Origin of the sequence: Streptococcus sp. HMSC072D03 (assembly GCF_001812855.1) — a bacterium.
In the GTDB taxonomy this organism is placed as follows: domain Bacteria; phylum Bacillota; class Bacilli; order Lactobacillales; family Streptococcaceae; genus Streptococcus; species Streptococcus salivarius_D.
Map to the genome: position 1 here is coordinate 2,515 of NZ_KV810624.1, position 41,866 is coordinate 44,380.

At 39.8% G+C, this 41,866-nt stretch carries 24 protein-coding genes and 1 pseudogene; all 25 read left to right on the forward strand.

Annotated elements, in window-relative coordinates:
- On the forward strand, positions 1-2,728 hold a 2,728-nt coding region (locus HMPREF2877_RS11145), incomplete at its 5' end, for an SspB-related isopeptide-forming adhesin (protein WP_256262915.1).
- A 468-nt stretch (positions 2,729-3,196) separates the two neighbouring features.
- A complete protein-coding gene (locus HMPREF2877_RS02030) occupies positions 3,197-8,881 on the forward strand; it encodes a ZmpA/ZmpB/ZmpC family metallo-endopeptidase (RefSeq protein ID WP_070578440.1) in 5,685 nt (1,894 codons plus the stop codon).
- A gap of 454 nt (positions 8,882-9,335) precedes the next feature.
- Positions 9,336-12,509, forward strand: a complete 3,174-nt coding sequence (locus HMPREF2877_RS02035; protein ID WP_070578443.1) for a mucin-binding protein — start codon at positions 9,336-9,338, stop codon at positions 12,507-12,509.
- A gap of 187 nt (positions 12,510-12,696) precedes the next feature.
- Positions 12,697-13,905 carry an exonuclease SbcCD subunit D gene (locus HMPREF2877_RS02040; protein ID WP_049529315.1) on the forward strand — a complete coding sequence of 403 codons (1,209 nt, stop codon included), beginning with the start codon at positions 12,697-12,699 and terminating at the stop codon, positions 13,903-13,905.
- On the forward strand, positions 13,902-17,081 hold the full coding sequence (locus tag HMPREF2877_RS02045) for an AAA family ATPase (protein ID WP_049529316.1): 3,180 nt from the start codon (positions 13,902-13,904) through the stop codon (positions 17,079-17,081). Before HMPREF2877_RS02040 ends, HMPREF2877_RS02045 begins: the two co-directional genes overlap by 4 nt.
- A 373-nt stretch (positions 17,082-17,454) precedes the next feature.
- A pseudogene (locus tag HMPREF2877_RS10520) lies at positions 17,455-17,706 on the forward strand (FAD-binding protein); the annotation flags it as partial.
- A 388-nt stretch (positions 17,707-18,094) separates the two neighbouring features.
- Entirely contained in the window at positions 18,095-18,961 is an 867-nt protein-coding gene (locus HMPREF2877_RS02050; RefSeq protein WP_053092688.1) for a CatB-related O-acetyltransferase, read from the forward strand.
- Between the two features lie 124 nt (positions 18,962-19,085).
- Positions 19,086-21,179, forward strand: coding sequence for a glycosyltransferase (locus HMPREF2877_RS02055; RefSeq protein ID WP_070578446.1), 2,094 nt, complete (start codon positions 19,086-19,088; stop codon positions 21,177-21,179).
- Position 21,180: 1 nt separating this feature from the next.
- A complete protein-coding gene (locus tag HMPREF2877_RS02060; RefSeq protein WP_070578448.1) occupies positions 21,181-22,056 on the forward strand; it encodes an acyltransferase in 876 nt (291 codons plus the stop codon).
- Positions 22,057-22,195: 139 nt separating this feature from the next.
- Complete coding sequence (locus HMPREF2877_RS02065) at positions 22,196-23,404, forward strand: glycosyltransferase family 8 protein (protein ID WP_045768816.1); 1,209 nt, start codon at positions 22,196-22,198, stop codon at positions 23,402-23,404.
- A gap of 60 nt (positions 23,405-23,464) precedes the next feature.
- Complete coding sequence (locus HMPREF2877_RS02070) at positions 23,465-24,967, forward strand: glycosyltransferase (RefSeq protein ID WP_045772248.1); 1,503 nt, start codon at positions 23,465-23,467, stop codon at positions 24,965-24,967.
- Positions 24,948-26,171: a glycosyltransferase family protein gene (locus HMPREF2877_RS02075; protein ID WP_070578451.1), complete on the forward strand. Its 1,224-nt coding sequence runs from the start codon at positions 24,948-24,950 to the stop codon at positions 26,169-26,171. Before HMPREF2877_RS02070 ends, HMPREF2877_RS02075 begins: the two co-directional genes overlap by 20 nt.
- Before the next feature lie 12 nt (positions 26,172-26,183).
- Positions 26,184-27,194 (forward strand): sugar transferase, encoded by a 1,011-nt coding sequence (locus HMPREF2877_RS02080; protein WP_013990270.1) that lies wholly within the window; start codon positions 26,184-26,186, stop codon positions 27,192-27,194.
- Positions 27,195-27,229: 35 nt separating this feature from the next.
- Positions 27,230-28,438, forward strand: coding sequence for a glycosyltransferase (locus HMPREF2877_RS02085; protein WP_070578454.1), 1,209 nt, complete (start codon positions 27,230-27,232; stop codon positions 28,436-28,438).
- 38 nt (positions 28,439-28,476) lie between these two features.
- Positions 28,477-29,361, forward strand: a complete 885-nt coding sequence (locus HMPREF2877_RS02090) for a glycosyltransferase family 2 protein (protein WP_070578458.1) — start codon at positions 28,477-28,479, stop codon at positions 29,359-29,361.
- Positions 29,354-31,813, forward strand: a complete 2,460-nt coding sequence (locus HMPREF2877_RS02095; RefSeq protein WP_070578462.1) for an SP_1767 family glycosyltransferase — start codon at positions 29,354-29,356, stop codon at positions 31,811-31,813. The genes HMPREF2877_RS02090 and HMPREF2877_RS02095 overlap by 8 nt, the downstream gene beginning before the upstream one ends.
- 9 nt (positions 31,814-31,822) lie before the next feature.
- Positions 31,823-33,064, forward strand: coding sequence for a glycosyltransferase family 8 protein (locus HMPREF2877_RS02100; RefSeq protein ID WP_049529320.1), 1,242 nt, complete (start codon positions 31,823-31,825; stop codon positions 33,062-33,064).
- Positions 33,064-34,284 carry an accessory Sec system protein translocase subunit SecY2 gene (gene secY2 / locus HMPREF2877_RS02105; protein ID WP_049529321.1) on the forward strand — a complete coding sequence of 407 codons (1,221 nt, stop codon included), beginning with the start codon at positions 33,064-33,066 and terminating at the stop codon, positions 34,282-34,284. Before HMPREF2877_RS02100 ends, secY2 begins: the two co-directional genes overlap by 1 nt.
- Positions 34,285-34,423: 139 nt before the next feature.
- Positions 34,424-35,989, forward strand: coding sequence for an accessory Sec system protein Asp1 (asp1, locus tag HMPREF2877_RS02110; protein WP_049529322.1), 1,566 nt, complete (start codon positions 34,424-34,426; stop codon positions 35,987-35,989).
- The gene (gene asp2, locus HMPREF2877_RS02115) at positions 35,982-37,511 is read left to right on the forward strand and encodes an accessory Sec system protein Asp2 (RefSeq protein WP_070578465.1); all 1,530 of its coding nucleotides are present in this window, start codon (positions 35,982-35,984) and stop codon (positions 37,509-37,511) included. Before asp1 ends, asp2 begins: the two co-directional genes overlap by 8 nt.
- A gap of 2 nt (positions 37,512-37,513) precedes the next feature.
- Positions 37,514-37,960 carry an accessory Sec system protein Asp3 gene (gene asp3 / locus HMPREF2877_RS02120; protein ID WP_013990277.1) on the forward strand — a complete coding sequence of 149 codons (447 nt, stop codon included), beginning with the start codon at positions 37,514-37,516 and terminating at the stop codon, positions 37,958-37,960.
- Entirely contained in the window at positions 37,953-40,328 is a 2,376-nt protein-coding gene (secA2, locus tag HMPREF2877_RS02125; protein ID WP_004182208.1) for an accessory Sec system translocase SecA2, read from the forward strand. The genes asp3 and secA2 overlap by 8 nt, the downstream gene beginning before the upstream one ends.
- A 13-nt stretch (positions 40,329-40,341) precedes the next feature.
- Positions 40,342-40,521 (forward strand): accessory Sec system protein Asp4, encoded by a 180-nt coding sequence (gene asp4 / locus HMPREF2877_RS02130; protein ID WP_004182209.1) that lies wholly within the window; start codon positions 40,342-40,344, stop codon positions 40,519-40,521.
- Positions 40,522-40,539: 18 nt separating this feature from the next.
- On the forward strand, positions 40,540-40,749 hold the full coding sequence (locus HMPREF2877_RS10525; protein ID WP_373419246.1) for an accessory Sec system protein Asp5: 210 nt from the start codon (positions 40,540-40,542) through the stop codon (positions 40,747-40,749).
- Positions 40,750-40,989: 240 nt separating this feature from the next.
- Positions 40,990-41,866, forward strand: an 877-nt coding sequence (locus HMPREF2877_RS02135; protein WP_141751033.1) for an accessory Sec-dependent serine-rich glycoprotein adhesin, incomplete at its 3' end; no start/stop codon positions are given.

The following is a 41,866-nucleotide window of genomic DNA, read 5'->3' on the forward strand; positions in this document are numbered from 1 at the left end:
AGTTATCGACACAACTAAATTTGCCTTTGGACGTTACTACAAGTTTGATATTGTTGGTAAAGTCAAAGACGACGTTAAGGGTGGTGTAGACATTGAAAACACAGCTTCTCAAATCGTTCATTACTACAACCCAACAACTAAGTCTGTTGAAAAACCAAATAAACCAACAGAAAAACGTGTTGTTAACGTTCCAGTTAAAGTAGAATTCAACTTCACTAAACGTTTGGAAGGTCGTGAGCTTAAAGCTAACGAATTCAGTTTCCAATTGAAGGATGAAGCAGGAAATGTCATCGAAACTGTTAAGAACGATGCCAAAGGTAACGTTAAGTTCAAAGCTATTGAGTACAAGAAAGGCCAAGAAGGCGTTCACAAGTTTACAGTAGAAGAAGTTAAAGGAACAGACGCAACTGTTACATACGATACAATGAAAGCGAATGTAACAATCACTGTTTCTCATGATGGTACTGCTAAAGCTCTTGTAGCAACTGTCGGTCAAATTGCGGATAAAGAATTCAACAATGCGGTTCGTCCACCAGAAAAACCTAAGTTCCAACCAGAAAAATATGTTGTTTCTGAAGCGAAATTCGATGTAACAGGTACTAAACTCGTTGATGATGATAAAGAATTGGCTAACAAGGTTTCAGACACCAATGCAAACCCTTATGCTGATGACGCATCAAACAACGAATTGGAAAACTTGAATACGAAGTCAGTTAAACCTGGTCAAACACTTTACTACCAAGTATGGCTTGATACAACTCAATTTGACGCTAACAACAAGGATCATATCCAAACTGTTGGTATCACAGATGACTTTGATGAAACTAAGTTGGATGTAGATGCATCAGCAATCAAGGTTTACGATTCAGTAACTGGTAAAGATGTTACAGATAAATTCGACATCTCACTTGCTAACGGTGTGATTACAGCTAACCTTAAAGATGGCTTCACTAAGTCACTTGGCGATGCAGAAAACACTCAAGTCATTGACACTACTAAGTTCGAGTTTGGTCGTTACTATAAATTTGATATTCCTGCAACAGTTAAGAAGGATATTAAAGCTGGTGTAGATATCGAAAATACAGCTACTCAAGTTGTTAACTACTACAACCCAACAACTAAGAAAGTTGAAAAACCAAACGTACCAACTGAAAAACGTGTTAACAGTGTTCCAGTTTCAGTAGAGTTTAACTTCACTAAGCGTTTGGAAGGCCGTGAACTTAAAGCGAACGAATTCACATTCGTACTTAAGGATTCTACAGGGAAAGAAATCGAAACTGTTAAGAACGATGCCAAAGGTAACGTTAAGTTCAAAGCTATTGAGTACAAGAAAGGCCAAGAAGGTACTTACAAGTACACAGTAGAAGAAGTTAAAGGTACTGACAGCACAGTTCAATACGACGGTATGAAAGCTCTTGTCACTGTTGAAGTATCACACGATGGTAAAGCGAAAGCTCTTATCACTAAGGTTACTGACCCAGCTGATAAAGAATTCAACAATACTGTTCGTCCACCAGAAAAACCTAAGTTCCAACCAGAGAAATACGTTGTTTCTAAAGAGAAATTCGATATCACTGGTATGAAACTTGTTGACGATGATGCTGAGTTGAAAGATAAAGTAGGCGATACTAACAAGGATCCTTACGCTGACAGCACAGCTAACAACGAAGCTGAAAATATCAATACTAAGACACTCAAGAAAGGTGATAAGTTTGTCTACCAAGTATGGCTTGACACAAACAACTTCACTGACGCTCACAATATCCAATCTGTTGGTGTTACAGATAAATATGACAGCGAAAACTTGAACATCAATGTTGCAGATATTAAAGCATACGACTCTGTAACAGGGGAAGATGTGACAGCTAAGTTTGATATCAAGGTTGAAAACGGTGTAATCACTGCAACGTCTAAGTCTGACCTTACTAAGTCACTTGGTGATGCAGAAAATACACAAGTGATTGATACTGCCAAATTGGCATTCGGACGCTACTACAAGTTCGATATTCCTGCAACTATCAAAGGCACTGCCAAAGATGGTGTAGATATCGAAAATACTGCGTCACAAATCGTTCACCAATACGACCCAACTAAGAAATCTGTTGAAAAACCAGAAAAACCAACAGAAAAACGTGTAGTCAATATCCCAACTAAGGTTGAGTTTGAATTCACTAAGAAACTTGAAGGTCGTCAACTTAAAGCTGGTGAGTTTAGCTTTGTACTTAAAGATAGCAAGGGTAATGTTATCGAAACTGTAAGCAATGATGCTAATGGTAAGATCAAGTTCTCTGCCCTTGAGTACAAACGTGGTGAAGAAGGTAATCACGTCTATACAGTAGAAGAAGTAAAAGGTAACGATGCAACTGTTACTTATGATAAGATGGTAGCCACAGTTGTTGTTTCTGTAACTAAAGATGGTAAAGTCTTGACAGCGATTTCTCAATTGCCAGAAGATACTGAGTTCAACAACACTGTTATCCCACCAAATACACCACCAACAACTCCACCAAACACACCACCTACTACACCACCAACTACGCCTCCAACACCACCGACTCCTCCAACTCCAGTGGTTCCACCAGTGACACCACCAACTACACCAGAAGCTCCTAAAGGACCAGCACTTCCTGAAACAGGTGATGATGCGTCTATGGCAACTATGGCTCTCGGAGGAATCCTTGCGGCAGCTGGACTAGGTTTGGCAGGAAAACGCAAAAAAGAAGACTAAGATAGTTCATAGGTTAAATCCCTCAATATAGTTAGTTAGACTATTTCAGTTTTCGAAAAAGAGACTCATCCCGATAGGGGTGGGTCTCTTTTGTATCTATCTTAAAGATGATTTGGTGTTTTATTAAAATATTAGATATAAGGTTAAGTAATAGAGATTTTAGGATTTATTTTATGCAAAACAGATCAGTGGTTTAAATTTCAGGAAAAGATTATTATAAATATTGATATGTACTAAAATACTTATGTGAAAAGGTTTATTGGTTGTCATGAAGTCCTAGCTGCAAATCACAACTCGTTTTTTATATTGATTAAAAATTAGAGAAAATACTTGCTTAATGATTAAAAAAAAGATACGATAGACTTTGGAAGAAGGTTAATAAATGTATAGAGTGCGTATTTTTTCAATAATGTCTTTGTTTTTGACGCCCATTTGGGGTACAAGGATTAACTTATAGGAAGATTTTGAATGAAACAAGCAAATCATGTTTTTGAAAAAGTGACAAAATACGGCATTCGTAAGTTGTCGGTAGGTGTAGGACCAGTTGCTATCGGGACATTCTTGTTAGCAGGTGGTTTTTTCGTGTCTAAACCAGTCTCTGCAGATCAGGTTACTAAGGATGCAACGGTACACATGGCCTATGTCGCTGAAAATGAATTAACAGCTGAAGAGCAACAGCAAGTGGTCCATGCTATTCCTGAGGACTACCAGAATGAAGATACTTTTTATTTGGTCTACAAACGTAAGGGTGCTACGCAAACTAGTCTTCCTCAGACAGGAAGTTCTGACTGGGTAGCGTCAGGTTTAGGACTAGCAACGGCGACCATGGCTGTGTTGCTCTTTTCAAAAAAACATCGTAAAAAGATTATTGGCTTGGTCTTGATTGGGGCCGCTGGGCAAAGTCTCCTTGTGCCAATAGAGGTTCTTGCCTTGCAAAACAAGGAGTTGCAGGCCTATAATCAGACCCTTGCTGTTGCAGACGAGGCGGACCTAGCTAAAGGTGTTATTGCAATTGATGGTTATGAGTATGTCGGTTATCTGCGTTACTCAGCTAAGCCAGAGCTTGAACAACCTTTGGAGAATACTTTGCAGGGGCTTGAGTCTTCAATAAAAGAAGAGACTACAGTAAATCAGGGTACAGCTGATAAGGATAGTGAGGGAATCAGTTGGAAAAAGGGAACTCAGGAGTCAGGTCACGAAGGCGAAGCTGTGGTTCAACCTGCTAATCCAGAGTATACCGGACCAATTAGTGCCAATGGTACGCAAGAATCAGGTCACGAAGGTGAAGCTCTTGTTCAACCCGTAGCCCCAGAGTATACCGGACCAATCAGTGCCAATGGCACCCAGGAAGTTGGTCACGAGGGTGAAGCTGTAGTTCAACCCGCCACTCCAGAGTACACCGGTTCAATCAGTAGCGATACTACAAGTGCCAATGGTACGCAAGAAGTTGGTCACGAAGGTGAAGCTGTGGTTCAGCCTGTCAATCCAGCGTACACCGGTTCAATCAATAGCGACACTACCAGTGCCAAAGGAACACAAGAATCAGGCCACGAAGGTGAGGCCCTTGTTCAACCTGAGAATCCTGTTCATACCCCAGTTGTCGGCAGTATCACAGAGACTGAAACGCAAGCCATCGATTATCCTATCGAAGTGATTACGGATGATAACAAGTATGTGGATGAAGAAGTGGTCGAGCAAGAGGGTAAAAAAGGTAGCCAAGAAATCCAGAAAATTTACCAAACCATTGATGGTGTTAAGGTTGGTGAGCCGACTATTGTGTCAGGTAAGGTTATTGAGGTGCCACAACCTAGAAAAATCCGTCGTGGCAGTAAGCCTCTAGATGGCACAACGACCGAAGAATCTATTGTAGAGCTTCCGTTTAAAGAAATTGTCCAAGAAGATGACACACTTGAGAAAGGCACTTTACAGGTTGTCCAAGAAGGTCAAAAAGGCCAAAATAAAATCACCAAGGTTTATAAGACCTATAAGGGAAACAAGACTGCTGAAGAACCAACTGTTACTGAAACAGTGCTAGTGCCTGTCCAAGATCGTATCGTTCGCAAAGGAACTAAGGTATCTGAAAAACCAGTGCTTACGCTGACACAGATTGACAAGGATGACTTGGGTCGAAGTGCTAAACTTAGCTACAACTTGACTAATCCAGGTTCAGCAACTATCACGACTATTAAAGCGGTCCTTAAGCAAGATGGACAGGTTGTTCAAACGCTTGATATTCCTAGCACGACCTTGACTGCTGACCTAACCAACTTAGACTATTACAAGCCTTATACTCTTACAACAACCATGACCTTTGATCGTGGCAATGGTGAGGAGAGTCAGGTTTTGGCAGACCAAACTCTCCAACTGGATCTCAAGAAGGTTGAGCTTAAAGATTTTGCACGTACAGATTTGATCAAGTATGACAATCAAACAGAAGTGGATGAGACTCGTCTGACAGCTGTGCCTCAAGATCTCACGAATTACTACTTGAAACTGACTTCTGCGGATCAAAAGACGACTTACTTGGCAGTGAAAGCCATCGAAGAAACAACAGTTGATGGCAAGGCGGTTTATAAGGTAACTGCAGAAGCGGACAATTTGGTACAACGTGATGCCCAAAACCATTTTGCACAAACCTATAGCTATTACATTGAGAAACCTAAGGCTAGCCAAGCCAATGTCTACTATGATTTTGCTGAGTTGGTCAATGCCATTCAAGCAAATCCATCAGGTGAATTTAGACTTGGTCAAAGCATGAGTGCTCGTCACGTCGTTCCAAACGGCAAATCATACATCACGACAGAATTTACTGGTAAGTTGCTCAGTGATGGTGACAAACGCTTTGCCATCTATGATTTAGAGCATCCATTGTTTAATGTTATCAATGGCGGAACTATCAAGAATATCAACTTTGAAAATGTAGACATCAATCGCCCTGATCAAAATCAAATCGCGACACTTGGATTTAACCTTAAAAACAAAGGTCTGATTGAAGATGTTAAGGTGACTGGTTCAGTTACTGGTAACAATGACGTGGCTGGTATCGTCAATAAGATTGATGAAGATGGCAAGATTGAGAATGTCGCCTTTGTCGGTAAGATTGACTCTGTCGGTAATAACTCGACAGTTGGTGGAATTGCTGGTTCAAACTACATGGGATTCGTTAACAGGGCCTATGTCGATGCGACTATTACAGCTCAAAATGCCAATGCAAGTATGCTGGTGCCATTTGTCACTTACATGCTTAACAGTTGGAAGTCAGGAACTAAGGCTAGGGTGACCAATTCAGTAGCCAAGGGTGTTCTTGATGTTAAAAACACACGAAATGTCGGTGGTATTGTCGCTAAGACTTGGCCATACGGTGCTGTTCAAGACAACGTGACCTACGCCAAGGTTATTAAAGGTCAAGAAATTTTTGCTTCTAATGATGTCAATGATGAAGATGGTGGTCCTCATATCAAAGATCTCTTTGGCGTTGTTGGTTATAGCTCGGCCGAAGATGGTACTGGTAAAGATACCAAGAGTCCTAAAAAACTCAAACATTTGACTAAGGAAGAAGCTGACAAGCGTGTTGAAGGTTACAAGATTACAGCTGATACCTTTGTCAGCGAGCCTTACGCGTTGAATACCCTTAATAACGCTTCTAGTCAAGCACATTTTGTCAATATTCAAGACTATAATCCAGCATACAAGCAGGCTTACAAGAATATTGAGAAATTCCAGCCATTCTACAACAAGGATTATATTGTCTACCAAGCAAACAAACTAGCTAAAGACCACAACTTGAATACCAAAGAAGTGCTCTCAGTAACTCCAATGAATGACAGTAATTTTGTTACAGACTTAAGCGATGCTAATAAGATTATTGTTCATTATGCTGATGGAAGCAAAGACTACTTCAAGCTTTCAGAGAGTTCAGAAGGGTTGAGCAATGTTAAGGAGTACACTGTCACTGATTTGGGTATCAAGTACACTCCAAATATCGTTCAGAAAGACCACTCAAGCCTTATCAATGGCATCGTTGATATCCTAAAACCGATTGAGTTGCAGTCTGATCCAATTTACCAAAAACTTGGTCGTACAGGTCCAAATAAGGTCAATGCTATCAAGAACCTCTTCTTGGAAGAAAGCTTTGAGGCTGTTAAGGCTAATTTGACGAACCTTGTGACTAAGCTGGTTCAAAATGAAGATCACCAGCTTAACCAATCACCAGCTGCTCAACAAATGATTCTTGACAAGGTTGAGAAGAATAAAGCAGCCCTCTTGCTAGGCTTGACCTACTTGAATCGTTATTACGGTGTGAAGTTTGATGATCTTAACATCAAAGAAATCATGCTCTTCAAACCAGATTTCTATGGTAAAAATGTGGATGTCCTTGACCGTTTGATTGAGATTGGCTCTAAGGAAAATAATATCAGTGGTTCAAGAACCTACGATGCTTTCGGTGAAGTTCTCGCTAAGAGTACCCTTTCTAGTGATCTTACCGACTTCCTCAACTACAACCGAAAACTCTTTACCACTATCGACAATATGAATGATTGGTTCATTGATGCCGCTAAGGATAAGGTCTACGTTGTAGAGAAAGCGTCTCAAAATGAAGGTGTTGGTGAGCACAAGTATCGTGTTTATGACAACCTCAGTCGTGGTCTCCACCGCAAGATGATTTTGCCATTGTTGAACCTTGATAAGACAGAAATGTTCCTGATTTCTACTTATGACACCATGTCTTATGGTACAGCTAACAAGTACAACACAACCCTAGAAAAGTTGAAACCTGAGATTGATCTAGCGGCTCAACGTCAAATCAACTACCTTGATTTCTGGCAAAGATTGGCCGCAGATAATGTCAAAAACAAATTGTTCAAAGACATTGTCAATCCAATCTGGGAAGGTTTCTATGTCTGGGGTCATGGTTGGCCAGGTTGGCCAGAGCGCTACGGCCAATTTAAGAACAGTACGGAAGTCTATGCGCCAATCCGTGAAATCTATGGACCAGTCGGTGAGTACTACGGTGATAACGGAGCTATGGCTGGTGCCTATGCTGCCATCTACGACAATCCATATGATAATCGTGCCAAGGTTACCTTCGTCATGTCTAACATGATTAGTGAGTACGGTGCATCAGCCTTCACTCATGAAACAACCCATATCAATGACCGTATTGCCTACTTTGGAGGTTTTGGTCGTCGTGAAGGAACAAATGTTGAAGCCTATGCCCAAGGAATGTTGCAATCACCAGCTACTCAAGGTCACCAAGGTGAATACGGTGCCTTAGGCCTTAACATGACCTTTGAAAGAGCCAACGATGGTAACCAGTGGTACAACACCAATCCAAACAAGTTGAACTCTCGTGAGGCCATCGACCGTTACATGAAGGGCTACAACGATACCCTTATGCTTCTAGATTCACTTGAAGGAGAAGCAGTCCTCAGTCAAGGCAAGCAAGAGCTCAATAACGCATGGTTCAAGAAGGTAGATAAACAGCTACGAGGCAATAGTAAAAACCAATACGACAAGGTGCGTGCTCTAAGTGATAGCGAAAAGGCTATTAGTTTGACCACTATTGATGACCTTGTGGATAATAACCTCATGACCAATCGTGGACCTGGAAATGGTGTTTATAAACCGGAGGACTTTTCTTCTGCCTATGTCAATGTGCCTATGATGTCTGCTATTTATGGTGGTAATACCAGTGAGGGCTCTCCAGGTGCTATGTCCTTCAAGCACAATACCTTCAGACTCTGGGGTTACTACGGCTATGAAAAAGGCTTCCTAGGTTATGCGACCAACAAGTATAAACAAGAAGCAAAAGCGGCTGGTAAGAGCACCCTAGGTGATGACTTTATCATTAACAAGATTTCTGAGGGTCAGTTCAACTCCCTAGAAGACTTCAAGAAGGCCTACTTTAAAGAAGTGAAAGAAAAAGCGTCACATGGTTTGACGACCGTTACGATTGATGGTACATCAGTAAGCTCTTACGATGATTTGTTAGCCTTGTTTAAAGCGGCAGTCGCCAAAGACGCTGCAAGTCTTAAAACAGATAATAATGGCAATAAATCTGTGTCAACAAGCCATACGACAAAACTCAAAGAAGCTGTCTATAAGAGACTCCTACAAGAGACAGATAGTTTCACAAGTTCTATTTTCAAATAATAGATGAAAGAAACCCTTTTGGTAAATGCCAAAGGGGTTTTTGATACTGTTGGGAATGCGGTGGTAGGAGCCTTTAGGTCAGTGTTGGCAAGGGATTGAGAGAGATATGAGTTAAGCCATAAAAAAATTCCTTTTGAAGGGAGAGAATTTTGAATTTTAATAAATATCACTATAACTAAAAAATAAGGTTAGAGTGACGAACGTTTTTAATAAAAGATGGTTTGATATAAAAGTATTTTGAAAATTATAGAACTGACAAAATAGGGGATTGTGCTAAACAAAAGTACGAACGATTTGATGTTTCAAAGGATTTAGATAAAAGTTTTAAATTAATGTTTTTTAATAAAAGTTAAACTTTTACACGATTATTAGTATATATTTGACAATTTAATAATTATAGTATAAAATGGAAATCGTATATAAAGTAATTTGGATATTGAGGAAATTTATTATTATGAGAGATATGTTTAATAAACGCCAACGTTTTTCATTAAGAAAATATAGCTTTGGTGTGGCCTCTGTCCTTTTGGGAGTTTCAATCTTCTCAAATGCACAGGGTGCCCAAGCTGACGAAACGGTAGCACCAACTACCGCAGGTATGGAAACAACTGCTGAGCCAGATGTCGTCGTGGAGCAATCAACACCAACAACAGCATCAGTAGCTCCAGCAACAACAGAAAACACACCAAGTTCAGTCTCTACTGTGGCCTTGGCTAGTGAACAACCCCAATCAGTAGCTCAAAACAGCCAAGCAACTTCAACAACTAGTCAAACAGCAGCTAGTTCAGAAGTAGCTTCTCAGGCTGCATCGCAAGCGAGCTCTGAATCTGCAGTAGCAAATGTTTCATCTGTAGCTACTAGTGCACAAGCTCTTAGCTCAACAGCTGTAGCAGAAACTCCAGCTGCTGGTCAAGTATCAGCACAAACAAGTGCGGCTGCTTCAGTTGCGACTGCAGCAGAAACTGCCAGTGAAGAGTCTACAACTAACGCTGTAAATAGCGTCCTTAAAGTAGCGACTAGCGAGTTGGCTGTAACAAGTAGTGAATTGAATGCTGCTGAAGCAAGCCTTAACTCTGAAAATCTCATCAACGCTATGGGTCTTGCAGTATCAAACCGTAGCCTTCGTACAGCTGATGCGGTTGCTGTTTTGACAAATGCTGGAGCAGGCTCAACAAACCCTGACTTGACAAACCTCGGCTACAAACTTGACTATTTACCAGGGCGTCAACAATACTTTGTTAACATTGACTACATCAACCACCTCAAAGTCGGTCGTGATAACCGTGGGGGGGTGAGACCTTATGACTTTATTGAAAACGGTAATTTCTTTGTTACACCAAACTATGCTAACCTTGGTATTATTGACTATGTTGATGAAGCAGGAAACAAGATCCCTGGATCTTCAACCTACCGTATCAATAACTCAACTGAAACAATTACAGCAAACGGTAAGACTTACAATAAAATCTACGATGCTGGTGTAACAGAACTTCCACCAGTACCAGCAGGATACCGCATCAAGTATGCAACTGCTGACAAATCAAAAGCTAATGCTTACGTAGATGTCTTGAAGTCAGAACGTCAATACGACTATAACAACGGTGTTGCAACTATCCGTTCTGAACGTTCTTGGGACCGTAACCAAAGTCGTGTCGTTGACCTTGTTCAATTTGCTAACGGTTCACAAGGTTTGGATGCTTCAATTGATGCCAATGGTGGTGGTCAATACCTAGCTCCAGGATACCGTTACCACATTATCGTTGAAAAAGACACTAGAGATGTCACTAAAGCAACAAGTCAAACAGTGACTTACACTGGTGCTGATACGAAGACACCAGCTGCTAACACTCAAAATGACTTTAGCTTCAACGGTAAAGAAGACCCAACAACTAATACAACAACTTGGACTGAAACGACTCATACTTATGGAACAGTTAAGACTCCGGTTGTTACTGGTTACTATGCTGATAAAGCTGTAGCAGGTGGTAAGACAGTTACTCCAGATGCACCAAATGCAACAGACACAGTGACATACAAAGCCTTTGGTAAATTTATCGCTGTGGATGAAAATGGAAATCCAATTCCAGGTGTATCAACAACTGCCTACACAAACGATCCAAATGATGCGACTAAGATGATTGCTATTGACAAGACGCTTCCAAGCATTCCTGGCTACACTGTTAAGGTTGTACCTGCCACACCAGGTGACTTGTCTAGCGATACTAAGGTTGTTTACGTTAAGAACGATCAAAAAGCAAGCGTTACCTACCGTGATGAAACAAGTGGTTCAACCCTTGAAATTGTTGCCTTGGCTGGTAAGTCTGGTGAAGCGATTAACTACTCAACAGCTGAACGTATCAAACACTATCAAGACCTTGGCTATGCCCTTGTGAGAGATGGTTACCCAGCTGGTGCAAGCTTTGACTTGGATAGCACAGTTGACCAAGCTTGGACAGTAAGCTTCAAACGTGTAGCACTTGACTTTAATCCAGACAATGCACACGAACCAGGAACTCCAATCTATCCTAACCAACCAAACGGTCCAAAATGGCCAGCTAAGGATGCTTACCTTAAAGATGTTACTTACACTGTTCACTATGCAAGCAAGAACAGCAATGCTAAATTGCCAGCAGACAGTGTTCAAAAGGCACAATGGAAACGTTCATTGACCCTTGATTCTGTAACAGGTGACATTCTTACTGCAGGTGAATGGAAGGCTGATAAGACTAAGTTCGACCTCGTCATCACACCATTGGTTAACGGTTATTTCGCCGATAAAGGCCGTGTGGCTTCTCAAGATGTCACTATGGACAACAGGGTTGAAACTGTTACTTACACTAAATTTGGTAAGATTATTGCTGTTGACGAAAAAGGTAATCCAATCCCAGGTGTTGAAGCAGTTACTTACACAAATGATCCTAACGATCCAACTAAGGCTGCCATGACACTTGTTCCTGAAGTGAAAGGTTACAAGGCCGAGAAGACTGCTGTGACACCAAGCAACCCTGGTGATGATACAAAGGTTATTTATAAGTTAACTAACGCAGAACCTGCTAAACCAACAACTAACAAAGACCTTGGTACTATCGTTGTCATCTACCGTGATGAATATGGCAACCAAATCAAGATGCCACTCGTTATCACTAACTCTGTTGGTTCTGAAGTTAACGTTCACGGTGACCGTTATATCTACCGTAATGGTGTGAAATACGAATTGATTCGTCAAGAAGGTAAATCTACAGACAAGATGACAAAAGGTCAAACAGTCGTGACCTATATCTATCGTAAGGTCGAAGATGGCTCAACACCTTCAAATGGTAATAATGGTCAATCTGGAAATGGTGGAAATTCAACTTCTAAAGCTGTAAAAGCGGCCTCAAACGGATCTAAAGGATCTAAAGGATCTGGATCAGCAGCCGATGGCGCTTCAGATGGTAAAGGTTCAGATAAGAAGAAATCTGGAAACAAAGATGGTAAGAAGGCAGATGGTTCTGATAAAGCTAAAGAAGGCGACGAACAATTGCCAGTAACAGGTGAGTCAGATAACAACCTCGCAGCAATGGGTGTTGTTGTTATGGGACTTATGTCAGGACTTGCGGCTATGAATCGTCGTAAAAACCAAGACTAAGATTTCCACACCTTATCTCTCATAAATTCCAAAAATAAAATCTCTCTCGAGTGAATTGCTCGGGAGAGATTTTTTTGGGTCTTTGTAGACAAAACTCAGGAAAGCTCCAAATGTTTGTGAATCTTTTAAGCAGTATTTAGCGTGATAAGGTACAATAGAGTAAGACAAAACGAATGAGGAGACTGTCATGAAGTTTTTACATACGTCAGATTGGCATGTGGGGCGAACCCTCAATGGCTGGTCTTTGCTGGAGGAGCAGGAGTGGGCTTTTCAACAGATTGTGGATTTGGCAATTCGTGAACAGGTGGATGGGGTCATTATTGCTGGTGACCTCTATGACCGTGCGGTGCCGCCTGTGGATGCCATTAAACTTTTTAATAAGACCTTGGCACGTTTGGTCTTGGAGGAGCAGATTCCCGTCTATGCCATTAGTGGTAATCACGATGGGGCTGAACGCTTGCATTTTGGGCGAGACTTTTTTCAACCTCAGGGTCTTCATTTAAGCACACGTTTGGAGGAGGCTTTTGAGCCCATTGAGTTGGAGGGTTGCCAGATTTTCCTCCTTCCCTTTATCGATCCTATTGATGCTCGTATTTACTATAAGGATGATGAGGATAAGGAAATTCAGGGGATTGGTGATGCCTTGACCTACATTCTTGAAGATATGGAAAAGGCCTTTGATCCCGACAAGTCACATATCTTGGTGACGCATTTTGCGGTTTCTAAGAAGGATGATAGCGATGGTCAAGGTCTTCGAGAATTGATGTTGTCTGAAACCAGTAATACGGTGGGTGGGCTTACCAATGTGACCAGTGACCTTTTCAAGGCTTTCGATTATGTGGCCTTGGGGCATATCCATACGCGCTTTGCCAGTCCGACCCAGCGCGTGCAATATTCGGGCAGTCCGGTCGCCTTTAATGTCAAAGAAGCCAAACGTAAGGAAGAGAAGGGTGTCTATATTCTTGAATTGGATGCGACTGGTAACTTGTCTCAGACCTTCCATCCTCTAGAGGTCAGACGGCCAATCGTGACCCTTCAGGAACCTTTTGAAACCTTGGTATCACCTGAATTTTATAAGGAACAGCCTTGTCAAAAGGCTTGGTTTGCCTTTGATATTCAACTGTCCAGCCGTAAGGAATTAGAAGGTATCAATGTGCGTGCCCGTCTGGAAGAAATTTATGGGGCAGACATTGTGGAAATCACCTTCAGTCGTTTGGGTGATGTCAAGGAAGAAAACGTGACTGTTGATCAGCACTTAAAAGATTTGGAAATGCAATCGCCGCAGGAAATTGTTTCTGATTTTTACCAGACAGTGACTGGGGGCGATGTCTTGTCTGAGAGACAAACAGCCCTTGTGGAAAGTATTTTTGAGGAGATTGGAAGGAGCCGACAATGAGACCAGTCCAGTTAGAATTGACCAATTTTGGACCTTATCGTAAGGAAGTCATCAATTTCACCCAGTTTGACCATGCTCCCCTTTTTTTGATTGGTGGGGACACAGGGGCTGGTAAGAGTACTCTCTTTGATGCCATGACGGTGGCCTTGTTTGCGACGACCAGTGGTGATCGTAATGTTGAGGAGATGCGGTCGACCTTTGCTGGTCCAGAGGATGATTTGACCAAGGTGACTTTTTACTTCCAACAGGGCCAGCACCTTTATCGCATTGAGCGAGTTCTCCAGCAGGAGAGGGCCAAGCGTGGTGGTGGTACGACCATTCAAAAAGCGACGGCTTCCTTAGTCATTGTGGATAAGATTGGTGGTCAGGAAATTGAAAAGCTTGGGGATAAAATCAAGGAAGTTAGTGACCAGATTGAGCAGATTTTGGGCCTCAATGCCGAACAATTCAAACAGATTATCCTCCTTCCGCAAAATGATTTCAGCCGTTTCTTGAAAGAAGATTCCAAGACCAAGACTCAAATTTTAAAGAAAATCTTTGGAACAGGTATTTTTGACCGTTTTCAAAAGAGTTTGGAAGAGCGTCTTCGTCAGAGCAACAAGGATATGGAGAAACGCCAGGCTCAGCTAGATGGCCATTTTGCCAGTCAGGTTTGGTCTGAGGAAGAATTAACTGTCTTAGCCCAAACCCCAGCTTCTGAAAAATTGGCACGTCTTGAAGAACTTTTGGCGCAACGTCAAGAAAATCTTGAAGAGCAAAAAAGCATCTTGAAGGATGCTCATGAAGATTTGACTAAACTGCAAAAGAGCTTACAAACTGCCCAAGATTTGGCTAAGATTTTCCAAGAATTGGAGCAAGCCAAGGAGCGTTACCGTCTGGAAATTGAGGAGGGTGCTCAAGAACAGGCAGAGGCTAAAGTGCATCTGGAGGAATTGCAGTTTGCCCAAGGGATGCAGGAAACCATTAGTAGCTTGAAGCAGTATCAGAAGCAGTTGTTGCAATTAGTACAGGACCTTGAGATTGCTCAGGAAGCGCTAAGTGCTAAGGAGCAGGCTTTTGAGGAAGTCAAGACTCAAAAAGAGGCACTTGCAGCCCAATCTGAGGATTTTCTTCAAAAAGAAGAGGAACTGGAAGTATGGAAAGAGGCTATTATCTATGCCCAGAGTCTCGCCCAAGAGCAGGAGAAAATCAAACAGTCAAGTGCTAACTACAAGCAGTTGGAAGAAAGCTATCAACAGGCTTCGAAAGAGATTGAACTCCTTTCCCAGTCCTTGTCAGATTTGGAGGCCAATCGTCTTAGTTTAGAGAGTTTACATGAGGCTGAAAAACTCCTCCAGTCTGTGGGCTACAGTGTGGATAAGCAACTGGCTCAGGACCTGAAAGACATAGAGGACTTGAATCAGGAGTTGGCAAAGACGGAAAAACGTCATCAAACCTTATCTTTGGATAGTGACCAAGCTCAAGAAATCTTAAATGAATTGGAAGAGAAGTTAAGAACGACTTTGGCTTCACGTCGTCAACTCATGATTGCTCAGTTGCAGGCAGAGTTAGAAGATGGACAGCCCTGTATGGTCTGTGGTTCCTTGGATCATCCTAAGGTCGATGGGACACAGGTTGATGAAGCGGCCTTGAAGGATCTCATGGACCAGGTGGAGGAACTTCAAGCTCAAAAAGAAAAGCAAGTCGCTACCTTGTCAAACCGTCAGGCTACTTTGAGCGAAGTTGAGTCTAAACGTCAAGATTTGCTTGACCAAGTGGCTAAAGTTAAGTTAACTCTTCAAAAACACTATCAAGAACTGGAAGAACAAGTTAAGGGACAGTTTGAATTTGACTTTTCAGAGGATTATGAAGCTGTCCGTGGGCAAACCTTGTTGAGTGCTGTTGAGAAGCATTATCAAGAACTCCAAAAACGCTATGATAAGGAAGAAGCAGACCTTGTCCATTGTCAAGAGGAGTTAGCTAAGGCCCAAGAAAAAGCGCCAGATTTGGCTAAGAGCTATCAAGAGGCCAAGGCAACTCTTTATCAAGCTAAGGAGCGCCTAAAAGACTTGAAGGAAGCTCATCCAGAACTGGAGTCTGTAGAGGTCTATCAAGAACGAATTTCCCTTGCGAAGCAGGAGTTGGACCTCTACAATAGGCAAGTCAAGGAAAATGGTGAAGCCTACAACCAACTTCATGCCGACATTCAAGGCATCAAGGGGCAGCTTGAGAGCTTGACCAAGTCTAAAGAAAAGACCAGCCAAGAAATGAAACGTTTATCAGCTGAGTTGGACCAAAGTCTTAAGGTCGAAGGTGCCCTCACCAATGACCTAGAGCAAATCCAGCTTTGGCTGCTTGAGGTGAACAAGCAAGCTATTCCTAAGCTTCAGGCCCAATTGACAAGTTACCAAACCCTTAAACAAGAATTGCAGACCCAGATTAGTAAGAGCCAAGAGCTTCTCCAAAATCAAGAAAAACCAGATTTGGTCGCTTTAACACAAGAGGTCCAAACCGGTCAGGAAAGTTACGATACGCAATTGGCTCAGGTCTCTGTCATGGAGAAGGGGCTTAAGGATGCGAATGCTACCTACCAGGCAGCCAAAACCCTTCAAGACAGCAATCAAGAGGCCTTTAAGGCCCACCAAGAACTCAGTGATTTGGTGAAGGTGGTTAAGGGAGAAAATACTGCTCTGACTGGTCGTCTCAATCTTGAGGTCTACGTTATCCGTCAGTATTTCCAACAAATCTTGGACTATGCCAATGCTAACTACATCGGTCTCTTAACGGATAACCGCTATTCCTTTGTCTTGAGTGAGGAAGGTCGTAGGGCGCGTGATCACTTCGGTTTGGATATCAACGTCTATGACCAACTGACAGGTAGTGAACGCTCCGTTAAATCCTTGTCTGGTGGTGAAACCTTTATCGCTGCACTAGCTATTGCCCTATCCCTCTCAGAAGTTGTCCAAAATACCAGCAAGGGTGCTGTCGTTGAAGCTCTCTTCATCGACGAAGGTTTCGGGTCACTAGACAAAGAAGCCCTCACCAAGGCTATCTCGGTCCTAGAACAAATTGGCGAAAACCGTATGGTCGGTGTCATCAGTCACGTGGACGACATGAAAGAAGGTATTGCTCAGCAACTAGCCATCATCAAGTCGCACGATGGTAGCAGCCGCATTAAGATTGTGGATAAGGGGTGAAATATAAAAACTAAATTACTGTCAATTAACGAGAACCAAAAGACATATCCTATAATAGGAGTCAATTTGACTTACTAACTTTTATCCAATTGTACTATTAGGATGAGGATAAGAGTAGGATGAGGATAAGAGGAAAGTTAATAACCTTATTAGATTGTACTTGGATGTAGGTTTTATGTGATATTGTGTTAAGCTTATCAATATAAAATCAGAAAGATTAATCGTAGGTAACGAAAATCAATAGCTAAAGACCGCTTTCGCTGGGAGTTATGGCTGAACTTGAAATGTGATAATATTATAGAAAAGTACTGAGATGTTAAGAAGTGTACTGACCGCCAAAGTTAGACAGGAAAAATCTAACTCTTTGGGTGCAGTTCAAATTGAAGTAGCAACATTTTATGTGACGCTTCATAAACCAGCACCCCATCACACCATGGGAAGTCTTAAGATTGATACTTAAACACATGTTATTAATGAAGATGGGGATATTATAAAGGGATTTTATGCAGCAGGAGAAGTAGCTGGAGGTCTTCACGCTGGGAACCGCCTTGGTGGAAATTCTTTGCCGGATATCTTTACTTTTGGACGTATTGCTGGGAAAATATCTATAAACAAGAATTGTTAGTACAATAGGTATGTCGTAAATAGAAAGAAGAATTTTACAGTTTTTTAGCTAATAAATATTTTTAGACTGGAGACAATTTGTTCCAGTCTTTTTAATTTCTCAAAAAGATGAAATAAAAGGTTTTAAAAATTAAAATGAGATAATGGCTCTTTGACTAAAAATAAGTTATAATTAGAATAAGTGTAATATGTAATTTTTATGGTATTTTTTCTAAAAAGAGATAGTGTCTTTACAAGGTTTTTTTAATAAAGAAAGTAAGACTAAGGATAATTTTTGGAAAAAGACAAAAATATCATAATAATATCCGATAATGAATAGTGTTGACTAGTGAATGGTTGGGTGTACTTAGGTTATCATCACCTAGGTCATGGAGGAGAAGATAGAAGTGATGAATGTTTCAGGCCGATTTTGTGTTTTTTCGCATAAGGATAGACAGCATCAACGTTTTTTTCAATTATTACCTGATGGTAGCATTAGAGATATTGACAGTCCTGGTCATGATAATGAACGCTTTTGGGATTTTCGAAATAATCAGATCTGCTTATATTCTAATCAAAGGCAGTTAACTGCTACTTTTGATTGTTGCTATGAGGAAGAGGGACATTCATACTGGGAAGGTTGGCATCAACACTCTATTCCTTTGGAACTTCGTCTCTATGATATGAAATCTGATCTTTTTGATTTTAAGACGAAGTTTACCAGTAGGTTTTTGATTGATTATGGAGCATTGTCAGTTGGTCCACATACCTATGGTATCCCCTTTTTAGTTGACTATGATCATGGTGGAAAGGTAATTATAGGGGATTACTGTTCTATTGGTCAGAATGTTTATTTTGTGACGGCAAATCACAATTTGGAATTGGTGACTACCTATCCATTTAAAAGTTTAGAGCGGTTTTATTCAGATAAGACCTTAGATATAGAAGACGATCACACCCTTCAATCTCCTACTAGGGTTGGTAATGATGTCTGGATTGGGAATAATGTCCAGATTATGGCTGGTGTAACTATAGGTGACGGTGCGGTTATAGCTGCAGGATCTGTGGTTACTAAGGATGTATCCCCCTATGCTATTGTTGGAGGGAACCCAGCCAAGTTGATTCGCTATCGTATTGCAGATGCTAATGACCGATTCAACATGCAAAAGATTTCTTGGTGGGATTGGCCAGAGCATGTAATTTCAGAACGACTTGATAAAATTATGAGTAAGGATATTTCTGCCTTTATTGCAGAATATTTACCCGAAGATGACTAGGCTCAATATTGTATCCATTTATTTGGTTGATGATTCACTCACAGAAGTTCTTGTTAGAGTTCTTCGTATGTGTAAAAGCTTGGACAACTATAATGTGCTATAAATAATAAAAGAAGAAATAAATATGACAGAAAAAGTTAGTGTAATTGTACCCGTATTTAATGTTGAAAAATACCTTAGACAGTGTCTAGATAGTATCCTTCAACAAACCTATCAGAATCTCGAAATTATTATTATAAATGATGGCTCAACAGATGGAAGTGACGCCATATGCCGTGAGTATGCTGGTAAGGATTCACGAATATCTTACTTTGCAAAAGAAAATACTGGGATTTCTGATACAAGAAATGTCGGTATTCGTCAAGCAACGGGTGAGTATGTGACCTTTGTAGATTCGGATGATTGGGTAGAACATACTTATGTTGAAGAGCTTCATGATAAGCTTAAGGCTTATGATGCTGACATTGCTATTACCAATTATTATCTCTTTAATGAGGCCGATAGTCTTTTTTATTTTTATATTACTGATGAGGATTATTATGAACAAGTGTATTCTCCTGCTCAGTTGATTGAGGGTCTATATGAAACCAAGTTCAATAAAAGCTTTGCTCTGATTTCAGCTTGGGGGAAACTTTATAAACGCACTCTTTTTGAAGATCTACTTTTTCCAAAAGGACAGATTGGAGAGGATGGCTTTTTTAATCTTAAGGCCTATTTAATGAGCGAGCGCGTAATCTACCTCAACAAGGGGTTGTATGCTTACCGAGAAAGACCAGGAAGTTTATCTAGAACTTGGACTGAAGATTGGATGTCAGCATTGGTATATGCTATGGAAGAGCGTCTTGCCTTGTTAGCTAGCAGGGGTTATCCACTCGAGAAGCATATGACTGTTTATCGTATGATGTTAGAGTCTTGCTTGACAAATGGAGCATCTCAGGGCTTAGAAGGAACAGAAGCTTATCGTCGAATCAAGGAAAAATATCAGGTATTAAGTTTAGCACCACAGCACTATAATGGGAAAAAACGATCAATTGTACTTGCTGCAAACTATCCTTATGTTGAGCAGGTGGTAACTACAATCAAATCTATTCTCTATCACCATCGCAATATTCGTTTTTATATAATTAACAGTGATTTTCCACAAGAATGGTTTAAGGGGCTAAACCGTCACCTTGCACGATTTGGTAGTGAGATTGTTAATTGTCGAGTAAGTAGTGCACAGATTTCCCAATATCGCACGGATATTTCCTACACTGTTTTTTTACGCTATTTTATTTCTGATTTTGTCAAAGAGGACCGTGTAATTTATATGGATTGTGATATGGTAGTGACGGGGTCACTTGATGATCTATTTACAATGGATCTAAAGGGATATCCTGTTGCGGCAGTCCGAGATTATGGGGGACGTGTCTTTTACCACCGAGAAATCTTCAATGCAGGCTTTTTAGTTATTGATAATGCATACTGGAGACAGGAACAGATGAGTAGGCACCTTATCGAAATGACTAATGAGTGGCATGATAAGGTTGATCAAGCCGATCAGTCTATCTTGAATATGGTCTTTGAAAATAATTGGTATGAACTTCCATTTGACTTTAACCATGTTGTTTTGCATAGCCATTTTACAGATTATCAATTACCAGAAGGACAAGAATATCCCAAAGTTATTCATTATCTGTCCCATAGAAAACCATGGTTTCCTCTGGCAGCGCAAACTTATCGCGATGTGTGGTGGTTCTATGCACAGTTGGATTGGTCTGATGTAGCTGAGAATGTTAGCTTGGCTCCATTGCAGAGTAGGGCGCTTTATCCTAAAGGTAGACCATTTACCTGTCTAGTTTATACTAGCATTGCTGAAATTCCTCACTTGGAGGATTTGATTCAAGCTCTTCCTCAAGTTCACTTTAATATTGCTGCCCGTGTCATTGTATCAGATAGCTTAGCGAGATTGATTACATATCCTAATGTAACAGTCTATTCTGGTATTAATAATATGCGTAGCCTAGATTTGGAATTGGTATCAACAAGTGATTTGTTACTTGATATCAATCCAGGAGAGAAGACTTTAGAAATACTTGATGGTTTCAGATTTGAGGATAAACCTATTTTTGCTTTTGATGATTTAAAATCTCGGAAACACCACCAACGTACATTTCCAAGAGAGCATTGGCAAGAAATGGCGGAAGCAATCAGGAAAATGAGAAAGGCGCAAGATTAAGATGGCAGACTTTCATTTGAACGGTAATTTTCAACAGATTACCATTGACCCTACGGCTCACGTTGAATTGGGGCAGGATATCACCTTGCGTTCCTTTGTTTGTCTAGAGGTGGGAAATGGTGCAACCCTAAAGCTCGGGAATCGTGTTTTCTTCAATAATCACTGTTCTATTCGTTGTGAACATCATATTGAAATTGGTAAGGATACCATGTTCGGAGATGGGGTTCGTATTTTTGATCATAATCATCAATATTCTAACTATCACGTAGAAAAAATCGCCTTTAATTATGGAAAGATATCGATCGGAAAAAATTGTTGGATTGGTGCCAATGTTGTGATTCTTAAGGGAGTCACGATCGGTGACAACGTCATTATTGGTGCAGGAGCAGTCATTCATAAGGATATTCCAAGTAACTCCATTGTTGTAAGTAAAGAGGAACTCATCATAAAAGAGCGGCCACAATTACAGCACCATGTGTTTACACTGACAGCCTCGGACACTCTGGAAAACCTCACTTATTTGGTAGAAAATCTTCCAGAAGTTTCGTTTCATATTGCAGCCAAGACCAATGTTTCAGATTGCTTAGAATCCTTTAAAAAGTATGACAATGTAACGTTATACACAAACGTCCATCATGACGATATTATAGAGGATTTATTGGATCAATCAGAAATCTATCTGGATATTAATCATTGGGATCAGGTGGATTCTATTGTAGATCGGGCATTTGAAAAGGGAAAACCGGTCTTCGCTTTTGATAATGTCGTTCACAGAGCAGAGTTGGGTGCTAGTGTATTTTCTCATCAGGACCCTGAAATGATGGTGAAAGCAATTCAAAGACAATTGTTTGGAATTGCTGTGGATACAGTAAACTGAAAAAGAAAATCTGGTTTATGTTTTTGATATTACAAATCATGATAATTGTGGACGAAGTAGGGGGGGTTCCACGTTTGAGGCAGATTTGAAGATAAATGAGATTAAGTTGGAGTTAGATTGAAAAAGAAAGGTAAGCTAGATGAATAAAGTTATAGCGTTAGGTGCCGACAATGGCTACATGGACAAGGTAGAAACAACGATTAAGTCAGTTTGTGTGCATAATGATAACATTAAATTTTACGTTTTTAATGATGACCTTCCTTCGGAATGGTTTCGTGTGATGAACAAACGTTTGGAGAAAATCAACTCACAAATTGTCAATGCGAAGATTTCAGATAACCACTTACGAAAGTATCATCTTCCAAGGCCTCATTTATCTTATGCAGCTTATTTCCGTTTTTTTATTCCTGAGGTAGTAGAGGAGGAAAGGGTTTTATACCTTGATTCAGATATTGTTGTAGATGGAAACTTGACGGATTTGTTTGAGACGGACCTTGGAGATTGTCCTTTAGCTGCTGTTCGAGACGATTTACAACAGACAAATTTTAATTCAGGAGTCATGTTGATTAATAATAAGTATTGGAGAGAACATGACATTTCCACTCAACTGTTTGAAGTAGCAGATCAATACCATGAATATGAATATGGTGATCAAGGTCTTTTAAACCGTTATTTTATTGGCCAGTGGAAAGAATTAGATATGAACTATAATTTCATGGTTGGTATGGATAGTGTGGCTACTTCTTCTCCTCAAAGTGATGAATGGTATATCAAAGCAAAACAGCATAAAAAGGTTTCTATTATCCATTATACGGCTGGTAAGCCCTGGCAGGCGGTGTTTAATAACCGTTTAGGTGATCGTTGGTGGTTCTATTATGCTCTGGATTGGTCAGATGTATTATTGCGTACAGAAATCATAAATCGTGATTTAGGAGCTTTAACTGTACAGGAACCCTACCATACAGCTATTTTCACAAATGCGTGTGAAATGGAACATTTGGAATACCTGATTCAAGCCCTGCCCAATGTGCATTTCCATATTCTAGCTCATACGGTCTTTGCGTCACAGGTGGTTGATTTGCAACGTTATCTAAATGTGACAATCTATCCTTGTTTTAATCAGTATAATTTTGAAACCGTTTTGGAGAAAATAGATTTTTATCTTGATATCAATCATTTTAATGAAATTATGTCGATTACACAGGAAGTTCATAAACTTGGAAAACCAATCTACGCCTTTGACAATACCAGCAAGGACCAGTCTGGAGAAAGTCATGTTTATCCGGCTCAGAACCCTGAAATGATGGTGGAAGAAATTAAATCTTATCTGGCCACATTGGCTGATTAGACTTGTGGAGAGAGACAAAAATCGTTATCAGAGTACAACTGGAACTTGCTGGGAGGAGAGATGATTTACACTTTTAATCTGATGGTGGAATTAGAGCCTAATGGTGTCGATGTTGCCCAGGCTTACCGGGGACAAATCTTTAGGAAACTGGGGTGTCCAGCACGTTTTGTCTTTACGCAAGTTCCTCCTAGATATAAATGGGATTACTATTTATCTTTGGGATATGCGGAAGATGAAATTGTTATAGCACATATGTTATTAACAGATCAGCGTGATATGACCTTGACAATGAGTGTGGAGAAAATGAAGCGAGGTTTGAATCTCCATTCCACTCCAATTGAACGAGATCAAGAGTTAATATTTCCGGAAGAGAATGGGATTTCTCTTGTCTTTCATCGAAATACTCTTAAGTCAAATTATGTTGATTATGTCGATTATTATGTAGCTGGTCATCTTCTTCGTAGGGAACATTACGGGAGTGTAAAGCTTTACACTGAATATTTTACAGCTGTTCCCACTGATGCGGGCTTAGAAGCAAGAGTCTTTCAGCGTCTTTTTTATAATTTGGATGGTTCCATAGCTTTGGAGGAAATCAAAAAGACACCAGGTGATTTGACGAAATCGGTCTATCGGCAGGGGACTCATTGGTTTTACAGTGAGTCGGAGCTTTTGAGCCAAGCGATCGGCACCTTACAATTTTCTGCAAAAGACCATATCATTGTTGATCGTTTAGAGCGTCTTCCCTTTACGCAGACTCTTTTAAAAATGAAGGGTGAAGCAACCTTATCGTGTGTCCTTCATTCGATACACCATTGGGGCGACTGTATCAATTCAGAATATTTCCTTCTTTTTCAGTATGCTAACTATTTTGACCACATCATTGTATCTACGGAAGCTCAAAAGGAAGAATTAGAACGGGATCTGTCGTCGGATAAGCCTGTATCTGTCTTGCCAGTCGGAGGGCTTGAAAGGTTGCAATATTCTGATAATCGCAAGCCTTATAGCCTGATGATTGCAGCACGGTTTGAACGGAGAAAGAGATTGGACCTAGCGATTGATGCGGTAGTGGCCTTGCATGAAAAAATCCCAGAGGTTACATTGGACATTTATGGTCAAGGTATGCTTTGGCAAGAAATAGAAGAAAAAATTAAGCAGTTAAATGCTCAAAGTTATATTCATCTCAAGGGGCACCAAGACCTTCAAACTCGTTTTAAGGCATATGAACTTTATTTGGCCACTTCCGAGTGGGAAACGTTTGGGTTAACTTTACTAGAGGCGATAGGGTCTGGCCTTGTTATGGTGGGAACAGACGTTCCCTATGGGAATCCCACTTTTATTAAAAATGATCGAAATGGTTTTCTCGTTCCCTTTGTAAATCAATCACATGAAGAAGTGGTTGCTGACTTGAAGAGAAGTATGCAGAAGGCTTTTGGAAACTTAAATTTTCTACGAGAAGGTTCTTATAAATTGGCTGAACGATATATGACAGATCAAATTATTGGACAATGGAGAGAGTTTTTGACGAATAGGGGAAAAAATAACGATGTATTATCTGGTAAATGAATGGACTTCAGATGATGAGAGGTTGAGAGATGACCTAGAACAAATTGGAATACCCATCCAGCCTCTACAGATAGAAAATATTCTGGATTTTATTTTTTCTAATCAAAAAGTAAATTCACCTCTGCATATGACTGGTCTTTCGTTACCCCCGTTTTGGGAAGTGTATGCGAATGGGGATATTGTTTCTGATGGAGTGAGGAGGGGGAGAATAGACTGTTATCAGGATTACCCTCAAAGGGTCAAAAAAGTAGAGTGGTATAATCCAGATGACAATTGTTCTACTTGTGATTACTATGATCTTTCTGGAAGACTTTTTCTGGAAGAAGTTTGGAGTGCAAATGAATGTCATCTATCTGTTTATATGAATGATAAAATGGGAAAACTACATTTATTCCATCAGCATGATCGTGCGCTCTATCAAACGACCGATGGTTTAGAACAGGGATTTCCCTCGATAGAAGAAGCGAAAAAAGCCCTTCTTCAAGAAGTTCTTTTGCAGGTTGAAACAGTATTTTTGTCTGATCCAGAATTGTTGAAGGCTTTACCCAAACTTGCGAAGGAGCAGATTATCTTCTATGATCGGTCAACTCTTCCTGAAGCAGAACTTGCTCCTCTATTGGACGAGGGTGTAAAAGTGTTAGTTCGTGATGCTAACGACAGAGCATCGCATGATCGTCTATTATTTTTCCCTACCTATTTGGGAGATTTGAGGGAATTTCAGCCACAGGTTCTCATTTTGACAAACACTCAAGAAATCGAACAGATTGAAGTTCTTGTGACTGCTCTTCCTCATTTTCAGTTTCATATTGCAGCCTTGACAGAGATGGGGGAACGATTAGTACGTCTCAATGATTATCCGAATGTTCACCTTTATCCAGGAATTTCAGGTGAGAATTATGAGCGGTTATTAAATAAATGCCGTATTTACCTAGATATCGCATATGCGGATGAAATTTTAGACGGAAATCGAATGGCTCTTGAAAGAGGAATGATTTTATATGCTTTTGAGGAAACCTGTCACCGACCAGACCTCTATATAAAAGATCACCTGTTTCAAAAAGATGCAATTACAGACTTGCTCGATGAACTATCTCAGCTGGAAGATCCTAAAAGATATCAATCAGTCTATGATAAGCAAAAGATGCATCCAATGCTAGCAACAAAAGAAGAGTTGAAGATGATTTTTCGAATGTCAGAAAAATAAAGAAGGGAAACCATGACTAAAGTACATATTACAAATCTATATGGTATGGCAGGGGATAGCACTGTCATCTTAGCTCAGAATGCTGTGACGGATATTGCGCGTGCTTTGGGGTATCGAGAGATTGGAATCTATTTTTATAATATCTCTACAGATAGTCCGAGTGAGAGAAGCAAGCGTCTAGATGGAATCATGGCAAGTATCTCATTTGGTGATATTGTGATTTTTCAATCGCCAACTTGGAATGGTTGGGAGTTTGACGCGGAATTTGTAGCGAAGCTGAAGGATTTAAGAGTTAAACTAGTGATTTTTATCCATGACGTTATTCCACTAATGTTTCGTGATAATGCCTACCTAATGCCGACTTATATGGAGATGTTCAATCAAGCAGATGTCATTATTGCGCCTTCACAACAAATGGTTAACCGTCTGTGTGAAGCAGGTCTGACTGTGGAAAAAATCTTGATTCAAGAATTTTGGGATCATCCTCATAACCTCAGTTTGAACCAACCAGTATTTAAAAAAGAGATTTTCTTTGCAGGATCTTTGACACGCTTTCCAGAGTTGCAAAATTGGGTTTATGAAACCCCTTTGCGAGTTTTTGCGAATGAGCCAAAGAGCAATCCAGAAGCCAATTTGGTGATTGAAGGATGGAAGCGCAATGAAGAACTCCTGATGGAACTATCAAAGGGAGGCTTTGGTCTTGTCTGGAATACCCAGTATAACGATGGGGAGAATGTTGATTACTACGAAATGAATATTTCACATAAGCTCAGCACCTATCTGGCGGCAGGAATTCCTGTGATTGTGCCCAACACCTTATCAAATAGTCATCTGATTGAAGAGCGTGGTTTAGGATTTGCTGTGAACAGTTTGGAAGAAGCCAATCAATTGGTTCAAAATATGGCTCCAGAATCCTATCAAGAAATTAGTAGTAGGGCTCAAGGGTTTGCTTTCCTCCTAAAAGAGGGGTATATCACTAAGAAGCTTTTAATAGATGCTATTAATTTCTTATTTACTTTATAAAAGGATAATTGAGAAAAAAGAGGGGGAAAATTTCAGTGAAAAGGGCAATCGTTCTTGCTGGTGATAATGGTTACATGGAAAAGCTAGAGGTAACTATAAAATCTATTGTTGCGACAAACAGTCAAATTATTTTTTATGTGATCAATGACAATCTCCCTCAGGAGTGGTTCTGGTTGATGGGGAGAAGATTAGAGTCTGTTCAATCACAAATTCGGAATATTAAGATTTCTTCTGATCAGATAAAAGGGTATTCGCTACCCATGGATCATTTAAGTTATGCTACCTTTTATCGTTATTTTATTGCAGATGTTGTTACAGAAGACCGAGCACTTTATCTAGATTCTGATATTGTTGTCACTGGAGATTTGACACCTCTCTTCGAAGAAGATATAGAAAATCATGCTTTGGCCGCAGTTACGGATGGCATAGATGCTTCTAAGTTTAATGCAGGTGTGCTCCTTGTGAACACTGTGCTTTGGAGAGAAGAAAAAGCTAGCCACCAGTTGCTGGAATTGACGAATCGCTATCATCAAGAGGAGTTTGGAGATCAAGGAATCCTTAATCGTCATTTTAAAGGACGTTGGAAAAAACTACCAGAAGTCTACAATGTAATGGTTGGTATGGATACGTTTGCTCACACCTTTAACGTCCCTGAATGGTATGATAAGGCAGACCAGCTGGAGAAGGACGCAGTAATCGTTCACTATGCGGGAGAGAAGCCTTGGTATCAGTGGAATTTGAATCGTTGTCGGGATATCTGGTGGTTTTATTATGGTCTGGAATGGTCTGAAATCTTGTTACGAAAGGATATTACCAAACGTCATTTCAAGGATTTGGTAGGAAGGCCCAAATTCCAAACAGCAGTATTTACGAATTCGGCAGCTATGGAACATATTGAAACATTGGTGGAAGCATTGCCAAATGTTCAATTTAATATCCTTGCTTACACAAATTTTGCTCCTAGTGTAATTGCTTTAGAAGCCTACTCCAATGTTTCGCTTTATCCTCGTTTTACACGGTACAATGCTCAAGCTGTGTTGGATAAATTGGATTTTTATTTGGATATCAATTATCATGAAGAGATTTATGATATTATTCAAAAGGTTACTGCGTTGAAAAAACCTATCTTTTCTTTTGATGTTACCAATCATTGTGAGATTGAAGGGGATAGTTACTGTTTTCATGTAGAGGATATTGATGATATGATTGCTGTTATTCAAGAATATTTAGCTCAATTGAGTTAAATCAGGTATGAATTAGGTTGAAATAGGTGAAGGAAAAAATGGAAAAAATTAGTGTCATCGTCCCTGTATATAATTCAGAGGCCTATCTTGAAAATTGCTTAAATAGTATCATCCAACAGACCTATCAAAATTTAGAAATTATCTTAGTCAACGATGGTTCAACGGATGGTTCTGCCGCTATTTGCCAACGCTACAAGATTCAGGACCCTCGAGTGAAGGTCTATCATAAGCCTAATGGAGGAGTTGGATCTAGTCGGAATCGTGCTTTAGAAGCGGTGACGGGAGACTACATTCTCTTTGTGGATAACGATGATTGGTTGGAACTGGATCATATCGAGAGTTTATATCATTTGCTGAAAAAAGCAGATGCAGATATTGCAATTGGAAATTTCACTCAATTTATGGAAGAAGAGGGGAACTTTTTAATCCATGTTGGGGGAAATGATTATTTCGAGCGTGTCTATTCTCCTTTTGAGTGGTTCCAACATCAATATGATGGGCAATATAATCTGAGCCAATGTTTCACGGTCCCTTGGGCAAAGCTTTATAAGGCGGAATTGTTTAAAGAGATTGTTTATCCAACAGATAAAACGGTAGAGGATGATTATACGACCTACAAGGTCTATCTACAAGCCGATAAAATTGTCTATATGAACCGTGCCATCTATCTGCATCGTAAACGTGAGACAAGTGTGACCAAAACGGTCAACCTTGCAGATGTTTATCCGTTACAAAGTATCGAAGAACGCATGATGATTCTTCAATTGATCGGAGCTCCAAAGGGCTTAATAGATGTAGAAATTGCTGCCTACAAGTGGCGATTGGCCATTCATGAAGAAGAGACCTTAAAACATGGAGACATGGAAGCTTATCAGCAAGTACTGGTAAAAAAACGGATCAAGGAGAAGAGTTTTCATGCATGATACAAAAAGTCGGGCGATTGTTCTAGCAGGAAATCAGAACTTTACCGCTCAGTTATCGACGACTATAAAATCTATCTTTTATCACAATAAAAATGTGAAAATTTATGTTTTGAATCGAGATATCCTTCCAGACTGGTTTCGAAAACCACGGAAGATGGCTCAGCTCTTAGGGGGCGACCTCATTGATGTCAAATTGAATCCAGACGATGTGAAGGATACCTGGTGGACTCAGGAACATATTAGTCTGGATGCTTATTCCCGCTACTTTATTCCGAAGTATATCTCAGAGGAAAAGGTGCTGTATCTCGATGCGGATTTGCTGGTTCTAAAGAACTTAGAGGATATCTTTGAAATAGATATGAAGGGCCACCCGATTGCAGCCGTGATGGACACAGATAACCAAAGTTTTAATTCCGGTGTCTTATTAATTGATAATGGTTTGTGGAAACGAGAAAATATGACAGAGCAGTTGGTGAATGAGACGAATGGCTCACTCCAGCAAGCTTTAGAAGGAAATATTCCTAAATTTAATGGGGATCAGACAATCTTTAATAAGGTCTTTCGTGATAGATGGTTAGCCTTGGATAAAAGGATGAACCTCCAAGTTGGTCATGACGTGACTGCTTTTATGAGTCATTGGCCAAATCACTTTAAAGATAGTGAAGATCCCTATGTTGTGCATTTTGTCTCACACCGAAAACCATGGGCGACACTAAGTGCCAATCGTTTCCGCCAATTATGGTGGGCTTTCCACGACATGGATTACAGTCAGGTCTTGTCTCACCATATGGGGGACTTCCAGATAGAGATGGATCCAGATTATGAGCTCCATCTGTTCAATTTGACCAATTCTCAATCCTTCAAAAACCTTGAGGAATTGATTCAGGGACATCCGAAGGCCTTGTTCCATATTGCTGCCTATACGGAAATGGGAGAGGAATTGATGCGTCTTGCAAAATATGAAAATGTGAGATTGTATCCAGAAGTCGTCCCTCCAGTATTGGAAGAACTTATCAATCGTTCTGCTGCCTATTTAGATATTAACTATGGTACTGCTGATCAAGCAACCTTGGCGGCTTATGCGAAAACAGGGAAACCGATCTTGTCCTTCCCAGAAACCAGACATAGTGAGCAAGCACAGTTAGAGGTCAACACGATTGAACAAATGCATTCACTCATTAAAGAGCGTATAAAGACAGGTGAATGGGGAGAAGTTCACGAGCTTCCACGATTGCACTCCTTAACCATGACCCAAACGCAAGATCTCGAGTCGATCGAAGAACTGGTCTGTGCTCTTCCATTTGTGCAGTTTCATATCGGTGCTTGGACAGCTATGGGACCTAAGTTAGTCGAATTAAAGCAACATCCCAATGTTAGTTTGTATCCTGCGATCAATCAGGAGCAGTTGAGCCAGTTGATCCATAGTGCGGATATTTATTTGGATATTAATCATGGCGATGAAGCTGGTGATATTCTATCACAGGTAGAATTGGCGGGGATTCCTAGTTTTGGTTTTTATAAAACCCAACACGGGAACCATGGGCAGTTTCTTTTTTCAAGTGAGCGACCACAGGAACTGATCACGGCGATTGAACAATTGGATGGAGAAGGAAGCTTGCCTAAAATTCTCCCTCTACCAACGGTTAAGTCCATTGATGAGAGTCTGGACTTCATTAGGGAAAATCATTCATCTGTCATTCGTTTTGGGGATGGTGAAATCAATCTAATAGCTGGCCATTCTATCGCCTACCAAGATTATCATCCTGAACTGGCACGAACTCTACGTGAGTTGGTTGGAATGAACAGTTCAGAAAAACTCTTAGTCTGTTTGCCAGATGCTTTCGAAGATCGCTTCAAATTTACGTGGTGGGCAGAAGATTTTTGGAAAAAGCATTTGGATCATTATGATGATTTTTATCGTCAAATTGCACCGGCACCATGGTATGGTTCAACCTTTATCTCACGTCCTTATATTGATTTTTTAGATAAAACAAACGCCGAGTCACAGTTTGAAAAGCTAAAAAGGTTATGGGAAAACAAAAATCTCTTAATAGTAGAAGGAGCTACATCTCGTTCTGGGGTTGGTAATGATTTATTCGATCAGGCCTTATCTATCAAACGTATTGTCTGCTCTTCTCATTGTGCTTATAAGGATGTGGATGCTATTGAGTCAACAATTCGTAAGTATGCGGATAATCATCTTATACTCATCATGTTGGGCCCAACGGCTAAAGTATTAGTTGCAAATCTAGCTAAAGATGGTTATCAAGCCTTGGATATTGGACATATTGACTCTGAATATGAATGGCTAAAAATGGGTGCGACAACAAAAGTTAAACTCAAACACAAACACACGGCGGAGTATAACTTTGACCAAGATATTGAATTCATCGAAGATGAAACCTACACCAAACAAATCGTGGCAGACTTATCTCGTTTGCCGGTAGAATAAGAAAGATATATGAATAATAAAAATACAGTAGTATTGGCAGGAGATTATGCTTATATTCGTCAAATAGAGACCGCTTTAAAATCTCTTTGTTATCACAATCGTCAGCTTAAAATATACCTTTTTAATCAAGATATCCCAGTCGAGTGGTTCCGTGCCACGAGAGAGCATGTGGAGAGACTCGGAGGAGAGCTTCTTGATATTAAGTTAATTGGTCCTCAATTTCAGATGAATTGGACTAATAAGTTGGGACATATCAACCATATGACCTTTGCGCGTTATTTTATACCTGATTTCGTACATGAAGATAAGGTACTTTATCTTGATAGTGATTTGATAGTCACAGGTAATCTAGATAGTCTTTTTGAACAGGAATTGGGAGACAATTATGTCGGAGCTGTTCGTTCATGTTTTGGTGCCGGTGTTGGTTTTAATGCAGGTGTATTGCTAATTAACAATCGTTTATGGAAAGAGGAACATATCCGTCAAAAACTAGTGGATATAACTGAACGGGAGCACGCAAATGTAGGAGAGGGTGATCAATCAATACTCAATATGGTATTTGAAGACCGCTACCTGAATTTACCTGATACTTATAATTTTCAAATTGGTTTTGATGCTGGTGCAGCCGAGGGAGGTCATCGTTTTGTTTTTGAAATTCCTCTTGAACCACTACCTTTGATTTTACATTATATTTCTCCGGATAAACCGTGGAATCAGTTTTCAGTAGTACGACTGCGTGAGGTTTGGTGGCGGTACTGTCTCATGGAATGGTCTCAAATTTTGAAAACATGGACAAATCGGGGCTTTGAGTTAGAATCTAACCGTGAATCTACCGTGTTGACGTGTTATACTTTGACGAACTCCTACTTATTGGAACAGATTGAATACTTAGTTCAGCATCTGCCTCAGGTTCATTTTATCATCGCTGCCTATACCTATATGGCTACAGAACTTTTAGTGTTATCTCGCCATCCAAATGTAACCCTTTATCAAAATACCTATCCTTTGCTTGTTGAATATGAGCTATCTAAAGTTGATTTCTATCTGGATATTAATCATTATGATAAATTACCAGAAATCTATGGGTACGTAACTCAAAATCAGCTTCCTTTACTAACTTTTGAGAATACACAAGCTCCAAATCAATCTTATCAAGCTATTTTTTCACATGAAAATCCTGAATTGATGGTGAATGCTATTAATCAATTGGTTGCTAAGCGTATTAGTGAGAAGGAGGAGAGTGGCTGCTAATGAAAAAAATATTACAATCTATTGTTTTTAAACGTTTATCTTGGACAGTTCTTTTCCTCTTTATTTATGTTTTGGGAAGCCATTTAGTCTTACCATTTATAGATTTGAAGCACCCAAAACTCTTAGGAGGGTTATCCAATTCGATAGCCTTCACAAGTGCTATGATGGGTGGTAATTTAAGTTCATTTTCACTTTTTTCTGTGGGCTTGTCCCCTTGGATGTCAGCCATGATTCTTTGGCAGATGTTTTCGTTTTCAAAAAAGTCTGGTTTAAGTAAGCTACCAATAGAAATACAGGATCGACGCAAAATGTATTTGACCTTTGCCATCGCTCTCATCCAGTCTTTAGCGGTGTCTCTAAGCCTTCCGATTGAAGTAGGAATTCCTAAAGGATTGGCTATCCTAACGAACACTATCCTTCTAATTGCGGGAACCTTCTTTTTAGTCTGGCTATCGGATTTGAATTCTTTCTTTGGTATAGGAGGTTCTATTGTCATTTTGATGGCCAGTATGGTTGCTAATCTACCTAGGCAAATTGGAGAGAGTATTACACGACTACATATAGGATTACCGATTATTCTCTCTCTGATTATCATGGGTTTGCTCTTCTTATATATTGCAGTTATTGTCCAAAGAGCACGGTATCGCATTCCCATCAATAAGGTTAATATTCATAATCGTTTTAGCCAGTATTCCTATCTTGATGTTATGCTTACCCCAGCAGGTGGGATGCCCTTCATGTACGCAATTTCTCTAGTCTCTATTCCTCAATATCTTCTTATCTTGATTCAGATTTTATTTCCTAAAAACGGTTGGACAAATAGTTGGATTGAAGCTCTGACAGTGGGACATCCGATTTGGCTTGTTCTCTATCAGGTGGTCTTATTTGTTTTGGGGATTGCTTTTGCTTTCGTAAACGTTAGTGGTGAACAAATTGCAGAACGCATGCGAAAATCAGGAGAGTACATTTACAATGTTTATCCTGGCCCTGATACAAGCCGTTATATCAATAAAGTTGTCATGAAATTTGCTGTTATTGGGGCAATTTATACAGTTATCATGGCAGGTGGCCCTATGATGATTGTGCTTATTAATCCGCAGTACTTACAACTTAGTATGATTCCTGGAATGTTTTTGATTTACAGTGGAATGGTATACAATGTACGCGAAGAAATTGCAGCTATGACCCTAAATGAATCCTATAAAGGTTTATTTGACTAGATTAAAAGTTAAAATTATTTATATCACCTCAATTATTCATTTGAGAGTGATAGGTAGTCTGGTGATCTTTTTGACCTGCCTACCTATCATCCTTAATATATCGTTAATTATTTTGAATTCATAAAAAATGGGAGAACATATGTATTATTTAATTCCGGCTTGGTACGGTCAAGGGGCAGAGTTTTGGCAACCTGACTTAACACCGTGGTATTTTAGAACCTCGAAAATAGAATTTGATGATACTTTACACCAAGCACGTATTTTTCAAGGCCAAGCGATGTCGCCTAGATTATTACTTTTAGCTTATCAACCACATTTACGTTATTTTCTGCACCGCTTTGATCTCTTAGAAGTGTCGCATTTTTCAGTGTTTGATGCTATTCAAGGAATCAAAGAGCAGCCCATGCGTTGCTTACAAGTATCTGACTTGGATTGGGATGATGATTGTGACTTTATTTTTACCCCTTTCGTTATTGTTGTTGAGAAACATCATCAGCGTTTTGCCGAAATAGAGTTGGGACCAGAAGGATATTTGAGTCTTATTCGATATTATCAGGATGGCCTGATTTTAAGAGAAGAAGTCTACGATGACAGAGGATTTGTTTCCAGTATCCTTCATTTTGAAAATGGTCAGGCAACACACCGAGATTATTTGAATGAAGATGGCATTTGGCAACTTTGTCATTTCTTTGATGGACGAGGGATCGTAAGTAATCCAAGAACAGATCATCGTTTTAAGAAAAATTACTATATCAGTATGGAAGAAGTCATTTGGGAGTTTTTTGATGCTTATATTGCTCAAGAATTGACGCCTTCGGATTGCTTTGTCGTTGCGTCGAAAAGTAATCTGAATCAAACTCTTTATAGTCATCTACCAGAGGCTAATCAGAAAATCTTGACCTACTTCAAAGAACGCAATCAAAATGACGCCTTAGAGGATTATGCTTCTTATTTGCAACTTGTTGATCTGATTATTAGTGATTCTCAGGACTTTTCTACAGAATTAAGAAAACTATTTCCAGAGCAAGCTGAGAAGATTCAGCATATGGCATCTTATGATACCCGTCTAGCACTTGGAAAGAGCCAACGTCTTAAGTCATCTAAACTCTATTACCAGGTGAATTTAGATGATATCAGTTGGGAAGCTATCTATCAGGTTTTAGATTTTGTAGCAAATCACCAGAATACTTATATTGTATTTGGAACTTTCAATGCGAATCCGCATGATTTTGATACATTTAAAGAAGACGTAGAGCACCTTATCTCTGAAAAACTGAATAAGAAAAAATTCAAACACATAAAAGATAATCAAAGTGCAGAAAACTACCTCGCTGAAAATGAGGAAGTTGAGTATCGTTATGATTTTGTTAATTTGATTGATGAGACAGCCTTGATTAAAGAATTTGAGTATACCCGTCTTATTGTTGATCTCAGCTTGGAACCACATCGTTATACTCAAATTGCAGGCATTAGTGCTGGGATTCCACAGATAAATAGGGTCACTTCGGACTATGTAACACATTTGAAAAATGGTTATATCCTAGAAGAAGTAACACAATTTGAGGAGGCGGCATCTTATTATCTTGATCAGTTAAAGTACTGGAATCAAGCTTTAATTGAAGCAATTGAGAAAATCAGAGAAAATACAGGAGAGCGTTTTGTTGAAAAATGGGAGCACTATTTGAAGGAGGATAAGTATGTCTAAAATTAGCATTTTGCAGGTTGGACGAGATAATTGGTCAAATACTTATGAACTCCCCGATAATGTTCGTTTTTTCTACCTTCGTGCTGGGCTTTCTAGTGATATTCTCCAATGTTTGAAACAAGCTAAACTAAGAAATTTTAATGCGGTCCTTGTTGATAGTCAGGAATCCTTACTCATGCTGATGGACTTGCGTAAGATCTTAGTTCCTTATACCATCTTTTATGATGCTGACCTTTTGATAGAGGACCATCGAGTAGGTCGCTTTCTGAAAGAAATTTGTGCTATACCAGCAGATTTTTCAGATAAGCAAGATCTGCTAGATACCCTGTCTAAGGCACTTTTCGCTGGACAATATGGTGATAAATTGTTCCCTTATCAGATCCAGGTTCATCCTCGATTCAAAGGGAAAGTTATTTATAATGGTTTTGAAAGTATCTCTTTGGATGGGAATTACGGCGACTCCTTTAAGCCTATTCTTAACTGGAGTTTTAATATTCGAGTAGCTGAGGATTTCCCTGTTGAACTTTGGTTAGAATTTGAGAAGGCTCAGACCTGTCAATGCCAATTAGTGCTGCGCATTATTCCTGAAGGTTCAGTTTCAGAAATCGTGAGAACAATTGTAGTTAGCGAGGAAGAAATGCGTAAAGGTGCCATTGTTTTAGATCAGGGGAGAACTTATATTTTATCAGCAACTTTAGAAGCTAAAGGAAATGGTGCTCTAAGAGTTGGGAATTTCCATCAACGATGGACACGTTTTCAATTTGGAAAGTTTGTATTGGGTGGGGGGATTCTCCATGATAGTAAACGTCAGGAAATCAATTATTTCTTTTATCCTGGGGATTTCAAGCCACCGCTGTCCGTCTACTTTTCAGGTTTTCGTCCTGCCGAAGGTTTTGAAGGATTTGGTATGATGAGGGCTATGGAGACACCTTTCCTGCTATTTTCTGATCCTCGCCTAGAGGGGGGAGCTTTCTACATGGGAACTGAAGAGCTTGAAAATAGTATCAAGGATACTATCCAACATTATTTGGATTACCTAGGCTTTGACAGTGATCAACTTATTCTCTCTGGGATGTCCATGGGAACTTTCCCATCTATGTACTATGGCGCGGACTTTGAACCTCATGCCATTATCATGTCTAAACCTCTAGCCAATGTTGGTACCATCGGTAATCGTGCCAGACTTTTGGCACCAGAGGTTTTCCCGACAGGAATTGATGTCTTGCATTTGCAGACGGGACGTTTGGACAATGAAGGCGTCGAGGCCCTTAATCAGAAGTTCTGGGATAAGTTTGAAAAAGCAGACTTCTCAAACACGACCTTTGGGGTTTCTTACATGAAAGATGAGGATATGGACCCAACAGCCTTCGAGGATATTACTAAAGTCCTATATTCTTCGGGAGCACGAATTCTTAGCAAGGGAACTTCTGGACGACATAATGATGACCATTCAACTGCGACTGCTTGGTTTCTCAATTTTTATCGTATGATTTTAGAAAATGATTTTGGAAGAAAGGGATGAACATGATTCATAAGAATAACTCTCAGATTCAATGGGGAACGAATGTGAGATCCTATATGTTTGGTTCCCAAATTGAACATCATCCAGATGGCTCAGTCAATTTCAGTAACCCCTTGATAGCATCAGGAACTGAGATTCATTCCTGGCTAGCTATTCAAAATTATCAGGCGAGTCGAAAGCAACCTAGCTTACCTTTGTTAAAAAAGGGATATATTTATCGTCTCGAATCACAATTTACAACAGTTCCTGAAGGTACGGTTTATCTTAAATTAAGCTTCTTAAATCGTTATGGTGAGGAAGTTAAGCAGATGATTGAAAAAAAACAATCTTTCACCTTCGTCTATCCTCATGAAGCCTACAATTATTCCATCTCCCTCTTGAGTGCTGGAATGGTAGAATTGGATTTTAAGGGAATGACAATCACTGAAGTAGGAGAAGAAAATGTTTAATTCTTTAAATCCTTTAAAACCAGTAAAAAGTGTACTCAAGCAAGTTAATGGTTGGGCTGAGCAGATGGCACAACTGGATGACCAGTCATTAAAAGATAAAACTACTGAATTTAGAGAACGGCTAGACAAAGGCGAAAGTTTAGATGATTTATTACCAGAGGCTTACGCAGTAGTACGTGAAGCAGCTAAGCGTGTATTAGGTATGTTTCCCTATGATGTTCAGGTTATGGGAGCAATCGTTATGCATCAGGGAAATATTGCTGAGATGAGTACAGGAGAAGGTAAGACCTTAACAGCAACCATGCCAGTTTACTTAAATGCACTGACAGGACAAGGAGCAATACTTGTAACGACAAACGAATACTTAGCAAAACGTGATGCTGAAGAAATGGGACAGGTTTACGAGTTTCTAGGTCTAACCATTGGCGTTCCTTTTGCAGAGGATGGTGAAGAACTTGATACCTTTGAAAAAAGGGAGATTTACGCTTCTGATATTATCTATACGACAAATAGTGGTTTGGGCTTTGACTATCTTATTGACAATCTAGCTTCGAATAAAGACGGTAAATACATGCGTCCTTTTAACTTTGCTATTATTGATGAGGTTGATTCCGTCTTACTGGATAGTGCGCAAACTCCCTTGGTTATTTCAGGTTCTCCTCGTGTTCAATCCAACTATTATGCCATGATTAATACACTCATGACGACATTGGTTGAGGATCAGGACTATATTTTCAAGGAAGAAAAGGGTGAAGTTTGGCTGACAACTAAAGGTGCAAAGTTAGCTGAAAATTATCTAGGAATTAGTAATCTCTATGCCAAAGAGAATGCTACGTTTGCGCGTCACCTTATTTATGCTCTCCGAGCTCATACCCTATTCAAAAAGGATAAAGATTATATTGTTCGTCAAGGAAAAGATGGACCAGAAGTTGTTCTTTTAGATAAAGCGACTGGACGCTTGATGGAATTGACCAAACTCCAAGGAGGCATGCATCAGGCAATTGAAGCCAAGGAGCTTGTAAAGTTATCTCCCGAAACACGTGCCATGGCTTCTGTCACCTATCAAAGCCTTTTTCGTAAGTTCAAAAAGATTTCAGGTATGACTGGGACTGGTAAGACGGCAGAAAAAGAATTTTTGGATACTTACGGAATGCAAGTTGTTCAAATTCCGACCAATCGTCCGAAACAAAGGATAGATTATCCAGACAATCTTTATGTAACTTTACCAGAAAAAATCTATGCTTCTCTAGAGTATGTTAAGCATTATCATCGAAAAGGAAATCCTCTCCTAATATTCGTTGGTTCGGTTGAAATGTCTGAATTATATTCTAACCTTCTCCTAAGGGAAGGAATTGCCCACAATCTTTTAAATGCTAATAATGCTCCGAGAGAAGCTGAGATGATAGCTGAATCAGGTCAGATGGGTGCTGTCACGGTAGCTACTTCTATGGCGGGACGAGGGACCGATATTAAGTTGGGACCTGGAGTAGCCGAATTAGGTGGTCTTGTTGTCATTGGGACTGAACGTATGGAAAGTCAGCGTATTGATTTACAAATCAGAGGACGTTCAGGACGTCAGGGAGATCCTGGAATGTCTAAATTTTTTGTTTCACTTGAAGATGATGTTATCAAAAAGTATGGTCCTAACTGGGTACATAAATATTATAAAGACTACACTATTGATGAAAAAACTGAGAGTATAGAATTAGTAGGGCGACGCTACAGACGTTTGGTCGAGAAGGCTCAAAGAGCTAGTGACAGTGCAGCACGTTTTTCACGTAAGCAAACACTAGAATATGCTGAGAGTATGAACATTCAACGGGAACTCATTTACGCTCAACGAAATCACCTTATTAATCAAGATCAGGATTTAACAGATACCATTGAGCAGGTTCTTGATGACTATATTGATATTGCTCTGGTTGAAGAAGATCTTAGCGAGAAGGAGAAGTTGTATCACTTTATTCTCAAAAACATTAGTTTTCATATTGAGAAAATTCCAGATAATCTGGATATTGATGATGTTGAAGCTGTGGCTGAACTTATCTATCAGTTTGCTTATAGGGAAATAGATGATAAAAAGAAACAATTAGACACTATTGATCTTTTTGGATATTTCCAATGTCTATCACTTCTTAAGGCTATTGATGATAATTGGATTGAACAGGTTGACTATTTACAACAACTCCAACAAGCTATTGGGAGTCAAACGGCTAGTCAGAAGAATCCAATTGTTGAATATTATCAGGAAGCATTTGCAGGTTTTGAAACCATGAAGAAGCAGATCAAAAAAGACATGGTTCGCAATCTTTTACTCAGTCAAGTGCTTGTTAGTGAGGATGGTAATATCGTGACCTACTTCCCATAGGAAAGAGAGAAATATGACAAATAAAGACTTATTTCATAATGCGGTTGAAGGCCGTATGGAGGAGCTAAAACAAAAGCCCATAGTGGAGGAAAAAGAAACTAGGGGCGAGAAAATAAATAAGATTTTCTTTTTTATGTTAGGCTTTGTTATTATAATTAGTTTAATTTTTACTTTAATAGGTATGTTGAGGTAGTCTATGCAAATATTCTTTATGATTTTACTCATCATTTTAAGTGTGTCACTTATTATTACTGTAACACTGCAGCCTAGGCAAATTCAGATTTTTTCGAGTGATGCCACGAGTAATATTGGTAGGACCAGTTACTGGGCGAGCCAAACTCTTCTAAAGGGCCTAACCCTGGGGCTTAGTTCTGCATTATTTGTTATTCTATTGGTCATGATGGTTATCTCTTATCATTAGTTATAGTTGATTATCATAGATTAATGGGATTAAACTGACTATTTTTATAAAGTAATTTTCCCTCAAACATTAAGTTTCTGAGGGATTTTTTATGTTTCTTTGATTTACAAAAAAAGTTGAGAATAATAAAGTTTGAAAAATAAGTTGTAGTACTAATTTTTTGACTATTTTTATGATAAAATGGGATAATATGCTTATGAAAAAGATATAGAAATAAAAAATAAATGAAAAGGTTTATATATGTTTTTTAGAAGAAATGAGGGTCAGTACCGAGAAACTGATCGTGTGACACGTTTTAAATTGGTAAAGTCAGGGAAACATTGGTTACGTGCCGCAACTTCTCACTTTGGGCTTTTTAAGATAATAAGTGGTCGAGTGGATGCGTCATCTGTATCAGTTCACCAAGTTGAGGAAGAAGTACCTTTAATCACAAGTGACAGACTTTTAAAGGGAGTAGCCGCGACTGGAGCTCTACTAGGTGGAGGAGTAGCGACTTATGTGGTTCAAGCTGATGAAGCAACAAGTCCATCAGCGGTAGAGCATACGGTTAGTCCGACGACAGATGTTTTGGCGGCCTCTGATTCAGCGGTTTTGGGTCATTCGGGAGCTATTACAGAATCTGTAGTCAGAGGGGATGTTGTTAGCCAGTCAGCTTCATCCACAGATTCCGTATCAAACTCAGTAGATTCAGTCTCACTATCGCTATCGGCAAGTCATCAGGCTTCTGCGTCAGTATCAGCGAGCCTTTCGACCTCAGTCTCAACCTCTGCTAGTACGTCAGCTTCGACAAGTGCGAGTGAGTCAGCCAGCACCAGTGCTTCGGCTTCACAGAAAGCTTCAGAGTCTACTTCAGTTTCAATGAGTGGTTCAAAGGCGACAGGGCATGACAGTGAGACATCAAGTAGTCAAGTTACTGCTACGAGCCAGACGGGGTCTGAGAGTGGGGCAGGCTCAATGCGTTCGGAAGACTTAGAGACATCACGTTCATCAGATTTAACAACAAGAGCGTCAGTACCGACAGTCTCAGCACAAGCAGCAGAGGTTACCTCAGAGGCTACAGCAGTAGCTAATACTGCTGTGGTAGCGAGTATTGAGGCGGATAAGAAGCGTCAAGAGC

Coding starts and splice junctions, on each gene's coding strand:
- asp1 (WP_049529322.1), top strand. CDS start 34,424: ATGTATTATTTAATTCCGGCTTGGTACGGTCAAGGGGCAGAGTTTTGG.
- HMPREF2877_RS02095 (WP_070578462.1), top strand. CDS start 29,354: ATGCATGATACAAAAAGTCGGGCGATTGTTCTAGCAGGAAATCAGAAC.
- HMPREF2877_RS02075 (WP_070578451.1), top strand. CDS start 24,948: ATGTATTATCTGGTAAATGAATGGACTTCAGATGATGAGAGGTTGAGA.
- HMPREF2877_RS02050 (WP_053092688.1), top strand. CDS start 18,095: ATGAATGTTTCAGGCCGATTTTGTGTTTTTTCGCATAAGGATAGACAG.
- HMPREF2877_RS02040 (WP_049529315.1), top strand. CDS start 12,697: ATGAAGTTTTTACATACGTCAGATTGGCATGTGGGGCGAACCCTCAAT.
- HMPREF2877_RS02090 (WP_070578458.1), top strand. CDS start 28,477: ATGGAAAAAATTAGTGTCATCGTCCCTGTATATAATTCAGAGGCCTAT.
- asp2 (WP_070578465.1), top strand. CDS start 35,982: ATGTCTAAAATTAGCATTTTGCAGGTTGGACGAGATAATTGGTCAAAT.
- HMPREF2877_RS02070 (WP_045772248.1), top strand. CDS start 23,465: ATGATTTACACTTTTAATCTGATGGTGGAATTAGAGCCTAATGGTGTC.
- HMPREF2877_RS02030 (WP_070578440.1), top strand. CDS start 3,197: ATGAAACAAGCAAATCATGTTTTTGAAAAAGTGACAAAATACGGCATT.
- HMPREF2877_RS02035 (WP_070578443.1), top strand. CDS start 9,336: ATGAGAGATATGTTTAATAAACGCCAACGTTTTTCATTAAGAAAATAT.
- HMPREF2877_RS02065 (WP_045768816.1), top strand. CDS start 22,196: ATGAATAAAGTTATAGCGTTAGGTGCCGACAATGGCTACATGGACAAG.
- HMPREF2877_RS02060 (WP_070578448.1), top strand. CDS start 21,181: ATGGCAGACTTTCATTTGAACGGTAATTTTCAACAGATTACCATTGAC.
- asp3 (WP_013990277.1), top strand. CDS start 37,514: ATGATTCATAAGAATAACTCTCAGATTCAATGGGGAACGAATGTGAGA.
- HMPREF2877_RS02080 (WP_013990270.1), top strand. CDS start 26,184: ATGACTAAAGTACATATTACAAATCTATATGGTATGGCAGGGGATAGC.
- secY2 (WP_049529321.1), top strand. CDS start 33,064: ATGAAAAAAATATTACAATCTATTGTTTTTAAACGTTTATCTTGGACA.
- HMPREF2877_RS02100 (WP_049529320.1), top strand. CDS start 31,823: ATGAATAATAAAAATACAGTAGTATTGGCAGGAGATTATGCTTATATT.
- HMPREF2877_RS02045 (WP_049529316.1), top strand. CDS start 13,902: ATGAGACCAGTCCAGTTAGAATTGACCAATTTTGGACCTTATCGTAAG.
- HMPREF2877_RS10525 (WP_373419246.1), top strand. CDS start 40,540: ATGATTTTACTCATCATTTTAAGTGTGTCACTTATTATTACTGTAACA.
- secA2 (WP_004182208.1), top strand. CDS start 37,953: ATGTTTAATTCTTTAAATCCTTTAAAACCAGTAAAAAGTGTACTCAAG.
- HMPREF2877_RS02055 (WP_070578446.1), top strand. CDS start 19,086: ATGACAGAAAAAGTTAGTGTAATTGTACCCGTATTTAATGTTGAAAAA.
- asp4 (WP_004182209.1), top strand. CDS start 40,342: ATGACAAATAAAGACTTATTTCATAATGCGGTTGAAGGCCGTATGGAG.